49 protein-coding genes, 2 rRNA genes and 1 riboswitch (2 of these 52 only partly in view) are annotated in these 57,474 nt (G+C 67.2%); of the genes, 40 read left to right on the top strand and 11 right to left on the bottom strand.

The features are described 5' to 3' along the window. Window positions 1-2,143: ribosomal RNA gene (locus tag L3V85_RS01680) — 23S ribosomal RNA — on the top strand; it begins 726 nt to the left of the window's first position. Between the two features lie 131 nt (window positions 2,144-2,274). Beyond that, window positions 2,275-2,387 (top strand): 5S ribosomal RNA (gene rrf / locus L3V85_RS01685). Between the two features lie 155 nt (window positions 2,388-2,542). Here the strand turns inward: rrf and L3V85_RS01690 are convergent. The 3 genes from L3V85_RS01690 to L3V85_RS01700 all read right to left on the bottom strand — a co-directional run bounded on the left by L3V85_RS01690 (window position 2,543) and on the right by L3V85_RS01700 (window position 6,032). After that, on the bottom strand, window positions 2,543-4,414 hold the full coding sequence (locus L3V85_RS01690; protein WP_237677702.1) for a phosphoenolpyruvate carboxykinase (GTP): 1,872 nt from the start codon (window positions 4,412-4,414) through the stop codon (window positions 2,543-2,545). A 153-nt stretch (window positions 4,415-4,567) separates the two neighbouring features. Continuing rightward, window positions 4,568-4,720: a hypothetical protein gene (locus tag L3V85_RS01695; protein WP_237677703.1), complete on the bottom strand. Its 153-nt coding sequence runs from the start codon at window positions 4,718-4,720 to the stop codon at window positions 4,568-4,570. A 112-nt stretch (window positions 4,721-4,832) separates the two neighbouring features. Beyond that, on the bottom strand, window positions 4,833-6,032 hold the full coding sequence (locus tag L3V85_RS01700) for a threonine ammonia-lyase (RefSeq protein WP_237677704.1): 1,200 nt from the start codon (window positions 6,030-6,032) through the stop codon (window positions 4,833-4,835). 115 nt (window positions 6,033-6,147) lie between these two features. Here L3V85_RS01700 and L3V85_RS01705 point away from each other — a divergent pair, with 115 nt between their 5' ends. The 5 genes from L3V85_RS01705 to L3V85_RS01725 all read left to right on the top strand — a co-directional run bounded on the left by L3V85_RS01705 (window position 6,148) and on the right by L3V85_RS01725 (window position 13,498). Continuing rightward, a complete protein-coding gene (locus L3V85_RS01705; RefSeq protein ID WP_237677705.1) occupies window positions 6,148-8,472 on the top strand; it encodes an ATP-binding protein in 2,325 nt (774 codons plus the stop codon). A 118-nt stretch (window positions 8,473-8,590) separates the two neighbouring features. Then, window positions 8,591-10,201, top strand: a complete 1,611-nt coding sequence (locus L3V85_RS01710) for a S41 family peptidase (protein WP_237677706.1) — start codon at window positions 8,591-8,593, stop codon at window positions 10,199-10,201. Between the two features lie 159 nt (window positions 10,202-10,360). Then, window positions 10,361-11,542 (top strand): nucleoside hydrolase, encoded by a 1,182-nt coding sequence (locus L3V85_RS01715; protein ID WP_237677707.1) that lies wholly within the window; start codon window positions 10,361-10,363, stop codon window positions 11,540-11,542. Between the two features lie 127 nt (window positions 11,543-11,669). Continuing rightward, on the top strand, window positions 11,670-12,509 hold the full coding sequence (locus tag L3V85_RS01720) for an amidohydrolase family protein (protein ID WP_237677708.1): 840 nt from the start codon (window positions 11,670-11,672) through the stop codon (window positions 12,507-12,509). Further along, entirely contained in the window at window positions 12,506-13,498 is a 993-nt protein-coding gene (locus L3V85_RS01725; protein ID WP_237677709.1) for a tripartite tricarboxylate transporter substrate binding protein, read from the top strand. Before L3V85_RS01720 ends, L3V85_RS01725 begins: the two co-directional genes overlap by 4 nt. A 16-nt stretch (window positions 13,499-13,514) precedes the next feature. Here the strand turns inward: L3V85_RS01725 and L3V85_RS01730 are convergent, their stop codons facing one another. Then, window positions 13,515-14,396: a LysR family transcriptional regulator gene (locus L3V85_RS01730; RefSeq protein ID WP_237677710.1), complete on the bottom strand. Its 882-nt coding sequence runs from the start codon at window positions 14,394-14,396 to the stop codon at window positions 13,515-13,517. A 22-nt stretch (window positions 14,397-14,418) separates the two neighbouring features. Further along, the gene (recQ, locus tag L3V85_RS01735) at window positions 14,419-16,314 is read right to left on the bottom strand and encodes a DNA helicase RecQ (RefSeq protein ID WP_237677711.1); all 1,896 of its coding nucleotides are present in this window, start codon (window positions 16,312-16,314) and stop codon (window positions 14,419-14,421) included. A gap of 291 nt (window positions 16,315-16,605) precedes the next feature. Between recQ and L3V85_RS01740 the strand changes: the two genes are divergently transcribed. The 16 genes from L3V85_RS01740 (at window position 16,606) to L3V85_RS01815 (ending at window position 32,639) form a co-directional block, all read left to right on the top strand. Further along, complete coding sequence (locus L3V85_RS01740) at window positions 16,606-17,577, top strand: ABC transporter substrate-binding protein (protein ID WP_237677712.1); 972 nt, start codon at window positions 16,606-16,608, stop codon at window positions 17,575-17,577. Then, a complete protein-coding gene (locus tag L3V85_RS01745) occupies window positions 17,558-18,433 on the top strand; it encodes an ABC transporter permease (protein ID WP_414080181.1) in 876 nt (291 codons plus the stop codon). Before L3V85_RS01740 ends, L3V85_RS01745 begins: the two co-directional genes overlap by 20 nt. Next, complete coding sequence (locus L3V85_RS01750; protein WP_237677713.1) at window positions 18,418-19,212, top strand: ABC transporter ATP-binding protein; 795 nt, start codon at window positions 18,418-18,420, stop codon at window positions 19,210-19,212. Before L3V85_RS01745 ends, L3V85_RS01750 begins: the two co-directional genes overlap by 16 nt. Window positions 19,213-19,223: 11 nt before the next feature. Continuing rightward, window positions 19,224-19,961: a histidine utilization repressor gene (hutC, locus tag L3V85_RS01755; RefSeq protein ID WP_237677714.1), complete on the top strand. Its 738-nt coding sequence runs from the start codon at window positions 19,224-19,226 to the stop codon at window positions 19,959-19,961. 61 nt (window positions 19,962-20,022) lie between these two features. After that, window positions 20,023-21,582 (top strand): histidine ammonia-lyase, encoded by a 1,560-nt coding sequence (hutH, locus tag L3V85_RS01760; RefSeq protein ID WP_237677715.1) that lies wholly within the window; start codon window positions 20,023-20,025, stop codon window positions 21,580-21,582. A 30-nt stretch (window positions 21,583-21,612) separates the two neighbouring features. Further along, entirely contained in the window at window positions 21,613-23,340 is a 1,728-nt protein-coding gene (hutU, locus tag L3V85_RS01765) for a urocanate hydratase (protein ID WP_237677716.1), read from the top strand. Next, window positions 23,340-24,185: a phytanoyl-CoA dioxygenase family protein gene (locus tag L3V85_RS01770; RefSeq protein ID WP_237677717.1), complete on the top strand. Its 846-nt coding sequence runs from the start codon at window positions 23,340-23,342 to the stop codon at window positions 24,183-24,185. The genes hutU and L3V85_RS01770 overlap by 1 nt, the downstream gene beginning before the upstream one ends. Window positions 24,186-24,307: 122 nt before the next feature. Then, window positions 24,308-25,045, top strand: coding sequence for an IclR family transcriptional regulator (locus tag L3V85_RS01775; RefSeq protein WP_237677718.1), 738 nt, complete (start codon window positions 24,308-24,310; stop codon window positions 25,043-25,045). 49 nt (window positions 25,046-25,094) lie between these two features. Further along, window positions 25,095-25,847 carry a transporter substrate-binding domain-containing protein gene (locus L3V85_RS01780; protein ID WP_237677719.1) on the top strand — a complete coding sequence of 251 codons (753 nt, stop codon included), beginning with the start codon at window positions 25,095-25,097 and terminating at the stop codon, window positions 25,845-25,847. A 7-nt stretch (window positions 25,848-25,854) separates the two neighbouring features. Continuing rightward, a complete protein-coding gene (locus L3V85_RS01785; RefSeq protein WP_237677720.1) occupies window positions 25,855-26,523 on the top strand; it encodes an amino acid ABC transporter permease in 669 nt (222 codons plus the stop codon). A gap of 148 nt (window positions 26,524-26,671) precedes the next feature. Continuing rightward, entirely contained in the window at window positions 26,672-27,244 is a 573-nt protein-coding gene (locus L3V85_RS01790) for a HutD/Ves family protein (RefSeq protein WP_237677721.1), read from the top strand. Between the two features lie 27 nt (window positions 27,245-27,271). Then, a complete protein-coding gene (hutI, locus tag L3V85_RS01795) occupies window positions 27,272-28,498 on the top strand; it encodes an imidazolonepropionase (protein WP_237677722.1) in 1,227 nt (408 codons plus the stop codon). Next, window positions 28,495-29,877 carry a formimidoylglutamate deiminase gene (locus L3V85_RS01800; RefSeq protein WP_237677723.1) on the top strand — a complete coding sequence of 461 codons (1,383 nt, stop codon included), beginning with the start codon at window positions 28,495-28,497 and terminating at the stop codon, window positions 29,875-29,877. Before hutI ends, L3V85_RS01800 begins: the two co-directional genes overlap by 4 nt. Window positions 29,878-29,888: 11 nt before the next feature. Continuing rightward, window positions 29,889-30,713, top strand: coding sequence for an N-formylglutamate deformylase (hutG, locus tag L3V85_RS01805; RefSeq protein WP_237677724.1), 825 nt, complete (start codon window positions 29,889-29,891; stop codon window positions 30,711-30,713). A 40-nt stretch (window positions 30,714-30,753) separates the two neighbouring features. Beyond that, entirely contained in the window at window positions 30,754-31,806 is a 1,053-nt protein-coding gene (locus L3V85_RS01810) for a homocysteine S-methyltransferase family protein (RefSeq protein WP_237677725.1), read from the top strand. 167 nt (window positions 31,807-31,973) lie between these two features. Beyond that, window positions 31,974-32,639, top strand: coding sequence for an SH3 domain-containing protein (locus L3V85_RS01815; protein ID WP_237677726.1), 666 nt, complete (start codon window positions 31,974-31,976; stop codon window positions 32,637-32,639). 6 nt (window positions 32,640-32,645) lie between these two features. On the opposite strand, the gene L3V85_RS01820 is transcribed toward L3V85_RS01815, so the two are convergent. Then, complete coding sequence (locus L3V85_RS01820) at window positions 32,646-33,572, bottom strand: LysR family transcriptional regulator (protein ID WP_237677727.1); 927 nt, start codon at window positions 33,570-33,572, stop codon at window positions 32,646-32,648. A 125-nt stretch (window positions 33,573-33,697) separates the two neighbouring features. Between L3V85_RS01820 and L3V85_RS01825 the strand changes: the two genes are divergently transcribed. Next, window positions 33,698-34,135 (top strand): PACE efflux transporter, encoded by a 438-nt coding sequence (locus L3V85_RS01825; protein ID WP_237677728.1) that lies wholly within the window; start codon window positions 33,698-33,700, stop codon window positions 34,133-34,135. 12 nt (window positions 34,136-34,147) lie between these two features. On the opposite strand, the gene L3V85_RS01830 is transcribed toward L3V85_RS01825, so the two are convergent. Then, on the bottom strand, window positions 34,148-35,080 hold the full coding sequence (locus tag L3V85_RS01830) for a lipase secretion chaperone (RefSeq protein WP_237677729.1): 933 nt from the start codon (window positions 35,078-35,080) through the stop codon (window positions 34,148-34,150). A 10-nt stretch (window positions 35,081-35,090) separates the two neighbouring features. Then, complete coding sequence (locus L3V85_RS01835) at window positions 35,091-36,104, bottom strand: esterase/lipase family protein (protein ID WP_272934663.1); 1,014 nt, start codon at window positions 36,102-36,104, stop codon at window positions 35,091-35,093. 131 nt (window positions 36,105-36,235) lie between these two features. After that, window positions 36,236-36,311: riboswitch (S-adenosyl-L-homocysteine riboswitch) on the top strand. A gap of 79 nt (window positions 36,312-36,390) precedes the next feature. Here L3V85_RS01835 and metH point away from each other — a divergent pair. Genes metH through L3V85_RS01855 form a run of 4 tightly spaced genes read left to right on the top strand, consistent with a single transcriptional unit; the run spans window position 36,391 to window position 42,355 of the window. Then, window positions 36,391-39,105, top strand: coding sequence for a methionine synthase (gene metH, locus L3V85_RS01840; protein WP_237677730.1), 2,715 nt, complete (start codon window positions 36,391-36,393; stop codon window positions 39,103-39,105). Window positions 39,106-39,156: 51 nt separating this feature from the next. After that, on the top strand, window positions 39,157-40,992 hold the full coding sequence (locus tag L3V85_RS01845) for an ArnT family glycosyltransferase (RefSeq protein ID WP_237677731.1): 1,836 nt from the start codon (window positions 39,157-39,159) through the stop codon (window positions 40,990-40,992). Further along, the gene (locus tag L3V85_RS01850) at window positions 40,989-41,957 is read left to right on the top strand and encodes a glycosyltransferase (protein ID WP_237677732.1); all 969 of its coding nucleotides are present in this window, start codon (window positions 40,989-40,991) and stop codon (window positions 41,955-41,957) included. The genes L3V85_RS01845 and L3V85_RS01850 overlap by 4 nt, the downstream gene beginning before the upstream one ends. After that, window positions 41,954-42,355, top strand: a complete 402-nt coding sequence (locus tag L3V85_RS01855; RefSeq protein ID WP_237677733.1) for a GtrA family protein — start codon at window positions 41,954-41,956, stop codon at window positions 42,353-42,355. The genes L3V85_RS01850 and L3V85_RS01855 overlap by 4 nt, the downstream gene beginning before the upstream one ends. Before the next feature lie 9 nt (window positions 42,356-42,364). Here L3V85_RS01855 and L3V85_RS01860 read toward each other — a convergent pair whose 3' ends face one another. The 3 genes from L3V85_RS01860 to L3V85_RS01870 are packed head-to-tail and all read right to left on the bottom strand — an operon-like array spanning window position 42,365 to window position 45,068. Continuing rightward, window positions 42,365-43,564, bottom strand: a complete 1,200-nt coding sequence (locus L3V85_RS01860) for an amidohydrolase family protein (RefSeq protein WP_237677734.1) — start codon at window positions 43,562-43,564, stop codon at window positions 42,365-42,367. Further along, on the bottom strand, window positions 43,519-44,274 hold the full coding sequence (locus L3V85_RS01865) for a TetR family transcriptional regulator (protein ID WP_237677735.1): 756 nt from the start codon (window positions 44,272-44,274) through the stop codon (window positions 43,519-43,521). Before L3V85_RS01865 ends, L3V85_RS01860 begins: the two co-directional genes overlap by 46 nt. Before the next feature lie 20 nt (window positions 44,275-44,294). Beyond that, the gene (locus L3V85_RS01870; protein ID WP_237677736.1) at window positions 44,295-45,068 is read right to left on the bottom strand and encodes a ferredoxin--NADP reductase; all 774 of its coding nucleotides are present in this window, start codon (window positions 45,066-45,068) and stop codon (window positions 44,295-44,297) included. 324 nt (window positions 45,069-45,392) lie between these two features. Between L3V85_RS01870 and L3V85_RS01875 the strand changes: the two genes are divergently transcribed. The 12 genes from L3V85_RS01875 to L3V85_RS01930 all read left to right on the top strand — a co-directional run. After that, on the top strand, window positions 45,393-47,021 hold the full coding sequence (locus L3V85_RS01875) for a 6-hydroxynicotinate reductase (RefSeq protein ID WP_237677737.1): 1,629 nt from the start codon (window positions 45,393-45,395) through the stop codon (window positions 47,019-47,021). A gap of 8 nt (window positions 47,022-47,029) precedes the next feature. Beyond that, the gene (locus L3V85_RS01880) at window positions 47,030-47,947 is read left to right on the top strand and encodes a UPF0280 family protein (protein ID WP_237677738.1); all 918 of its coding nucleotides are present in this window, start codon (window positions 47,030-47,032) and stop codon (window positions 47,945-47,947) included. 21 nt (window positions 47,948-47,968) lie between these two features. Beyond that, window positions 47,969-48,610, top strand: a complete 642-nt coding sequence (locus tag L3V85_RS01885) for an amino acid synthesis family protein (protein WP_237677739.1) — start codon at window positions 47,969-47,971, stop codon at window positions 48,608-48,610. 41 nt (window positions 48,611-48,651) lie between these two features. Beyond that, window positions 48,652-49,236 (top strand): amino acid synthesis family protein, encoded by a 585-nt coding sequence (locus tag L3V85_RS01890; protein ID WP_237677740.1) that lies wholly within the window; start codon window positions 48,652-48,654, stop codon window positions 49,234-49,236. Between the two features lie 50 nt (window positions 49,237-49,286). Then, window positions 49,287-50,492 carry an ABC transporter substrate-binding protein gene (locus tag L3V85_RS01895; protein ID WP_237677741.1) on the top strand — a complete coding sequence of 402 codons (1,206 nt, stop codon included), beginning with the start codon at window positions 49,287-49,289 and terminating at the stop codon, window positions 50,490-50,492. 81 nt (window positions 50,493-50,573) lie between these two features. Further along, window positions 50,574-52,505: an ABC transporter permease gene (locus L3V85_RS01900; protein ID WP_237677742.1), complete on the top strand. Its 1,932-nt coding sequence runs from the start codon at window positions 50,574-50,576 to the stop codon at window positions 52,503-52,505. Then, window positions 52,502-53,293, top strand: coding sequence for an ABC transporter ATP-binding protein (locus tag L3V85_RS01905; RefSeq protein ID WP_237677743.1), 792 nt, complete (start codon window positions 52,502-52,504; stop codon window positions 53,291-53,293). Before L3V85_RS01900 ends, L3V85_RS01905 begins: the two co-directional genes overlap by 4 nt. Then, the gene (locus L3V85_RS01910) at window positions 53,290-54,024 is read left to right on the top strand and encodes an ABC transporter ATP-binding protein (RefSeq protein WP_237677744.1); all 735 of its coding nucleotides are present in this window, start codon (window positions 53,290-53,292) and stop codon (window positions 54,022-54,024) included. The genes L3V85_RS01905 and L3V85_RS01910 overlap by 4 nt, the downstream gene beginning before the upstream one ends. Before the next feature lie 161 nt (window positions 54,025-54,185). Next, window positions 54,186-54,911, top strand: a complete 726-nt coding sequence (gene pncA, locus L3V85_RS01915) for a bifunctional nicotinamidase/pyrazinamidase (protein WP_237677745.1) — start codon at window positions 54,186-54,188, stop codon at window positions 54,909-54,911. A gap of 52 nt (window positions 54,912-54,963) precedes the next feature. Continuing rightward, window positions 54,964-56,124: an ABC transporter substrate-binding protein gene (locus L3V85_RS01920; protein WP_237677746.1), complete on the top strand. Its 1,161-nt coding sequence runs from the start codon at window positions 54,964-54,966 to the stop codon at window positions 56,122-56,124. Beyond that, window positions 56,102-56,602 (top strand): (2Fe-2S)-binding protein, encoded by a 501-nt coding sequence (locus tag L3V85_RS01925; RefSeq protein ID WP_237677747.1) that lies wholly within the window; start codon window positions 56,102-56,104, stop codon window positions 56,600-56,602. The genes L3V85_RS01920 and L3V85_RS01925 overlap by 23 nt, the downstream gene beginning before the upstream one ends. Continuing rightward, window positions 56,599-57,474: the beginning of a molybdopterin cofactor-binding domain-containing protein gene (locus tag L3V85_RS01930; protein ID WP_237677748.1), read on the top strand. 2,883 nt of this gene lie beyond the right edge of the window; only the first 876 of its 3,759 coding nucleotides appear in the window; it begins with the start codon at window positions 56,599-56,601; the stop codon falls past the right edge of the window. The genes L3V85_RS01925 and L3V85_RS01930 overlap by 4 nt, the downstream gene beginning before the upstream one ends.

Here is a 57,474-nt window from a genome sequence, read left to right on the forward strand (position 1 = left end):
GACTAGTGTTGCAAAACTAGCGGATGAGCTGTGGATAGGGGTGAAAGGCTAAACAAACTTGGAAATAGCTGGTTCTCTCCGAAAACTATTTAGGTAGTGCCTCAAGTATTACCATCGGGGGTAGAGCACTGTTTTGGCTAGGGGGTCATGGCGACTTACCAAACCAAGGCAAACTCCGAATACCGATGAGTACAGCTTGGGAGACAGAGCACCGGGTGCTAACGTCCGGACTCAAGAGGGAAACAACCCAGACCGCCAGCTAAGGTCCCTAAAATTGGCTAAGTGGGAAACGAAGTGGGAAGGCTAAAACAGTCAGGATGTTGGCTTAGAAGCAGCCATCATTTAAAGAAAGCGTAATAGCTCACTGATCGAGTCGTCCTGCGCGGAAGATGTAACGGGGCTAAGCCAGTTACCGAAGCTGCGGATTTGCAATTTATTGCAAGTGGTAGGAGAGCGTTCTGTAAGCCTGTGAAGGTGCGTTGTAAAGCGTGCTGGAGGTATCAGAAGTGCGAATGCTGACATGAGTAGCGTTAAAGGGGGTGAAAAGCCCCCTCGCCGTAAGCGCAAGGTTTTCTACGCAACGTTCATCGGCGTAGAGTGAGTCGGCCCCTAAGGCGAGGCAGAGATGCGTAGCTGATGGGAAACAGGTCAATATTCCTGTACCGATTGTTAGTGCGATGTGGGGACGGATCTTAATAGGTCATCCGGGTGTTGGATATCCCGGTTTAGATGGAAGTAGGCGTGCATTAGGCAAATCCGGTGCACATATACCGAGGCCATCGATCGAGCCAGCTTGCTGGTGAAGTGATTGAACGAGGTTCCAGGAAAAGCCACTAAGCTTCAGCTAACAACGACCGTACCGCAAACCGACACTGGTGCGCGAGATGAGTATTCTAAGGCGCTTGAGAGAACTCAGGAGAAGGAACTCGGCAAATTGACACCGTAACTTCGGAAGAAGGTGTGCCCTATTAGTGTGAAGTGAACAACGGAGCATGAATGGGTTGCAAAAATCGGTGGCTGCGACTGTTTATTAAAAACACAGCACTCTGCAAACACGAAAGTGGACGTATAGGGTGTGACGCCTGCCCGGTGCTGGAAGATTAAATGATGGGGTGCAAGCTCTTGATTGAAGTCCCAGTAAACGGCGGCCGTAACTATAACGGTCCTAAGGTAGCGAAATTCCTTGTCGGGTAAGTTCCGACCTGCACGAATGGCGTAACGATGGCCACACTGTCTCCTCCTGAGACTCAGCGAAGTTGAAATGTTTGTGATGATGCAATCTCCCGCGGAAAGACGGAAAGACCCCATGAACCTTTACTGTAGCTTTGTATTGGACTTTGAACAGATCTGTGTAGGATAGGTGGGAGGCTTTGAAGCAGGGTCGCTAGATCTTGTGGAGCCAACGTTGAAATACCACCCTGGTGTGTTTGAGGTTCTAACCTAGGTCCATTATCTGGATCGGGGACAGTGCATGGTAGGCAGTTTGACTGGGGCGGTCTCCTCCCAAAGCGTAACGGAGGAGTTCGAAGGTACGCTAGTTACGGTCGGACATCGTGACGATAGTGCAATGGCATAAGCGTGCTTAACTGCGAGACTGACAAGTCGAGCAGATGCGAAAGCAGGACATAGTGATCCGGTGGTTCTGTATGGAAGGGCCATCGCTCAACGGATAAAAGGTACTCTGGGGATAACAGGCTGATACCGCCCAAGAGTTCATATCGACGGCGGTGTTTGGCACCTCGATGTCGGCTCATCTCATCCTGGGGCTGTAGCCGGTCCCAAGGGTATGGCTGTTCGCCATTTAAAGAGGTACGTGAGCTGGGTTTAAAACGTCGTGAGACAGTTTGGTCCCTATCTTCCGTGGGCGCTGCAGATTTGAGGAAGCCTGCTCCTAGTACGAGAGGACCGGAGTGGACACACCTCTGGTGTATCGGTTGTCACGCCAGTGGCATTGCCGAGTAGCTAAGTGTGGAAGAGATAACCGCTGAAAGCATCTAAGCGGGAAACTCGTTTCAAGATGAGATCTGCCGGGGCCTTGAGCCCCCTGAAGAGTCGTTCAAGACCAGGACGTTGATAGGTCAGGTGTGGAAGCGCAGTAATGCGTTAAGCTAACTGATACTAATTGCTCGTGCGGCTTGACCCTATAACTTTGATCAAAATACTGATCAAGGTGTTATGCCAAGTTGACGCATTCAAAACAATTCGCCAAAAGTTGATTCCAAACTCTATGAATTCGTTTGGTTGATCATGTGATCAGCCAAGCAACCCTTTATGCCTGATGACCATAGCGAGTTGGTCCCACTCCTTCCCATCCCGAACAGGACAGTGAAACGACTCAGCGCCGATGATAGTGCGGGTTCCCGTGTGAAAGTAGGTCATCGTCAGGCTCTTACAGCCCAGAAAACCCCAGTCAGATACAACTGACTGGGGTTTTTTGCTTTGCTGGGCGCCAATCTAAAGATTGCATCAGCTAAATACGCAGAAGTAAAAAAAGCCCGATGGACGCGAGTCCATCGGGCTTCTTATTAGGTGCCAATGCCGATCAGGCTGCCAGGCGCTGCTCAATAGCAGCCTTGGTCTCCGGCAATTCCTTCGGCAGGTGATGCTCCAGTTGTTTGAACAGCTCGGCATGCAACTTCAACTCGGCTTCCCACGCAGCCTTGTCGATGCTGGTCACAGTCGCAAACTGCTCCGCGCTGAAATCCAGGCCCGTCCAATTCAGATCTTCATAGCGCGGGCTCACCCCGGTGATGTGCTCGACGCCTTCCGTCTTGTTGCCTTCGACGCGATCGATCATCCACTTCAGCACGCGCATGTTCTCGCCATAACCAGGCCATACGAACTTGCCATCCGCGCCTTTGCGGAACCAGTTGGTCGTGTAGATCTTCGGCAGCTTGGCGCCCGAGGCTTCAAGCTTCTTGCCCAGGTCCAGCCAGTGCTGGAAATAGTCGCTCATGTTGTAGCCCATGAACGGCAGCATCGCGAACGGGTCGCGACGCACGACGCCTTGCTGACCAGCAGCGGCAGCGGTCGTTTCCGAACCCATCGTCGCTGCCATGTACACGCCCTCGACCCAGTTGCGAGCTTCGGTGACGAGCGGCACGGTCGTCGAGCGGCGGCCGCCGAAGATGAAGGCGTCGATAGTCACACCCTTCGGGTCATCCCAAGCCTCGTCGAGGGCCGGGTTGTTGGTCGCTGCTACGGTAAAGCGGGCGTTCGGGTGTGCGGCCTTCGCGCCGGTTTCCTTGGCGATCTGTGGCGTCCAGTCCTTGCCCTGCCAGTCGATCAGGTGGGCCGGCAGTGCCTTGCCCGGCGCGTCCTGCTCCATGCCTTCCCACCAGACGTCGCCATCGTCGGTGAGCGCGACGTTGGTGAAGATCACGCCGTCGTCCAGGCTGCGCATGCAGTTCGGGTTCGTCAGCATGTTGGTGCCCGGTGCTACGCCGAAATAGCCCGCTTCGGGATTGATGGCGCGAAGCGAGCCATCGGCTTGCGGCTTGATCCAGGCGATGTCGTCGCCGATGGTCGTGACCTTCCAGCCTTCGAAGCCAGCCGGCGGCACGAGCATCGAGAAATTCGTCTTGCCGCAAGCGCTAGGGAATGCGGCAGCCACGTGGTACTTCTTGCCTTCGGGATTGGTCACGCCCAGGATGAGCATGTGCTCGGCCAGCCAGCCTTCGTCGCGGCCCATGTTGGAGGCGATGCGCAGCGCGAAGCACTTCTTGCCCAGCAGCGCGTTGCCGCCGTAGCCCGAGCCGTAGCTCCAGATCTCGCGCGTCTCGGGATAGTGAACGATGTACTTGGTCTTGTTGCAGGGCCAGGAAACGTCCTTCTGGCCGGCCTCGAGCGGTGCGCCCACAGTGTGCACGCAGGGCACGAATTCACCGTCGGTGCCCAGCACGTCGTACACGGCCTTGCCCATGCGGGTCATGATGCGCATGTTGACCGCCACATAGGGGGAGTCGGACAACTCGATGCCGATATGGGCGATGGGCGAGCCCAGCGGGCCCATGCTGAACGGCACGACATACATCGTGCGGCCCTTCATGCAGCCGTCGAACAGCGGCTGCAGGGTCGCGCGCATTTCGGCGGGCGCCATCCAGTTGTTGGTCGGGCCGGCATTCTCTTTCTGCGCGGAGCAGATGTAGGTGCGGTCTTCGACGCGCGCCACGTCGCTCGGGTCAGAAACCGCGAGGAACGAGTTGGGGCGCTTGACGGGGTTGAGCTTCTTGAACGTGCCGGCGTCGACCAGTTGCTGGCACAGGCGATCGTATTCTTCCTTGCTGCCGTCGCACCAATGGATGGCTTCGGGTTTGCACAGCGCGGCCATATCGGCCACCCAGGCGATCAGCTTGGCGTTCTTGACGTATGAGGGCGCCTGAATGGTAAGGCCCTTCATCGTGGGTGCGTTCATCGGAAAATCTCCTAAGTTGAAAAATCGTCTTTCCGAACGGGGCGCCGTGCCTGCTCAGGCACGGAGGTCCGTTTGAGAAAACGTTTCGCTTCGGGAGACTGCGTCAACGCGGGCCGCACTGCCCGCGGACAAAAGCGCCAATGCCTGTCAGTGTCAGGCCAGAAAGACCGCGATCGACGCCAGCAGCAGCATCAGCACGCCGCCTGCCAGTGGAAGCACCAGCGGCATCAGGTGGACGACCGATTCGACGGCGTCCTTTTCGACCGCGGCGCTGTGGCCGGGCTCGACGGGAGTGGGGTTGGACATCGGGAAGTACCTCGAATACACAAATTGACAGACTGAGGGGCATTTTACCGGCGGGTAGGCGCGAAGGGCTCTAGGGGCTTCCGAGCCCCCATGCCCGCCCGCGACCCGAGGGTCAATGCTGCTCCTCGGCTTCGAAGCCCGCGTCCTTCAGCGCCGTCAGCACGCTGGCCAGGTGGGCGCGACCGCGGGTCTGCAGCACCAGCTCGATGTCGACGTTCTGCGCCGCCAGCATCGTGAACGCACGTTGGTGATGAACCTCGTCGACGTTAGCGCCCGCTTCGGCCACAGTGGCCGTGATCTGGGCCAGCGAGCCCGGCACGTCGCGCGCGCTCACCCGCACTCGGGCCAGCCGTCCGGCCCGGACCATGCCCCGTTCGATGATGGCCGCGAGCAGCAGCGGATCGATGTTGCCGCCGGAAAGAACCAGCCCCACGCGCTTGCCCTTGAAGCGCTCCGGATGTCGGATCAGCGCCGCAAGCCCGGCCGCGCCGGCACCCTCGACCAGCGTTTTCTCGATTTCGAGCAGCATCAGAACGCCCTGCTCGATATCGCCTTCGTCCACCAGCAGCAGGTCGTCGACCTTCTTCGCGATGATTTCCTGGGTCAACACACCCGGGGTGCCGACCGCGATACCTTCGGCGATCGTGCTCTTGCCCTGCGCATGGTGCGTGCCCTTGACCGCGTTGACCATTGCAGGAAAGCGCGTGGTCTGTACTCCGACGATCTCGATACCGGGCTTGCGCTCGCGCGCCGCCACGGTCATGCCGGCGATCAGCCCTCCGCCTCCGACGGCCACCACCAGCGTGTCGAGATCAGGCACCACGTCGAGCATCTCGAGCGCCACCGTGCCTTGCCCCGCGATGATCGCCTCGTCGTCATAGGGATGGACGAAGGTCAACCCCTCGCGCTCTGCGAGCTCCAGGGCATGGGCACGGGCCGCGTCGAGGGTGTCGCCGTGCAGCACCACTTCGGCGCCGAAGCCGCGCGTACGTTCGATCTTCACGCCGGGCGTGAAGCGCGGCATCACGATCAACGCGCGCAGACCGAGCCGCTGCGCGTGATAGGCCACACCCTGCGCATGGTTGCCGGCAGACATGGCGATCACTCCCCGTGTACCGTTCTCGGAAAGATCGACCAGCTTGTTGCACGCACCACGTTCCTTGAACGACGATGTGAACTGCAGGTTCTCGAATTTCAGGAATACCTGAGCACCGACGATCTCCGACAGCGTGCGCGATTCGACACAGGGCGTATTGAGCACCTGGCCTTGCAGGCGCGCCGCGGCGCGCTGGATTTCTTCGATTCCGACCATGGCGCGCATTGTGGCTGGAATCGCACCATGAGGGTTTTTACGGTTTGCTGGTCTTCCCGAAGCCAAAAGTCTGCGTTATGGTCTCTCCGAGATTTTCCTCGTTGGAGGTTGCCTGATGGCGAAGCGTGCGGGTGTCGATGTCGTGGCTGCTGCGGTACGCGGGCAGGCATTGCCGTCGCCCGGACTCAAGGAGGCACCGGTGCTCGAGCTCATGTGCTCGCACTTCGTGCTCACGCTTGCTGCCAAGCAGGGGCCGCGCTTTAACGTGCGCCGCGACATCAACGGCCTGCTGTCGCTCACCGGGCGGCACCTGGTGTGGCCCGCGGCGGTGCTTCAGCGCCTGCGCGAATTCCTCGGACGCCGCTGCGCCGGCAATGAAGCCTGGAAGGGCGTCGAGGCCTTCGACGGCCGCACGCTGCTCGAACGCCACGGCGTGTGGCGCGGCCCGTATGAAGAAGGCACGCTCTTCTTCTACCTCGACGAATACGCAAAGGACCAGCCCAAGGACCTGCTCTCGGTACTCGCCGTCACGCGAGACTGGCTCACGCACGCGCTGCGCAAGCAATCCACGCTGGTCGAAAAGAACATCGATGCCCTCGCCGGCCTGCTTCAGCTCAACAAGGCCGAGCGCGCGCTGCTGCTGTACGGCACGCTCGCGCGCTATCAACGCGACCTGCGTTCGCTCTTGGTCGAGTTCAAGGTCAACAACGCGCCCGAGGCCTATGCCGCCATCGCCGACATCGCAGGCGTGAATGCGAGCGAAGTAGGCGAGGCGCTGCGCGCGGGCTCGCGGCTCGAACGCATCGGCCTTGTCGAGAACCTCATCTCCGAGCACAACATCACCGACCTGGCCGATCTCATGAAGGTCAGCGAGAAATTGCCGCCGGTGCTCATGCGCGAGTACCGCGACCACAACGAGCTGATGGCCGTGTTCACGCGGCCTTCGGCAAAGAGCACGCTCACGCCGCACGATTTCTCCTTCGTGCAGGAAGACGCGCAGATGCTCGTCACGCTGCTGCGCGCGGCCGTCGCGCGCAAGGAGCCCGGGGTCAACGTGCTGCTCTACGGGCCGCCCGGAACCGGCAAGACCGAGCTGGCCAAGGTCGTCGCGCAGGCCGCCGGGCTCGAGCTTTTCGAAGTCGAATACGCCGACCGCGACGGCAACTCGCTGAGCGGCCGCGACCGCTACCGCTCGCTGCAGATCGCACAGGTCTTTCTCAAAGGCAGCGCGCAGGCCGCGCTGCTGTTCGACGAAGTCGAGGACGTCTTCCCGCCCATCAGCACCGAGGCCGCGCAGTTCATGGCGCGCGCGGAGCAGATCCCGGCGCCCACCAGCGGCAGCGTCAGCGGCAAGGCCTGGGTCAACCAGATCCTCGAGGCCAACCCCGTGCCCACGCTGTGGGTCACCAACCGCATCGAGCAGATCGACCCGGCCTTTCGGCGCCGCTTCGCCTATCACCTCGAGCTCAAGTCGCCGCCGCCTGGCGCGCGCGAGCAGCTCGTGAAGAAGACGCTCGAAGGCGTGGTCGTGTCCGAAGCCTTCACCGCCAAGCTGGCCGAGCGCAAGGGCCTCACGCCCGCGCAGATCCGCACCGCCGTGCGCTTCGCCGGACTCGCGAAGACCGACGACGCCTCGGTCGAAGCACTCATCGAACGCCAGCTGCGCAATGCCGACCTCGCGCTGGGCACGCTCGACACCGGCCGCGGCGAGCGTCGCAGCGTCACCACCTACGACCTCGACATGCTCAATGTCGAGACCCGCTTCGAGATCCCGCGCATCGCCCAGGCGCTGAAGGCGCGCGGTCACGGCACGCTGTGCTTCTACGGCGCGCCCGGCACCGGCAAGACCGCGCTGGCCGAGCACATCGCCAAGGCCCTGGGTCGGCCGCTCCTCGTGAAGCAGGCCAGCGACCTCATGAGCAAGTACGTCGGCGAGACCGAGCAAAACATGGCCGCCATGTTCCGCGAGGCCGAGAACGAAAAAGCCGTGCTGCTGCTCGACGAGGCCGACAGCTTCCTGCAGGACCGCCGCGGCGCGCAGCGCACCTACGAGGTCACCGAAGTCAACGAGATGCTGCAGGGCATGGAGCGCTTCAACGGCGTCTTCGTCTGCACCACCAACCTGCTCGACCGGCTCGACCAGGCGGCGCTGCGGCGCTTCACCTTCAAGATCAAGTTCATGCCGCTCACGGCCGTGCAGCGCGAACGCATGTTCGTGACCGAGGCGCTGGCGGGCGACGCCGAGCGCATCACGAGCGCCATCCGGGCGCGGCTTGCGCAATTGACACAGCTGTGCCCCGGGGATTTCGCGGCCGTGAAACGGCAGACAGATATTCTGGCGGCCGAGTTCTCGGCGGTCGAATTCCTCGACCAGCTCGAGGCCGAGCACCGCATCAAGCCCGAAGTGCGCGAGTCGCGCGGCATGGGCTTCCTGCAGTAGCGGGCAGACAACAGAACAACCGGGTTCGGAACCCGCAGGAGCGCACCGGGGCGGCGAAGCCTTCGCCCCTCGATGCTGAACACCCGTCCGCCAACACGGACACGAGGAGGAGCAGCAAATGGAATTTCGCAAGGTCGACGTGCGGCGCTCGCCGCGTTCCGGTGCCTGGGCGGCTTGTGCCGCGCTTGCCGTGGCCTGTTTCGTGACGGCCTGCGGTGGAGGAGGCGGCGGAGGCGGTGGCGGCGGCCTGCCGATCGGCCTGCTGCCCGGCAACAACACCACGCCCCCCGCCAGCAGTGGCTCGGGCATCGTGCCGTCGGCATCGGTCGCCGGCCTTTGCGCCGCGCCGCGCACCGGCACCAACCCCGAAACCGGGCGGCCCTACCCCGACAGCGCCGGCTCGCTCGACAACGAGAAGAGCTGGGTGCGCGCCTGGATCGACGAGACCTACCTCTGGTACGGCGAAGTGCCGACCACCCTCAAGGCGTCCGACTACGCCACGCCGGTCACCTGGTTCAACGTGCTCAAGACGCCGCTCACCACTTCGTCGGGCAAGCCCAAGGACCGTTTCCACTTCGTCTACGACACCGAGGCGTATCGCCAGCTGTCGCAGGGCGGTGTGTCGGTCAGCTACGGCGCGGAGTTCGTGTCCATCGCCACCAGCCCGCCGCGCGAACTGCGCGTGGTGCTCGTCGAGCCCGGTTCGCCCGCCGACCTCGCGGGCCTGAAGCGCGGCGCCAAGCTGCTGACGGTGGACGGCGTCGACTTCGTCAACGCCACGGGGTCAGCCAACGCCGCCACGATCAACGGCGCGCTGTCGCCGAAGACCGTGGGCGAGTCGCACAGCTTCACCTTCAAGCTGGGCAGCGATCCTGCCGTTTCCTACAACCTGAAGGCGGCCAACGTCACGAGCACGCCGGTGCAGAACGTCACGGTCTTGGACGGAGGCGGTGGCAACAAGGTGGGCTACATGCTGTTCAACGACCACATCACGACCTCCGAACAGCAACTCATCAACGCGGTGAACACCTTCAAGGCGACCTCGGGCGGCATCCAGGACCTGGTGCTCGACATGCGCTACAACGGCGGCGGCCAACTCGCCATTGCCAGCCGGCTGGCCTACATGATCGCCGCGCCCGCGACCACGGCGGGCAAGACCTTCGAGCTGCTGACCTTCAACGACAAGAACCCGTTCCGCCTCTCGGTGGCGCAGAGCCTGATGCCGTTCTACAGCACCAGCCGCACCGGCACGGCGTTGCCCTCGCTCGGTCTTTCGCGCGTGACGGTGCTGACCAGCCCCGACACCTGCTCGGCGAGCGAGTCGGTCATCAACAGCCTGCGCGGCGTGGGCGTCACGGTCAACCTCGTGGGCGGCACCACCTGCGGCAAGCCCTACGGCTTCTACCCGCAGGACAACTGCGGCACCACCTACTTCGCGATCCAGGTCAAAGGCGTGAACCAGCTCGGCTTCGGCGACTACGGCGACGGCTTCGCGCCCAACTGCACCGTCGCCGACGACTACGACCACCAGCTCGGCGACCCCAACGAAGCCCGGCTGGCCGCCGCCCTCGCATTGCGCAGCGGAGGCGCCTGCCCCGCACCGATGGCCAAGGCGATGGCGCGAGGCCTCGAGAAGGCCGAGCCGGCCGAAGCAGAGACGCCTTTCCTGATCGACCAGTCGCCGCTGCGCCGCAACCGCCTGCTCGACTTCGCCCCCAACCCGGGCTGACGCACCCTCCACCGCACCTCGCGGAAAACCCCTAGGCCGCAGCGCTTGCCACGCTGCCGGCTTGCGCCCTAAAGTTTGGCAAACGTTTGCGCAAAGCTTTGCGCAAACGTTTGTATTTCAGGTTCCTCGACTGAAAACCAAACGCTTAGGAGAAGCAAGATGCGCAAATGGATCGGGACGATGTTCATCGTCGTCATCGCGGTACTGGCAGGTTGCGGCGGTGGTGGTGGCGGAGGCGGTGGCATCGGCCTCGGCCCGGGCTTCGGCGGCACGCCCGCGCCCACCGCGCAGAAGATCATCATCGACAGCGACTACAACACCATGAGCGACGACGGCCAACTCGGCGTCATGGCCGCGCAGCTTCAGGCGCAGGGCAAGGTGCAGGTCATGGGCATCAGCGTGGTCTCGGGCAACCAGTGGCTCAGGCAAGGCGTGGCCGATGCGCTGAAGTCGGTCGAGCGGCTCGGCGTGGGCGACCGCATCGGCGTCTACGTGGGAGCCAATTACGCGCTCAACCACACCTATGCCGACGTGCAGGCCGAACTGGCCGCGGGAGCCGGCGGCGACGGCTACCTGGGCGCCTGGGGCGGACCGGAGCCCAAGTCCGATGCTGACCTCAAACCCTCGCCCGACGGCTTCGCCACCCACACCGTGGTGCAGCGCAAGAGCGCGGTCGACTTCATCGTCGACACCGTGAAGGCCAATCCCGGCGAGATCACCATCCTGGCCATCGGCCCGCTCACCAACATCGCGCTCGCGGCCAAGCAGAACCCCGAGATCGTGCCGCTCATCAAGCAGATCATCTACATGGGCGGCGCGATCGACGTGCCGGGCAACACCACCAAGGCGGCCGAGTTCAACTGGTGGTTCGACCCCGACGCCGCGCAGTTCGTGGTTCGGCTGCCCATCCCGCAGGTGGTGGTGCCGCTGGACGTGACCGACACCGTGTTCCTCACCAAGCCCATCTATGACCGCATCGCGCACCCGGCCAAGCCCACGGCCGTGACCGACGTGTTCCAGAAGCTCAACGGCTACGGCTTCGACGGCAAGAACGGCTTCGAGACCAACCCGAACTACACCCAGAACATCTGGGACACCCTCACGCTCGCCTACCTGATCGACCCGGGCTATGCCACGCAGACGGTGGACCGCTACGTCGACGTGATCGCCAAGCCCGGCGCACCCGACAACGGCCGCTCCATCGGCTATTCCTCGCAGCCTTCGGGCCCCACGCTGCAGAAGATGAAGGTGGTGAAGAAGTTCGACAACGCGCGCTTCTTCGAGCTGTATGTCGATCTGCTGACGCGGCCGGTTCCCATCACGCTGCCGGCGGCGAACTGACTGCTTCTATAAGCCCAGCTTATCCAAACGCAACCGGGAGACACGTTCCAAACCGGCGTTTCCCTGCGGATACTCGCCCACGTTCGCGCCTCGCGGACGCACAACGATTACCGCCAGAGACAACGCCGTGCCCCCCGCCGACATCACCGCCATCGACAGCCACGCCCACGTGTTCGTGCGTGGCCTGCCCCTGGCGGCCACGCGTCGGCATGCGCCCGACTACGAGGCCACGCTGGCCGAGTACCTCGCATTGCTCGACGCGCACGGCGTCTCGCACGGCGTGCTGGTGCAGCCCAGTTTTCTCGGCACCGACAACAGCTTCCTGATCGACGCGCTGCGCGCCTGCCCGCGGCGCCTGCGCGGCGTTGCCGTGGTCGATCCCGGCGTGGACGATGCCGCGCTGCAAGCGATGGCCGATGCCGGTGTCTGCGGCATCCGCCTCAACCTCGTGGGCATGCCGTTGCCCGATTTCTCGCTGCCCGACTGGCGGCGGCTCTTCGCCCGTGTGCGCGCGCTGGACTGGCATGTGGAGCTGCACCGCGAATCGCGCGACCTGCCGCTGGCCGCCCAGCCCGTGCTCGATGCCGGCTGCGCGCTGGTGGTGGACCATTTCGGCCGCCCCGCTTCGGCGCCCGCGTCCGCCGACTCGGGCTTTGCCTGGCTGCTCGATGCCGCGGCCTGCGGACGCGTCTGGGTCAAGTTATCGGCCGCCTACCGCAACTGGCCCGTGACCATCGCCGCCGCGGCGGCGCGTGACGCCGCGCAGGCGCTGCTGAAGGCCTGCGGCCCCGATCGCCTCGTGTGGGGCAGCGACTGGCCGCACACCCAGCACCGCGAGATCGCCGACTACGCCGCCGCCCATGCGGCGCTGGCCGACTGGGTGCCCGACGCCGCCGCGCGCCGCCGCATCCTGGCCGACACGCCCGCCCGGTTGTTCAAGTTCAAGACAGGAGACATCGACCAATGACCCATGAAATCCCGCGCGCGCGCCTGCTGCGCGCCATCCCCCTTGCTCTCGCGGGCGCGGCCCTGCTGCTGGGCGGCCTGTGCGCCCATGCCGACACCTGGCCGTCCAAGCCGGTGCGGCTGGTCGTGAGCTATCCGCCGGGCGGCACGGTCGACGCGGTGGCGCGCATCGTCGCGCCCAAGCTCTCGGCGAAGCTGGGCCAGCCGGTGGTGATCGACAACCGCGGCGGTGCCGGCGGCGCCATCGGCGGCGACCTCGTCGTCAAGAGCCCGGCGGACGGCTACACCGTGCTGCTCGACGCCTCCAACCACGCGCAGAACCCGGCGCTGCGCAAGATGCCCTTCGACACCCTGCGCGAACTGGCGCCGGTGTCGCTGCTGGTCAGGGTGCCCAACGTGCTGGTGGTGAACCCGTCGGCGCCGTTCAAGAGCGTGGCCGACCTGATCGCGCAGGCCAAGGCCAAGCCGGGCGGCATCAACTACGCCTCGTCGGGCAACGGCTCGGCGCAGCATCTGGCGGGCGAGCTGTTCGCCTCGATGGCCGGCGTGCAGATGACGCACGTGGCCTACAAGGGCGGCGGCCCCGCGCTCACCGACGTGATGTCGGGCCACGTGCCGGTGTTCTTCGCCAGCCTGGCTTCGAGCCTGCCCTTCATCAAGGACGGCAAGCTGCGCCCGCTGGCCGTCACCGGCAAGGCCCATGCGCCCGCGCTGCCGCAGCTGCCCACCGTGGCCGAAGCCGGCCTGCCCGGCTACGAGGTCTACGAGTGGAACGCGGTGTTCGTGCCGGCCGGCACGCCCGCGCCGGTGGTGGAGCGGCTGTCGAAGGAGTTCGCCGCCACGCTCAAGGACCCGGAGGTCCGCGGCCGGCTCGAGGCGCTGGGCGCCGAGGTGATCGGCTCCAGCCCCGCCGAGCTCGACGGCTTCCGCCGCGCCGAGATCGCCAAGTGGACCAAGCTCGCCAAGGACAACAAGATCCAGCTCGACTGAGTCCGCCGAGGCAGCGTCAGTCGCGCAGCATCGCCGCGAACGTGTCGGCGAAGGTCGGCCGCGAACGCGCCAGCCACAGCGCCGACAGCTCGAAGGCCGGCAGCCCCGCGCCGTCGCGCACCTCTGCGTAGCGCACGCCCTCGTGCTGCAGCGCGCGCACCGAGCGCGGCAGCAGCGACCAGCCCAGCCCCGCCGCCACGCAGGCCAGCACCGTCAGCGTGCGGTTGGCGTCCTGCACCACCCGCGTCTCGTGGCCGGCGCGGCGCAGCGCTCCCAGCAGCTGCGCGCGCAGGGCGGGAATCTGCTGCTCCGGGAACCACACCAGCCCGTGGCGCGCGACATCGGCGAGCGACACGCAGCCGTCCTCATGCAGCGGCCATGCGGCGGGCAGCGCCGCGATCAGCGGTTCCTCGCCCAGCCGCAGCTCGTGCACACGGGCCGTGACCGTCACCGGCGGATGCAGCAGCGCGATGTCGATGCGCCCGCCCTCCAGCGCCGCCACCTGCTCGGCGTTGCTCATCTCGCGCAGCACCACCTCGAGCTGCGGATGCCCGGCGCGCAACCGGCGCAATGCGTTCGGCAGCACCTCGTAGACCGCGTGCGTCACGAAGCCGATGGTGAGGCGGCCCGCGCGCCCGGCGCCCATCGCTCGGGCACGCTCGGCGGCCGTGTCGCCATAGGCGAGGCTCGCGCGCAGGTCGTCGATGACGGCCAGGCCCGCGTCGGTGAGCGCGGCGCCGCGTCGCGAACGCGTGAAGAGCCGCGTGCCGAGTTCCTGCTCCAGCCGGTTCAGCGTCTGCGTGAGCGCCGGCTGCGCCAGGCCGAGCCGCTCGGCCGCCTTCGTGAGACTGCCGGCCTCGGCAATCGCGACGACGCAGCGCATCTGCCGGGTGTCCAAGGCCGCGCCCGCCTTCCCGAGGTCAGAACGCTTCGCAGACCCGCAGCACTTCGCTGCCGTAGGCCTCGAGCTTCTTGGTGCCGATGCCGCTGATGCCCTGCAGGTCCTCGAGCGTGGCCGGCGCACGCTCGGCAATGGCGGCCAGCGTGGCGTCGTGGAAGATCACATAGGCCGGCAGGTTGTGTTCCTTGGCCACTTCGGCGCGCCAGGCCTTGAGCGCCTCGAAGCGCTTCTTGCCAGTGTCGTCCAGCTTGGCGGCGGCCGGCGAGGGCGCGCCCTTGACGGTCTTTTCGCGGCGCGACTTGCTGCGCTCCGCCGGCGACGACACCGATTCGCGCAGCGTCACCTGGGCCTCGCCCCGGAGCACCGCGCGCGAGCCTTCGGTGAGCTTCAGCGTGTTGAAGGCTTCCGCGTCCACCGCCAGCGCGCCGGTGGCGATCAGCTGGCGCAGCACGCCGCGCAGCGCCACTTCGCTGAACTCCGCGCCGATGCCGAAGGTACTGACCCGCTCGTGGCCGAACTGCTTGACCTTTTCGGTGGCCTTGCCGCGCAGGATGTCCATGATGTGCCCCGCGCCGAAGCTGATGCCGCTCAACTGCTGCACGCGGTAGATGGTGCTGAGCAGCTTGCGCGCGGCATCGGTGCCGTCCCACACCTGCGGCGGGTTCAGGCAGTTGTCGCAGTTGCCGCAGGGCGTGCTCTTCTCGCCGAAGTAGCCCAGGAGGCGCACGCGGCGGCAGTCGCTGGCCTCGGCCAGCGAGAGGAGCGCGTCGAGCTTGCCGCGCATCACCTGCTTGAACTCTTCGCCGGCGGGGCTCTCGTCGATCATGCGGCGCTGGTTCACCACGTCTTGCAGGCCGTAGGCCATCCAGGCGTCGGCCGGGCCGCCGTCGCGGCCCGCGCGGCCGGTTTCCTGGTAGTAGCCCTCGATGTTCTTGGGCATGTCGAGGTGGCCGACGAAGCGCACGTCGGGCTTGTCGATGCCCATGCCGAAGGCGATGGTGGCGACCATCACGATGCCTTCCTCGCGCAGGAACCGGTCCTGGTGCTTCTGGCGCACCGCCGCGTCCAGGCCCGCGTGATAGGGCAGGGCGTTGATGCCCGCGTCGCGCAGGGTCACGGCCACGTCTTCCACCCGCTTGCGCGACTGGCAATAGACCACGCCCGCGTCGCCCTCGTGCTCGCGCTCGATGAAGCGCAGCAACTGCGTGGTCGCGTCCTTCTTCTCGACGATGGTGTAGCGGATGTTCGGCCGGTCGAAGCTGGAGACGAACTGGCGCGCCTCTTCCAGCTGCAGCCGCTCGACGATGTCGGCCCGCGTCAGGTCGTCGGCCGTGGCCGTGAGCGCGATGCGCGGCACGCCCGCATAGCGCTCGTGCAGCACGGTGAGGGCGCGATATTCGGGGCGGAAGTCGTGGCCCCACTGGCTCACGCAATGCGCCTCGTCGATGGCGAAGAGCGACAGCTTGCCGCGCTCCTTCAGCGAATCGAGCTGCGACAGGAAACGCGGCGTGTTCACCCGCTCGGGCGCCGCGTACAGCAGCGTGATCTCGCCGCGCAGCATGCGGCGTTCCACGTCCTGCGTCTCTTCCCAGTCGAGCGTGGAATTCAGAAAGGCCGCGCTCACGCCGGCCTCGTGCAGCGCGCCCACCTGGTCGTGCATCAGCGCGATGAGCGGCGACACCACGATCGCCACGCCGTGCCCCGCGCGCTGCCGCGCGATGGCGGGGATCTGGTAGCACAGCGACTTGCCGCCGCCCGTGGGCATCAGCACCAGTGCGTCGCCGCCGCCCACCACGTGATCGACGATGTCCTGCTGGGCCCCCCGGAACTGCGCATAGCCGAAGACCTCATGAAGGATGTCGGCGGGAGCGCTGCTGCCGGAGGCGTCGATGGGGCGGGGAGCGAGAGAGGACACAGGGGAGGCGGTGAGGGGGCGAAAAGGGACGGAGGGCGCGGGCCGTCGATTGTCCCCCAGTGGCACCGACGCGGCCGTGGCACGAGGTTTGCAATGGTTGCCTCCGTCCCGCGACCTTCCTTGTCTAGACAGCAAACCGGTGCATTTCCCAAGGCTGTGCACCAAAAATGACCTGTCGGGTTATCCTGTATATACAAGTTGGGGCGCTTGGCAACAATGCGAGGCGCGCGTTCCCCGGCCATCGGGTGCATCCGCCGAGCCTTTTCCCAAGAAACAGACCCAGGAGTACCCATGGTCAAGAAGACGGTAGTTGTGAAAGTCGCTTCGCTGCTGGCAGCAGGTGCATGTGCGGCGGGCATGGCCGGAACGGCCGCCGCCCAGGAAACGAAGATTGCGCTCGGCATGTCCGGCTGGACCGGCTTCGCGCCGCTCTCGCTGGCCGACAAGGCCGGCATCTTCAAGAAGAACGGGCTGGACGTCGAACTCAAGATGATTCCGCAGAAGGACCGCCACCTGGCGCTGGCCTCCGGCGCCATCCAGTGCGCGGCCACCACGGTTGAGACGCACGTGGCCTGGAACGCCAACGGCGTGCCCATCGTGCAGATCTTCCAGATGGACAAGTCCTACGGCGCCGACGGCCTCGCGGTGCGCGGCGACGTGAGCAAGTTTTCCGACCTCAAGGGCAAGACCATCGGCGTCGACGCCCCCGGCACCGCCCCGTACTTCGGCCTGGCCTGGATGCTCAGCAAGAACGGCATGACGCTGAAGGACGTGAAGACCACCACGCTGTCGCCGCAGGCCTCGGCCCAGGCTTTCGTGGCCGGCCAGAACGACGCCGCCATGACCTACGAGCCGTATCTGTCGACCGTGCGCGCCAACCCCGCCGCCGGCAAGATCCTGGCCACCACGCTCGACTATCCGATGGTGATGGACACCGTCGGCTGCGCGCCCACCTGGCTCAAGGCCAACGCCAAGGCCGCCGCCGCGCTCACCAAGTCGTACTTCGACGCGCTCGACATGATCAAGGCCGAGCCCGAGAAGTCGAACGAGCTCATGGGCTCGGCCGTCAAGCAGAGCGGCGAGCAGTTCGCCAAATCGTCGGCTTTCCTGCGCTGGCAGGACAAGGCCGCCAACCAGAAGTTCTTTGCCGGCGAACTCACCAGCTTCATGAAGGAGGCCGCGCCCATCCTTCTGGAAGCCGGCGTGATCCGCAAGGCGCCTGAAGACCTGTCCGTGACCTTCGATGCAAGCTTCGTCAAGTAAGGCCATGCCGCAGATGACGCAGGTGCCGTCCGCCGCGGCGGTGGCGGCGCCGGCTGTCGTCGTGCCCGCGCGCCGCCGCGCGCTCGCGCCGCTCGAGCCCATCGGCACACGTGCGCGCGTGCTGCTGGGGCTCGCGTTCTTCGTCGTCTTCGTGCTAGTGTGGGCCATCGCCACGCTCGGCGGCTTCGTGCCGCCGACCTTCCTGGCCAGCCCGCCGACCATGGTCAAGGAAGGCTGGCTGCTCTTCACCGAGTACGGCTTCATCGGCGACATCGGCATGACCGTGTGGCGCGTGTTCGGCGGCTTCCTGCTGGCGGCCGTGTTCGCGGTGCCGCTGGGCATCGCTATGGGCACATGGAAGACGGTGGAAGCCTTCTTCGAGCCCTTCGTCTCGTTCTGCCGCTACCTGCCGGCCTCGGCCTTCATTCCGCTGCTGATCCTGTGGGCGGGCCTGGGCGAAATGCAGAAGCTGCTGGTGATCTTCATCGGCTCCTTCTTCCAGATCGTGCTGATGGTGGCCGTCACCGTGGGCGGCGCGCGGCGCGACCTCGTGGAGGCGGCCTACACGCTGGGCGCCAACAGCCGCGGCATCGTGGCGCGCGTGCTCATTCCGGGCGCGGCGCCGGGCATCGCCGAAACGTTGCGCCTGGTGCTGGGCTGGGCGTGGACGTACGTGATCGTGGCGGAGCTGATCGGCTCCTCGTCGGGCATCGGCCACATGATCACCGACAGCCAAGCGCTCCTGAACACCGGCCAGATCATCTTCGGGATCATCGTGATCGGCGTCATCGGCCTGCTGTCCGACTTCGCCTTCAAGGCATTGAACCGCCGTCTGTTTGCATGGGCCGCACTGTGAAGAACCAACTTTCCATCCAGGGCGTCTCGCGCGTCTTCACCGGCGCCAAGGGCCAGCGCACGCAGGCGCTGCAGCCGATCGACTTCGAGGTGAAGGAGAACGACTTCGTCACCATCCTCGGCCCCTCGGGCTGCGGCAAGTCGACGCTGCTGCGCATCGTGGCGGGGCTCGACTTCCCGACCACCGGCCAGGTGCTGCTCGACGGCCGGCGCATCGAGGGCCCCGGCGCCGACCGCGGCGTGGTGTTCCAGAGCTACACGCTCTTTCCTTGGCTCACGGTGGCGCAGAACATCCGCTTCGGCCTGCGCGAGCGCGGCATGAGCGAGGCAGACCAGAAGGAGCGCAGCGAGTTCTTCATCGCCAAGGTCGGCCTTCGCGGCTTCGAGCATCACTTTCCGAAGCAGCTCTCGGGCGGCATGCAGCAGCGCACGGCCATTGCGCGCGCGCTGGCCAACGACCCCAAGATGCTGCTGCTCGACGAGCCCTTCGGCGCGCTCGACAACCAGACCCGCGTGCTCATGCAGGAACTGCTGCTGGGCATCTGGGAATCGGCGCAGAAGACGGTGCTGTTCGTCACGCACGACATCGACGAGGCCATCTTCATGGCCAACCGCGTGGCGGTGTTCAGCGCGCGGCCGGGTCGCATCAAGACCGAGATCGCGGTCGACTTTCCGCATCCGCGCAGCTACACGATCAAGACTTCGCCGGAGTTCATGGAAATCAAGGCGCGGCTGACGGAAGAGATCCGCGCCGAGTCGATGGCGGCGGCGGAGCATTGACCCGAGACACGATGAAACGCGACCTGCCGACCCTCGCGCTCTACGCGCAAGTCAAGGATCACATCTCCAGGAAGATCCAGGACGGCACGTGGCCGCCCGGCCACCGGCTGCCTTCGGAGCATGAGCTGGTGGCCCAGTTCGGCATGGCGCGCATGACGGTGAACCGCGCGCTGCGCGAGCTGGTGGAGCAGGGGCGCATCGTGCGCGTGGCGGGCGTCGGCAGCTTCGTGGCCGAGAACAAGCCGCAATCGACGCTGCTGCAGATCGCCAACATTGCGAGCGAGATCCGCCAGCGCGGGCACGACTACCGCTGCGAAATGATCGAGGTCGAGCGCCTCGCCGCTTCGCCCGACGTGGCCGCATGGCTCGACATGCGCGCCGGCACCTCGGTGTTCCACAGCGTGTGCCTGCACCTGGAGAACGGCACGCCCGTGCAGCTCGAGGAGCGCTACGTCAACCCGCAGGTCGTGCCCGACTACCTCGACCAGGACTTCACCGCCATGCCGCCCAGCGAGTACCTGGTGCGCAATGTGCCCTTCGACCAGATCGAACACGTCGTCGACGCCGTATTGCCCAACGCCGAACAGGCCGGCCGGCTCGCGATGGCACCCACCGACCCTTGCCTGCTGCTGACGCGCCGCACCTGGATTCGCAACACGCCCGTGACCTGGGTGCGCTGCCTGCATCCCGCCTCGCGCTACAGCCTGGGCAGCCGCTTCAAAGCCGACGGCAACCCGAGCTTCGGGTAGCTTTTTTTCGTCCTCAGAGACCTACGTTTTCTCTCGCAACCACTTGTATAGACAGGTTCACATGCCAAGCAATCACACCGCCAAACCCGAAGCCACTTTGACCCTCACGCCCGGCAAGGTCGATCTTGCGATGCTGCGCCACATCCAGGCCGGCGGCGTGCAACTCGCGCTCGATGCGTCGGTGCGTGACGGCATGGCGCGTGCCGAGGCGGCCGTGCGCCACATCGTGGAAAACGACCAGGTCGTCTACGGCATCAACACCGGCTTCGGCAAGCTCGCGAGCACGCGCATCGGCAACGACCACCTGGCCGAGCTGCAGCGCAACCTGGTGCTGTCGCACAGCGTGGGCACGGGCGAGCCGCTGACCGCGCCGGTCGTGCGCATGATCCTCGCGACCAAGGCGGTGAGCCTGGCGCGCGGCCATTCGGGCGTGCGGCCGGCGCTGGTCGATGCGCTGCTGGCCCTGTTCAACGCCGGCGTCACACCGAGCATTCCGTGCAAGGGCTCGGTCGGCGCATCGGGCGACCTGGCGCCGCTCGCGCACATGGCCTGCGTGCTGATCGGCGAAGGCGAAGCAACGCTGGCCGACGGCAAGAAGGTCAGCGGCGCGGAAGCCATGCGCAGCATCGGCCTCGAACCCTTCGTGCTCGGACCCAAGGAAGGCCTGGCGCTGCTCAACGGCACGCAGGTATCGACCGCGCTGGCGCTGGCGGGCCTGTTCGGCGCGGAAGACGTGTTCGCCTCGGCGCTGATGTCGGGCGCGCTGTCGCTCGAAGCCATTCAAGGCTCGATCAAGCCCTTCGACGCACGCATCCACGCCGCGCGCGGCCAGCCGGGCCAGATCGCCGTGGCGGGCGCGGTGCGCACGCTGCTCGAAGGCAGCGAGATCGTGCCTTCGCACGCCGACTGCGGCCGCGTGCAGGACCCGTATTCGGTGCGCTGCATCCCGCAGGTGATGGGCGCCTGCCTCGACAACCTCGCGCACGCCGCGCGCGTGCTGGTGATCGAGGCCAATGCCGCATCGGACAACCCGCTGGTCTTCACCGACACGGGCGAGGTTATCTCGGGCGGCAACTTCCACGCCGAGCCCGTCGCCTTCGCGGCCGACATCATTGCGCTGGCCGTGAGCGAAGTCGGCGCCATCGCCGAGCGCCGCCTCGCGCTGCTGCTCGACAGCGGCCTGTCGGGCCTGCCGCCGTTCCTGGTGCGCGACGGCGGCCTGAACTCCGGTTTCATGATCGCGCAGGTCACGGCCGCCGCGCTCGCGTCGGAGAACAAATCGCTCGCGCACCCCGCCAGCGTCGACAGCCTGCCCACCTCGGCCAACCAGGAAGACCATGTGTCGATGGCCACCTTCGCGGCGCGCCGCCTGGGCGACATGGTCAACAACACGGCCGTGGTCGTCGGCATCGAAGCCATGGCCGCCGCCCAGGGCATCGAACTCAAGCGCAAGCTGAAAAGCTCGCCGCTGGTCGAAGCCGAATTCGCCGGCATCCGCCAGAAGGTCGCCTTCCTCGAGACCGACCGCTACCTCGCACCGGACATCGAAGCCATGCGCCTGTGGGCGCTGAAGGCCGAGCTGCCGGCCGCTCTGCTCGACATCCTGCCCAGCCACTCGTAAAACACACCCGACAGATAGGAGAACCACGCCGTGAACGATCACTATAAATTCGCCCTGAACAACCCCGACGCTGCCGACCCGCGCCACGACCCGACGCGCGTGATCCGCGCCCCGCGCGGCAGCGAGCTCAACTGCAAGAGCTGGCTCACCGAAGCCCCCTTCCGCATGCTGCAGAACAACCTCGACGCCGAGGTGGCCGAGCGTCCGCAAGACCTGGTGGTGTACGGCGGCATCGGCCGTGCCGCGCGCAACTGGGCCTGCTACGACCAGATCCTCGCGTCGCTGAAGGAACTGAACGACGACGAGACGCTGCTGATTCAATCGGGCAAGCCCGTGGGCGTGTTCAAGACGCACGAGAACGCACCGCGCGTGCTGCTGGCCAACTCGAACCTCGTGCCGAAGTGGGCCAACTGGGAGCACTTCAACGAACTCGACCGCCAGGGCCTCTTCATGTACGGCCAGATGACGGCCGGCAGCTGGATCTACATCGGCAGCCAGGGCATCGTGCAGGGCACCTTCGAGACCTTCGTGGAAGCCGGCCGCCAGCACTACAACAACAGCCTCGCGGGCAAGTGGATCCTCACGGCCGGCCTGGGCGGCATGGGCGGCGCGCAGCCCCTGGCGGCCACGCTGGCCGGCGCGGTGTCGCTGAACATCGAGTGCCAGCAGTCGAGCATCGACTTCCGCCTGCGCACACGCTACGTCGACAAGCAGGCGCGCGACATCGACCATGCCTTCGAGCTCATCAAGCAGCATTGCGACGCGAAGGAAGCCGTGTCGATCGCGCTGCTGGGCAATGCGGCGGACATCCTGCCCGAGCTGGTCAAGCGCGCGAAGGCCGGTGGGCTGAAGCCCGACCTCGTGACCGACCAGACCTCCGCGCACGACCTGATCAACGGCTACCTGCCTTCGGGCTGGAGCGTGCCGCAGTGGCAAGCCGCCATGAAGGACGCCTCGCAGCACGACGCGCTCAAGAAGGCCGCCGCCAAATCGTGCGCCGTGCACGTGCAGGCCATGCTCGACTTCCAGGCCATGGGCATCCCCACGGTCGACTACGGCAACAACATCCGCCAGGTGGCCTTCGACGAGGGCGTGAAGAACGCCTTCGACTTCCCGGGCTTCGTGCCGGCCTACATCCGCCCGCTGTTCTGCGAAGGCAAGGGCCCGTTCCGCTGGGTGGCGCTGTCGGGCGACCCGGAGGACATCTACAAGACCGACGCCAAGATCAAGGAGCTGTTCCCCGAGAACAAGCACACGCACCGCTGGCTCGACATGGCGCGCGAGCGCATCAGCTTCCAGGGCCTGCCGGCGCGCATCTGCTGGCTGGGCCTGGGCGAGCGCCACATCGCGGGCCTGGCCTTCAACGAGATGGTGAAGAACGGCGAGCTGAAGGCGCCCATCGTCATCGGCCGCGACCACCTGGACACCGGTTCGGTGGCCAGCCCCAACCGCGAGACCGAGGCCATGAAGGACGGCACCGATGCCGTCTCCGACTGGCCGCTGCTCAACGCGCTGCTCAACACCGCGGGCGGCGCCACCTGGGTCAGCCTGCACCACGGTGGCGGCGTGGGCATGGGCTATTCGCAGCACTCGGGCGTGGTGATCGTGTGCGACGGCACCGACGCCGCGGCCAAGCGCATCGAGCGCGTGCTGTGGAACGACCCGGCCACCGGCGTCATGCGCCATGCCGACGCGGGCTACGACATCGCCGTCGCCACCGCGAAGAAGCAAGGGCTCAAGCTGCCGATGGTGAAGTGATGGCGCAGGTTCCTGATGCCCGGGAACTTCAGCGTCGCGTGCAGGAACGCGTGGACGATGCGCTCGTCGCGCGGTTCCAGCGCGACGGCGCGGTCTGCATCCGCCAGTTGCTGACGCAAGACGAACTGGCGCTGCTGCGCGATGGCATCGAAGCCAATCTCGCCGCGCCCAGCCCGCGCGCCAAGGTGGCGAGCCGGCCCGACGACCCGGGCCGCTTCTTCGAGGACTTCTGCAACTGGCAGGACATCGACGCCTTCCGCCGCTTCATCTTCGAGGCGCCGCTGGCGCAACTGGCGCAGCGGCTCATGGGCTCGAACAGCGTGCGGCTGTACCACGACCACCTGCTCGTGAAGGAGCCCGGCACGCGCCAGCGCACACCGTGGCATCAGGACCAGCCGTACTACAACATCGAGGGCGAGCAGAACATCAGCATGTGGATTCCGGTCGATCCGGTGTCGCGCGCCGCCACGCTCGAGTTCGTGGCCGGCTCCCACAAGGGGCCGTGGCTGATGCCGCGCACCTTCATGGACAACCACGCCAAGTGGTTCCCCGAAGGCAGCCTCGAAGACCTGCCCGACATCGAAGGCGCGCGCGAGCGCTTTCCCATCGTGGGCTGGAACATCGAACCGGGCGATTTCGTCTGCTTCCACATGCTCACGCTGCATGCGGCGGCCGGCGTGGAGGGGCCGAACCGGCGCCGCGTGTTCTCGGTGCGCTTCCTGGGCGACGACATCCGCCACGCGCCGCGCAGCTGGAAGACCTCGCCCGATTTCCCCGGGCTGGCGGACACGCTGCCGGCCGGCGCGCCCATGGACGACGCGCGCTTTCCGCTGCTGGTGGGTTAAGAAGAAGGTAGAAAGAAAAAACGCGTCTATTCCCATCGAATGGGAATCAAGGCTTGGAAGTGAGAACGGCGAGCAAGATACTGCACGCCGGCTCCACTTCCGACATCCCGCGATTGCCCCCGATGACGACGCTCCCGACCGACGCCCCCGCCCACAACGACCGCGCGCTCTTCGTGCTGTCGGTGCTGGCGCAAAGCAAGGCGGCGATGACGGCGGCAGAACTGGTGCAGGCCACCGGCCTGTCGCAGAGCACGCTGTACCGGCAGATCGCCATGCTGCGGCGCTGGGGCTTCGTGATGGAGTCCGACGGGCGCTATTCGCCGGGCCCGGTGAGCGTGCAGCTCGCCAGCGGCTTCGACGGCAACTCCGACCTCGTCATGGCGGCCCGCGCCGACATGCGCGCGCTGGCCCAGCAGAGCCATGAAAGCGTGGCGCTGGTCACGGCAGTCAACGACCGCGTGGTGTGCCTCGAAATGATCGACAGCGAGCATTCGTTGCGCTGCTCGTTCGACCGGGGCCGCAGCGTGCCGGCCAGCGACGGTGCCAGCGCCAAGTGCCTGCTGGCCCATTTGCCGCTCGACCAGCGCGATGCCCTGCTCGACGGCCTGGACGAAAGCCCCGAGCGCCGCGCGGCGCGCGCCGCCGAACTCGATGCGATCCGCCAGGCCGGTCATGCCGTGACCCACGGCGAGGTCGATGCCGGCGTCTGGGGCGCGAGCGCGCCGGTGCTGGCTTCGGGCCGGCGCCTGCGCGGCGCGATCACGCTCATGGCGCCGCTCACGCGCGTCGAGGGCATGGAAGCTGCATTCGTCCACATGACCGTCGTCACGGCGGCCCGCATCTCGCGCGCCCTGCAGTAGCCCGCTGCTGCATTCCTCCATCTTCTTCACACCCACGAAAGCCCTCACCATGAACACCCGCCGCACCCTCGTCGCCGCCGCACTTTCCGGCTTTGCCTTCTTCGGCCTCGCCGGCATGGCGCAAGCCCAGGGCGAGCCGCTGCGCGTTGCCACCGACGCCACCTTCCCGCCGATGGAGTTCGTGGAAAACGGCAAGCGCACCGGCTTCGACGTGGAACTGGTCGAGGCCATCGGCAAGACGCTGGGCCGCAAGATCGAGTGGATCGACATCGACTTCAAGGGCCTGGTGCCCGGCCTGATTTCGAAGCGCTTCGACATGGCCGTCTCGGGCATCTACATCACCGACGAGCGCAAGAAGGTCGTCGACTTCACCGTGCCGTATTACGCCGGCGGCCTCGTGGTGATGGTGAAGGACGGCAACACGGCCATCAAGACGCCGGCCGACATCAACGGCAAGAAGGTCAGCGTGCAGGTGGGCACCAAGTCGGTGAGCTACACCAAGGAGAAATTCCCGCAGGTGCAGCTGATGGAAGTCGAGAAGAACCAGGAGATGTTCAACCTCGTCGACATCGGCCGCGCCGACGCCGCCGTCACCGGCAAGCCCGCCGCCTACCAGTACGTGCGCACGCGCGGCGGCCTGAAGGTGCTGCCCGAGCAGATCACCACCGAGGAATACGGCATGGCCATCCGCAAGGACACGCCCGAACTGACCAAGGCGGTGAACGGCGCCATCGAGAAGCTCAAGGCCGACGGCACCTACGACCAGATCGTGAAGAAGTGGTTCAGCGCCAACGCCAAGTAAGCAGGTCATGGATCTCGATTTCTCGCCCGTCTGGCAGGGCTGGCCCGACCTGCTGCGCGGCGCGCTGGTCACGGTGGAGATCACCGCCTGCGCGCTGGCCCTGGGCTGCGTGCTGGGCCTCCTGGTCGGCATCGGCCGGCTGAACCCGAAGCGGCGCTGGATCTACGGCGCGTGCACCGCCTACGTGGCGGCCATTCGCGGCACGCCGCTGCTGGTGCAGCTGTTCATTCTGTTCTTCGGCCTGCCGCACTTCGGCATCTTGCTGCCGGCCTTCCTGTGCGGCGTGCTCGGGCTCGGCGTGTATTCGGGCGCGTACGTGTCGGAGATCGTGCGTGGCGCGATCCAGTCGATCGACAAGGGCCAGACGATGGCGGCGCAATCGCTGGGCATGACGCCCGGCGTCGCCATGCGCCAGATCGTGCTGCCGCAGGCGGTGGTGCGCATGATTCCGCCGCTAGGCAACGAGTTCATCGCGCTGATCAAGAACTCGGCGCTGGTGTCTCTCCTGACCATCCACGACGTGATGCACGAAGGACAGAAGATCATCAGCGTGTCTTACCGGTCGCTGGAGGTGTACCTCGCGATTGCGGTGGTGTACTTCGTGCTCACGGGCACGATGACGCTGATCCTGAGGCACTTCGAGCAGAAGCTGCGGCAAGGCGGGTTGATGCGATGAGCGCGGGTTCCGTATTTGCATTTCTCCCTCCCCCGCTGGGGGAGGGCAGGGGTGGGGGCACGACGGCCTCGACCCAGTCGCAACGCTCGTCGGGCGCGGCCCCCATCTCGGCCTTCCCCCGGAAGGGGAAGGAGCAAGAGGTGCGGTCATGAGTGGCCCGCAGCGCTTCTCGCGCACCTCGCTCCCCGCCATGCCCTGGAAAAACGGCGGCGGCACCACGCAGGAAATCGTCAGCTGGCCGCAGGGCGCGGGGCTCGACAGCTTCGGCTGGCGCGTGAGCATCGCGACCATCGCGGCGGCCGGGCCGTTCTCGGTGTTCGCGGGCGTGGACCGCAGCATCACGCTGCTGGAAGGCGACGGCGTGCGGCTCTTCACGCACGACGGGCGCATCGATCACCGGCTCGACGTACCGCACCAGCCCTTTGCCTTCAGCGGCGACGAGGCCATCGACTGCACGCTGTTCGGTGGTGCGTCGAACGACTTCAACGTGATGACGCGCCGCGGTCAGTGGCGTGCCGACGTGCGCGTGCTGGCCAGTGCCGCGGCCATCGAGGCCGCGCCGCACGGCGTGCTGCTGGCGCTGCGAGGCGCGTGGCGATTGAACGATGAGGCCTGCCGCGAAGGCGAAGGCCTGCGGTGGGCCGACGCGGCACAGGCTTGGCAGGCGATGCCCGAGGGCGCCGACGCACGGCTGCTCGCGGTTCGCATCCTGCCGGCCTGACCTGCCAAAGCAACGAGAAGAAAGACGATGAAATCCGCCAACGAATTTCCTTCCGCCGACGGTCTTTGGACCGGTCTTTGCCTCGCCACCGATGCCGCGGTGGAGGGCGCCATCGTCGTGGCGCAGGGCGCGATCCGCTGGGTCGGCGCGCGCAGTGCGCTGCCCGCCGAGTTCGCGGGCCTTGCGCCGCACGACGGCGGCGGCGCGCTCGTCACGCCGGGCCTCGTCGATTGCCACACGCACCTCGTCTACGGTGGCCAGCGCGCCAACGAATTCGCGATGCGGCTTGCGGGCGCGAGCTACGAAGACGTGGCCAAGGCCGGCGGCGGCATCGTCTCGTCGGTGCGCGCCACGCGCGAGGCCGATGAAGACACGCTGTTCGCGCAGGCCTCGGCCCGGCTGGAGCAACTGCTGGCTGACGGCGTATGCGCCATCGAGATCAAGTCGGGCTACGGCCTGTCGCTGGAACACGAGCGCAAGCAGCTGCGCGTGGCGCGCCGCCTCGGCGCAGCCTACGGCGTGACCGTGCGCACCACTTTCCTCGGCGCGCACGCGTTGCCGCCCGAATACGCGGGCCGCAGCAGTGACTACATCGACCTGGTCTGCAACGAGATGCTGCCCGCGCTCGCGGCCGAAGGGCTGGTCGATGCGGTCGACGTGTTCTGCGAGCGCATCGCTTTTTCGCTCGCCGAAACCGAGCAGGTCTTCCAGGCCGCGAAGGCGCTGGGCCTGCCGGTGAAGCTGCATGCCGAGCAGCTCTCGGACATGGGCGGCGCTGCACTCGCCGCACGCTACGGCGCGCTGTCGTGCGACCACATCGAGCACCTGTCGGCCGAGGGCATCGAGGCAATGCGCCGCTCGGGCACCGTGGCCGTGCTGCTGCCCGGCGCCTACTACACGCTGCGCGACACCCACCTGCCGCCCATCGCCGCGCTGCGCGCCGCGAGCGTGCCGATGGCGGTGTCGACCGACCACAACCCCGGCACCTCGCCGGCGCTGAGCCTGCTGCTGATGGTCAACATGGCCTGCACCCTGTTCCGCCTGACGGTGCCCGAGGCGCTGGACGGCGTCACCGTGCATGCCGCGCGCGCGCTCGGCCTGCAGGACACGCACGGCGCCATCGCGCCCGGCATGCCCGCCAACTTCGTGCTGTGGAACGTGCGCGAAGCGGCCGAACTCGCCTACTGGTTCGGACAGCAGCCCGTGCGCACCGTGGTGCGGCAGGGGCGCATCGCCATCGGAGCCAACGCATGACACACACACTTTTCGCGGCCGACGCGCTGCTGCCCGAAGGCTGGGCCAAGAACGTCCTGCTGACATGGGACGACGTGGGACGGCTGACGCAGGTTCAGTCCGGCACGCAGCGCCCCGTCGACACGCAGGCCGCCACCGGCCCCGTGGTCCCCGGCATGCCCAACCTGCATTCGCACGCCTTCCAGCGCGCCTTCGCGGGCCTCACCGAGCACCGCGCCGAGCAGCAGGACAGCTTCTGGAGCTGGCGCACGCTGATGTACCGCTTTGCCGCGCGCCTCGGCCCGCAGCACATGGAAGCCATCGCGACCTGGCTCTACACCGAGATGCTCGAAGCCGGCTACACCGGCGTGTGCGAGTTCCAGTACGTGCATCACGACGTGGACGGCCGCCCGTATGCCGACGACGCCACGCTGAGCCTGGCGCTGCTGCGCGCTGCGAAGAAGGTCGGCATCGGCTTCACGCTGCTGCCCGTGCTCTACCAGACCGGCGGTTTCGGCGACCAGCCGCCCACCGACGGCCAACGCCGCTTCATCCGCTCGACCGAATCGATGCTGCGCCTGCTCGAAGCGCTCAAGCCCGCGTGCGACGCGCAGGGCGCGCGCCTGGGCCTGGCGCCGCACTCGCTGCGCGCCGTGCCGCCCGAGAGCCTGCGCGACGCGATCGCGGGGCTCGAGGCCATCGACCGCACCGCACCCATCCACATCCACATCGCCGAGCAGACGAAGGAAGTGGACGACTGCGTGGCCTGGAGCGGCCTTCGCCCCGTCGAATGGCTGCTCGACCATGCCCCGGTCGACGCGCGCTGGTGCCTGGTGCATGCCACGCACATGAACGACGCCGAGTACGAGTACGCGGCGCAGAGCGGCGCGGTCGCGGGCCTGTGCCCGACCACCGAGGCCAACCTGGGCGACGGCATCTTCGACTTCGCCAAATGGCGCGGCTACGGCGGCGCATGGGGCGTTGGCTCGGACAGCCACGCCAGCGTCAACGCCGCCGAGGAGCTGCTGATGCTCGAATACAGCCAGCGGCTGGGCAAGCGGCAGCGCAACGTCGGCGCCAGCGCGGCGCAGCCGCATGTCGCGACCGCGCTCACGCTCGAGGCGGTGCAGGGCGGCGCGCGGGCTTCCGGCCGCGCGGTCGGCGGCCTGGCCGTGGGGCAGCAGGCCGACTTCGTGGTGCTCGACGCATCGCACCTCGCGCTGCAGGGGCTGTCCGCGCCCGATATGCTCTCGGCCCACGTCTTCGCGAGCCACCGCACCTCGGCCATCGACGCCGTCTGGGTGGCGGGCGAGGTTCGCGTCGCGGCCGGCCGCCATGCGCTGCACACCGACGCCGCGGCCGCCTTCGTGGCCGCGCGCACCCAACTTCTCAAGGATTGATCGACCCCACCATGGCCTTCACCACCACCGAACCGCCATTCCGCTTTCTCCAGGGCACGCGCCCGCTGCTGATCTCGATGCCGCACGTCGGCACGCACGTGCCGCCCGCGCTGGCCGCCCGCTTCACCGACGAAGCGCGCCACGTGCCGGACACCGACTGGCACCTCGAGCGGCTCTACGACTTCGCCGACGAGCTGGGCGCCTCGGTGCTCGTGGCCACGCACTCGCGTTACGTGGTCGACCTGAACCGTCCGCCGGACGGCGCCAGCCTGTACCCGGGCCAGAGCGTCACCGGCCTGTGCCCGGTCGACACTTTCGACGACACGCCGATCTACGCCAACCCCGCCGACCTGCCGGGCGAAGCCGAGATCGCCGAGCGCCGCGACGCCATCTGGCAGCCCTATCACGCCAAGCTGGCCGAAGAGCTCGCGCGCATCCGCGCGCAGCACGGCGTGGCCGCGCTGTGGGACGCGCACTCGATCCGCTCGGTGCTGCCGCGTTTCTTCGAAGGCAAGCTGCCCGACCTGAATCTGGGCACCGGCAAGGGCATCAGCTGCGATCCGGCGCTGGCCCAGACGCTGCTGGGCATCGCCGAAAGCGCCACCGGCTACACGGGCGTGCTCAACGGCCGCTTCACCGGCGGCTACATCACGCGCAACTACGGCAACCCGGCGCAGAACGTGCACGCGGTGCAGCTGGAGATGACGCAGTCCAGCTACATGCAGGAAAAGCTGCCCTTCGACTACCTGCCCGAGGTGGCGGCAGGCGTGCAGCCGCATGTGCGGCGGATGATCGAGGCGGTGCTGGCGTTCGTGGAGAGCCGCCGAAAGGGCTGACGCCCGCCAGGGGCGGGCCCGCTTTCTACAATCGGAGACTATGAAGCCCGTCATCTATACCCACGGCCAGGCCCTGCCTGGCATCCTCGCCAAACGCATCGCCATCCTCGACGGCGCCATGGGCACGATGATCCAGCGCTTCAAGCTCACCGAGGAGCAGTACCGCGGCGAGCGATTCAAGGATTTCGAGCGCGACGTCAAGGGCAACAACGAGCTGCTGTCGCTCACGCGGCCCGACGTGATCCGCGACATCCACGAGGGCTACCTCGCGGCCGGCGCCGACCTCATCGAGACCAACACCTTCGGCGCGACCACCATCGCGCAGGAGGACTACAAGATGGCGCACCTGGCACGCGAGATGAACCTCGAATCCGCCAAGCTCGCGCGCGCGGCCTGCGACAAGTTCAGCACCCCGGACAAGCCACGCTTCGTGGCCGGCGCCCTCGGCCCGACGCCCAAGACGGCGAGCATCAGCCCCGACGTGAACGACCCGGGCGCGCGCAACGTCAACTTCGAGGAACTGCGCGCTGCCTACTACGAGCAGACCGAAGCGCTGGTCGAAGGCGGCGCCGACGTGATCCTGGTCGAGACCATCTTCGACACGCTCAACGCCAAGGCCGCGCTGTTCGCGGTGGACGAATACTTCGACAACAGCGGCAACCGGCTGCCGCTGATCATCAGCGGCACGGTGACCGACGCTTCGGGCCGCATCCTGAGCGGCCAGACCGTCACCGCCTTCTGGCACAGCGTGCGCCATGCGCAGCCGCTGGCCATCGGCCTGAACTGCGCGTTGGGCGCGGCGCTGATGCGCCCGTACATCCAGGAGCTGGCGCGCGTGGCCGGCGACACCTACATCAGCTGCTACCCGAACGCGGGCCTGCCCAACCCGATGAGCGACACCGGCTTCGACGAGACGCCGGACGTCACCTCGCGCCTGCTGCACGAGTTCGCGGCCGAGGGGCTGGTGAACATCGTGGGCGGCTGCTGCGGCACCACGCCGGACCACATCGCCGCCATCGGCCAGGCGGTGGCGCCGATGCAGGGCCGCGCGCTGGGCGTCAACAGCGCCGGCTTCTACCGCGAAGCTGCATAAAGAGGCTCGCCCCCAGGCTTCGCGCACTTCGTGTCGCTGCGCCTTCCCCCTACCGGGCGCAACACCTGAGGCCCGGCGGAGCCGGTTCCTCGGTGTTCCTTGAATCAGGCGTGCGCTGATTGACGGGCTTGGGGCCCCGGCATAGGCTGGGCGCAAGGAGCCTTGCCATGAACTCATTCGCACAACGCTGGGCCGGCATCGCCGCGGTCGCCTTGGTACTGCCGCTTTCGGCGGCGGCGCAGCAGGCCTTCACGCGCGGCGCCGTGAACCTGCGAGCCGGCCCGTCGGGCGACTACCCGCTGGTGGCGCGCCTGGCGCCCGGGCAGCCGCTCGAGGTGGTCGGCTGCACCAGCGGCTACGGCTGGTGCGACGTGGTGCTGCCCGACGGCGGGCGTGGCTGGGTCTGGGCACGCAACCTCGACTACGCCTACCAGGACCAGCGCGTGCCTCTGGCCACGTATGGCGCGGTGATCGGTGTGCCGATCATCGGCTTCGCGATCGGCAGTTACTGGGGCAACTACTACCGTAACCGCTCCTGGTACGGCGACCGGCGCTGGTGGGGCGGCGTGCCGCCGCCGCCGGTGGCCGGCTGGCAACCGCCGCCGCCGATCCGGCCGGGATGGCAGCCGCGCCCCTGGCCGGGTCCGGGTTTCAGGCCGCCGGGGCCGGGCGTGCGTCCGCCGCCTCCGCCCGGCATCCGGCCGCCGATCGACCCCGGCTTCAGGCCGCCGCGGCCGCATCCGGGCTTCCGGCCCGGTCCGCCACCGGGCATGCCGCATCCCGGCGGCGGCGGTGGTGGCGGGCATCACGGCGGCGGCGGCCACCGGCCCTGACAGTCGTCAGTTGCCGCCGGTCTTGGGCCCGCATTCGCCGGGGGGCCGGCGATCCCGCCCGATCAGCGACACGAAGCGCTGCGCTCCCAGGCCGAGCGGGCGCTCGCGTGACCACACCACGTCGACCCACAGGTCGAGCCCGTTGCTGAGGTTCTCGAACGGAATTTCGACCAACGCCCCCGCCGCCACGTGAGGCCGCGCGAAGTTGCGCTGCAGCCAGCCCCAGCCCAGCCCGGCGGTGATCAGGCTCAGCGCGGCCAGCGCGTTGTCGGTGCGCCAGATGTGGCGCGCGAACACGAAGCGCGGGTCGCTGGTGGCGAGGTCGCGCCCCGCGACGACGATCTGCCGGGTGTTGGTCAGGTGGTCCTCTCGCAGCTTGCCGCCGGGGGCGGCGAGCAGCACCGGATGGTTGGGCGCCATCACCGCCACCATGAGGTCGCTGCCGACTTCCTGGAAGCCTTCGCGGCCGTCGAGGCTGGGGCGTTCGAACACCAGCGCCAGTTGCGCGCGGCCGCTGTGCAGAAGCTCCAGCGCGTCGGCCTGCGGGGCAGCCAGCACTTCGACCTGCAGCAGCGGGTATTCCTGTGCCAGCGTGGCCAGCGGCCCGCTCCACGGCGCGGCCAGAAGCTCGGGCGCGATGGCCAGCGTGAGCCGGTCTTCCAGGCCCTGTGTCAGCGCGAGGGCCTGCACCTGCAACTGCTTGAGCTGGGTCGCCAGCATGCGCGCCTGCGGCTCGAGCGAACGCGCCGCGGCGGTCGGCTGGGGCTCGCGGCCCTTGCGGTCGAACAGCGGCAGGTCGAGTTCGGCCTCGAGGTTGGCGATGGCCATGCTCACGGCCGAGGGCACCCGGTGCAGCGCCCGCGCCGCCGCCGAAAAGGAGCCGTGGTCGATCACGGCCAGGAAGACGTCGACGTTGTCGCTGGTGAAGGCCATGGCTTGCGTTCCCGTAGGTCGATCTATCAATAAAACTGAAACAAGTTAACTTTTTATATCAGCAAAAGACACATAAAGTCCATCCATCGCTTCATTCATTCATCCAGAACCCAAGAGGAAAAATCATGCAGGGGCTTCGCCGTCGTGTTGTCTACATCTCCCTTTACGAAGGGATCGCCATCGTTGCCGCCAGCGCCGGCCTGGCATTGATGACTGACGCCGGGCTGGGCCACTCCGGCGTGCTGGCGGTGGCTGCGTCGGTCATCGCGGTGCTCTGGAACCTGGCTTTCAACGCCCTGTTCGAGCGCTGGGAATCGCGCCAGGCGGTTCGCGGGCGCAGCGTGCGCCGCCGCATCGCCCACGCCATCGGCTTCGAAGGCGGGCTGATCGCCTTCCTGGTGCCGATGTTCGCCTGGGGCCTGGGCGTGTCGCTCTGGCAGGCGCTGGTGATGGACCTGGGCCTGGTGGTGTTCTTCCTGGTCTACACCTTCGTCTTCAACTGGGCTTTCGACCGCGTGTTCGGCCTGCCGGCCTCGGCCATGGGCGAGGCGCAGCCGGCCTGACGGGCCGACGGCTTACTGGCCACCCGGCGGCGCGGGTTTGCGCGCCGCGGCCGAGCGCATCGCCAGCGCGCCGCTCAGGCGCAGGCGCTCGGTTTCATTGAAGAGCGTTTCGCGCAACTGGGCTTGCTCCGCTTCGGACGCGCCCGCGTAGCGGTCGAGGCGCGCGTTCCAGTCCTGGTTTTCCTGGTCGAGCGCCGCGAGGTTGCGGGCCACCTCGTAGCCGTAGGCCTCGCTGCGCGCGGCAAAGCGCTCCTGCGGGCTCGCGCCCCGCGCTTCGAGCGCGGCGGTCTGCTGCATCACGTCGGCATGCGCGACGGCTTCCTTGCGCACCTCGCGCTGTTCGGGCGACAGCCATGCCTGCTCGCTTCGCACCAGGGCGGCGGTGCGCTGCTCGGGCGTCAGGGCGGTGTTGGCGAGCGCCTCCAGCTTGTCGGCCATGAAGTTGTCCTGCCGGATCTGGTCGCCGAACAGGCCTTCGATTTCCTCGGGTGCGAAGTAGCGCCGGCGCATCTCTTCGCGGGCCTGCAGGGCGCGGCGCAGTTGCGCGGGGTCGCCGGGCGCGGGCGGCTGCATCGAGGTCAGGGCCTCCTGCATGTCGACATAGCGCTCGAGCAGGCCGAGCGCGCGCACGCGCCAGTCCTCGCGCAGGTACTTGGCCAGCAGGGCGGGGGCCTTGGCCATGAACGCGGCCTTGTTGTCGGCGTGCGCTTCGGACAGCACCTGGTCGAAGATGGAAATGAGCGAGCTGTTCAGCAGGGCGTCGGGCGCGGCGGCGGTGGGTGTGGCGGTTGCCGCGGCCCGCGCCGGCGGCCGCGGCTCGGGGCTTGCCGTGGCGGTGGTCGCCACGGCAAGGGGCTCGTCGTCGGGGAGGCTCGCGAGCCAGCCGCCGCCGGCCGCCAGCAGCACCGCGCCGCCCGCCGCCCATGACACCCAACGGCTTCCCACGGCCGGCGCCTCAGAGGCCCGCGCTCTTCAGCCGCGCGGCCTGGTCCTTGAAGATCTCCGGTACCTTCTTCTCGTAGTACGGGAACTGGCTGCCGTAGGTGTTGCCCAGCACCTGGTTGACCTCGTCGAGGTGGTTCTGGCGGTAGTCGCCCAGATGGGTGCCCAGCCGCGTGGTGCAGGTCGCGAGCAGGCCGTCGTTGTCTTCGCCGAAGAAGGCGAGGGTGCCCAGCGCCGACAGCGGCGCATCGCTCGGGTCGAACAGGCTGAAGCCGGTCGACACGCCCGACCACGAGTAGTAGCGCACGCCGTTCACCATGGCCGCGCCGCTTTTCACGTCGCACGACGAACCGCGCGCGGGCCGCCCCTGCGGGAACTTGGCGTCGAAGGCCGCGCCGCCCGCGGTGGTCAGCGAGGCCAGCGCGTTCAGTGGCACTTCGGGCAGCTGGCTCGGGTCCTTGCCGGAGAGGAAGCCGATCACGCTGGTCAACAGGCCCACGGCCTTGACGACCACGCCTTGCGCGATGCCGCCCTCGGGCAGTTTGGCGAGCAGGTCCGCCACCTTGGAGCCGCCGTTCGCGCCGCCCACCGAGGTGACCGAGGCCACCATGTCGGGCGCCACCGCCGCCACGTAGCGCACCGTGGGCGCGCCCTGCGAGTGGCCGATCAGGTTGAACTTGAGCGTGGGGTTCTTTTCCAGCGCGCGGATGGTCTTGAGCTCCTGCAGCAGTTGCTCGCCGCGGATCTCCGAGGTGTTGGTGCCCGAGACCTGCGCCACGTAGACCCGCGCGCCCGCGCCGGCCAGCTTGTCGGGAATGCCGTAGAAGTAGTCGACGCCCAGCAGGTTGTCGAAGCCCAGGAGGCCGTGCACCAGCACGATGGGGTACTTGGTCTTTGCCTCTGCGGAGGTCGCCCGGGCCGTCACCAGCGTCGAGCTGCCGCTGGCGGCCGCTCGGGCCAAGGGGGTCATCGCCAGCGTCGCCGCGGCAAGCCCGCAGCACAGAACCACATTCCACTTCATGGCCATTCGGCACTCCCTCACGTTGGTTGAAAAAAACGAACGTTCGTTCGGAAACGGTGGCCGCATTCTGTGGATGCGGGCGGGAATGGAAACTGGGGTTTTCCCCGTGGCGGGTTGAATCGCCCTAAAATGCACGCCTTCCCAAGGAGCGTTGCAGCGGTGGACCGAAGAGGCCCGCCGTCAGGCTTGGGGCGACAACGACGCTCGCCTGTTCGACTCTTCCGCAGGTGAGGCCATGTCCCAGATTTCCGCTCCAGCTACCCCCGATTCCGCCCCCCTGGCACCCCCGCCCATGAAGCTGTCCGGCCTCGAGCCGGTCGCCATCGGCGAAGGCACGCTGTTCGTCAACATCGGCGAGCGCACCAACGTCACCGGCTCCAAGGCCTTCGCGCGGATGATCCTGAACGGCCAGTTCGAAGAAGCCCTGGCCGTCGCGCGCCAGCAGGTCGAGAACGGCGCCCAGGTCATCGACATCAACATGGACGAGGCCATGCTCGACAGCAAGGTCGCCATGGTCCGCTTCCTGAACCTCATTGCCAGCGAGCCCGACATCGCGCGCGTGCCGGTGATGGTCGACAGCTCCAAGTGGGACGTGATCGAAGCCGGCCTGCGCTGCATCCAGGGCAAGGGCATCGTCAACTCCATTTCCATGAAGGAAGGCGTCGACAAGTTCAAGCACGAGGCCAAGCTGGTCAAGCGCTACGGCGCCGCCGCCGTGGTCATGGCCTTCGACGAGAAGGGCCAGGCCGACACCTACGCGCGCAAGATCGAGATCTGCGAGCGCGCCTACCGCATCCTGGTCGACGAGGTGGGCTTCCCGCCGGAAGACATCATCTTCGACCCGAACATCTTCGCCATTGCCACCGGCATCGAGGAGCACGACAACTACGCGGTCGACTTCATCGAGGCCGTGCGCTGGATCAAGCAGAACCTGCCGGGCGCCAAGGTGTCGGGCGGCGTCAGCAACGTGAGCTTCAGCTTCCGCGGCAACGACCCGATGCGCGAGGCCATCCACACCGTGTTCCTGTACCACGCGATCCAGGCGGGCATGGACATGGGCATCGTCAACGCCGGCATGGTCGGCGTGTACGACGACCTGGAGCCGGCCCTGCGCGAGCGCGTGGAAGACGTGGTGCTCAACCGTCGCCCCGACGCCGGCGAGCGCCTGGTCGAAGTGGCCGAGACCGCCAAGAGCGGCGCCAAGGACGAAAGCAAGCGGCTCGAATGGCGCGGCACGCCCGAGCAGCCGGTGCACGTCAACCAGCGGCTGTCGCATGCCATGGTGCACGGCATCACCGACTTCATCGTGGAAGACACCGAAGAGGCCTACCAGCAGATCCTGGCCACGGGCGGGCGCCCGCTGCACGTGATCGAAGGCCCGCTCATGGACGGCATGAACATCGTGGGCGACCTGTTCGGCGCCGGCAAGATGTTCCTGCCGCAGGTGGTCAAGTCGGCCCGCGTCATGAAGTCCGCCGTGGCCCACCTGCTGCCCTACATCGAGGAAGAAAAGCTGCGCGACGAGGCCGCCGGCCGCGACGTGCGCACCAAGGGCAAGATCATCATCGCCACCGTCAAGGGCGACGTGCACGACATCGGCAAGAACATCGTGACCGTCGTGCTCCAGTGCAACAACTTCGAGGTGGTGAACATGGGCGTGATGGTCCCGTGCCACGAGATCCTGGCGCGCGCCAAGGTCGAGGGCGCGGACATCGTGGGCCTGTCGGGCCTCATCACGCCGAGCCTGGAAGAGATGCAGTACGTGGCCGGCGAGATGCAGCGCGACGACCATTTCCGCATCAAGAAGATTCCGCTGATGATCGGCGGCGCCACCACCAGCCGCGTGCACACCGCCGTGAAGATCGCGCCGCACTACGAAGGCCCGGTGGTCTACGTGCCCGACGCCTCGCGCAGCGTGAGCGTGGCGCAGTCGCTGCTGAGCGACCAGGCCACCGCGTACATCGACGAGATCAACGCCGACTACGAGAAGGTGCGCACCCAGCACGCCAACAAGAAGCAGGTGCCGTTGTGGCCGCTGGCCAAGGTGCGCGCCAACAAGACGCCGATCGACTGGTCGAACTACACGCCGCCTTGCCCCAAGTTCATCGGCCGGCGCGTGTTCAGGAACTTCGACCTGACCGAGCTCGCCAAGTACATCGACTGGGGCCCGTTCTTCCAGACCTGGGACCTGGCCGGCCCGTTCCCGGCCATCCTGAAGGACGAGATCGTCGGCACCGAGGCCGTGCGCGTATACGCCGACGGCCAGCGCATGCTCAAGCGCCTGATCGAAGGGCGCTGGCTCAGCGCGAGCGGCATCGTCGGCTTCTGGCCCGCCAACACGGTGAACGACGACGACATCGAGCTCTACACCGACGAGACGCGCAGCGAAGTCGCGCTCACCTGGTACGGCATGCGCCAGCAGACCGAGAAGCAGGTGATCGACGGCGTGATGCGCCCGAGCCGCTGCCTGGCCGACTTCGTCGCGCCCAAGGCGAGCGGGCTGAAGGACTACGTCGGCATGTTCGCGGTCACCGCCGGCCTGGGCGTCGAGAAGAAAGAGAAGTACTTCATCGACGACCTCGACGACTACTCCGCCATCATGCTCAAGGCCCTGGCCGACCGGCTGGCCGAGGCTTTCGCCGAGTCGCTGCACCACCGCGCGCGCACCGACCTCTGGGGCTACGCGAGCGATGAAAACCTGAGCAACGATGACATGATCGGCGAGAAATACCGCGGCATCCGCCCGGCGCCCGGCTACCCCGCCTGCCCCGACCACAGCGTGAAGCGCCCCATGTTCGACCTTCTGGGCTGCGCGGACATTGGAATGACCCTGACGGAAAGCCTCGCTATGATGCCCGCCGCCAGCGTGAGTGGTTTTTACTTAAGTCATCCCGATTCCACCTACTTCAACGTCGGCAAGATCGGGCATGACCAGTTGCAGGATCAGGCTGCTCGGCGCAAGGAGAGCGAGGACTACCTGGAGCGCCTGCTGGCACCCAATCTTTGAACCCGCCGGCCGGTCCGCAGCCGACCGGCACCGGGAGTTGCTATTCAGAAATTGATATTCGCTGCCGCGCACTACGCGGCACTGGCGGTCTTCATCACCGGCAGTTGGGGTTTCGGCCGCGCATTGCTGGGCCGCCTGGCCCCGCCGCCCCGGCGGGACGCATGGCTCGAGGCCGCGATGGCCGTGGCGCTGGGCATGGGCCTCTTCATCTGCGCTTTCCAGGCCCTGGCCGTCTTCGGCGCCTTCCGGCCCGGGGCCACGCTGGCGCTGGTGGTGGCGGGCGTGGCGGCCGCCGCGCTGCAACTGCCCGGCTGGCTGCGCGAGCGGCGCGGCCTGCGCATGAACGAATCCGCCGCGCCGTGGACACATTACGAGCGCATCGCCGCCATCGCGCTGGCGCTGGTCGCGCTGCCCGCGCTGGTGGCGCCGCTTGCGCCGCCCTTCGCCTTCGACGAGCTGATGTACCACCTGCCCTATGCGCGGCAGGTCGCGCAGCAGGGCACGCTGGGCATCCACGACTGGCTGCGCTACCCCTGGTTCCCGTACAACTACAACCTGCTGTACGCTGGCGCGCTGCAGCTGGGCGACGACGTGCTGCCGCACTTCCTCAATGCCCTGGCAGGGGCGCTGTCGGTGGTGATGCTCTACCGCCTCGGCATGCAGCATGCCAACCGGCTCACCGCCTGCATCGGCGCGGCCATATGGCTGGGGCTCGGCGACTATTCCAACGCGCTCATCGACATGGGCGTCGCGCTGTTCGTGCTGTCGGCCTGCGTGGCGCTATGGTGGTGGCGCGAGTCGGAGCCCGGCAAGCCGGTGCACGGCGGCATGCGCTGGCTGGGGCTCGCGGCCTTCTTCCTCGGCGTGGCGGCCGGCTGCAAGTACCAGGCGCTGGTCTTCATGCCGCTGGTGGCGCTGTTCGTCGTGCGCCACGAGCGCAGCCCCAAGGCCTGGGGACTGGCTCTGGTGTGCTTTCTGTTGCCGTGCATCTACTGGTACGCGCGCAACTTCGTCATGACCGGCGACCCCTTCAATCCGATCGGCGCGCGGATCTTCGGCTTCACCGAATGGACGCCGGCCGACTACGTGCAGCAGGTGGCCGACGTGCGGGTGCACGCCGAGATGCCCAATGCGCTGATCTGGTCGTTCTTCCTCGCGCCCTTCAGCGTGCTGTGGAAGCGCTCCGCCGCCGTGCGGGCCGCGGGCTGGTTCTGCTTCTACTCGGTGGCCGTGTGGGTCGTGACCTCGCGCTACCCGCGCTACCTGATGGCGTCGTTCCCGCTGCTGGCGGTGACCTCGGCCATCGGCTGGCAGGTGTTGTTCGGCTGGATTTCGTCGGGTCTGCGCCGCGTGTTCGGCGCCAAGGCTCCGGGCGAAGCCACTGCGGCCACTGGTGCCACTGGCGCCATGAGCCGCGACACCGCGCGTGCCGGCGCCCGCGTGGGCGATTGGGCGGCCGTGCTGCTGCTGGCCGTGCTGGCAGCGGTGTCGGTGCGCCAGACGGCGGTCAAGGTGTCGATGATCTCGATCACGCCCGAGGCCCGCGAAGCCTTCCTGCGCAAGCACGTGCCGGGCTACGCCGCCATGGACTACCTGCGCCGCAACGCCACCGGCCGGGTCTACCAGATCGCGCTGAACGAGGCGATCTACTACGGCCCCAATCCGGTCTGGGGCGACACGCTCGGCCCGTGGCGCTACACCGACTTCGGCAAGCTGTCGGGTGGTGACCTCGCGCGCAAGCTCACGGGCCTGGGCTTCGTCGCGGTGGTGCTGCCGGATGCCGTGGTGCCCGTGTTCAGCGCCCGGGTCGACTTCGACAAGTACTTCGCCGTGCAGTTCGAACAGGACGGCAGCCGCGTCTACCGTATCCTCCCCGTCGCACCATGACCGACGCCGACCTCCACACCCGCCGCCCCTTGCGCATTGCCGTCGTCATCCCTTGCTACAACGAGGCGCTGGCCGTCGCGCAGGTGGTCGAGGGCTTCCGCGCGGCGCTGCCTGAAGCCGAAGTCCACGTCTTCGACAACAACTCCAGCGACGACACCACCGCCGTTGCGCGCGCCGCCGGCGCCGTCGTCACGCATGTGGCGGCGCGCGGCAAGGGCAATGTGGTGCGGCGCATGTTCGCCGACGTCGAGGCCGACGTTTACGTCATGGCCGACGGCGACGCCACCTACGACGCCACCGCCGCGCGCCGGCTGATCGACCGGCTGGTCGAGGGCAACCTCGACATGGTGGTCGGCAACCGTGTCGACGACGGCCAGAACGCGCTCACCTACCGCGCGGGCCACCGCTTCGGCAACCGGCTGCTGACCGGCGCCGTGGTGCAGCTTTTCGGCGGCGGCCTGACCGACATGCTCTCGGGCTATCGCGTGTTCTCGCGGCGCTACGCCAAGTCGTTTCCGGCGCTGTCGCGCGGCTTCGAAATCGAGACCGAACTCACCGTGCACGCGCTCGAGTTGCGCATGCCCTATGCCGAGGAAAGCACCGCCTACAGCACGCGGCCCGAAGGCTCCGAGAGCAAGCTCTCGACCTACCGCGACGGCTGGCGCATCCTCAAGACCATCTGCAAGCTGTTCGTGAGCGAACGGCCGCTGCAGTTCTTCTCGATAATCGGGGGCATCCTGGTGGCGCTGTCGGTGGTGCTGGCCGCGCCGCTCTTCATGACCTACATGCAGACCGGCCTGGTGCCGCGCCTGCCGACGGCAGTGCTGGTGACGGGCGCCATGCTGGCCGCGATGCTGTCCTTCGTCTGCGGCATCGTGATGCACACCGTCACGCTCGGGCGGCAGGAGGCCAAGCGGCTTTGCTACCTCTCGGTACCGGGCGTGCGGGAGTCCGTTCGCAAATGAAGATCGGCCGGGAGTTCCTGTCGTTCGCCGTGGTCGGCGTGATCGGCCTGGTGGTCGACGTGGTGGTGCTGTACCTGCTGGCGCCGCTGCTTGGCTGGTATGGCGCGCGCGTGGTGTCGTTCCTGGCGGCGGCCACCACCACCTGGGCCTTCAACCGACGCTACACCTTCGCGGCCAGTGCGGCCGCCAGCCGCTCCATCTGGCGCGAATACTTCGGCTACCTCGCCACCATGATGGCCGGCGCGGTGCTGAACTACGGCGCCTACGTGTTGACCCTGCACTGGGTCGAAGGCCGCTGGGCCGCCGCGCTCGGCGTGGCCGTGGGCAGCCTGGCGGGCATGAGCGCGAATTTCCTGTCGGCGCGCTACCTGGTCTTTCGCTCGCACCGCGGCGGCTGAAGCCGCCGGTCAGTGCGCGCCGGAAACGACGACCGGGATCTCGGTCGCGGGCGGCGTGTTGCGGCTGCGGCCGCAGCGCACGATGCCGTCGATCATCACCATGCCCACGCCCGGAATGTCGCCGAGCTGCACGCTTTCGAGCAGGCCCGGGGCGGGCGAATGCTGGGCGCGGTCCATGAACACGAAGTCGGCGTCGCGGCCCACTTCGACCAGCCCGCAGTTGAGCTTGCGGATCTTCGCGGTGTTGCCGGTCGCGAAGCAGAACACCAGCTCGGCCGGGATGTTCGCGATCGACGACAGCATGGCCACCATGCGCAGGATGCCCAGCGGCTGCACGCCCGAACCCGCGGGCCCGTCGGTGCCCAGGATCACGCGGTGCGGGCACTTCAGCTCCAGCGCCGCCTTCGCCGCGGCAATGGCCACTTTCTCGTTGCCGTTGTGCACGATCTCGATGGCGCGCGAGCTCTTCTCGCACAGCTCGCACACATGCGCCTCGGGCAGCGAGGTATGGCCGCCGTTGATGTGGCCGATGACGTCGGCGTCGGCCTCGAGCACCACGTCCTTGTCGATCAGGCCCGAGCCCGGGATCGACGGGCCGCCCGTGTGGATGGTGCTCTGGATGCCGTATTTGCGCGCCCAGGCCACCATTTCCTTGGCCTCGTAGCCGGCCTTGACCGAGCCCAGGCCCACCTCGCCGAGCAGGCCCACGCCGGCTTCGGCGAGTTCCTTGAAGTCGCTCTCGACCATGCCCTTCTCGATGACCGGCGCGCCGGCCAGCACCTTCACGCCGCCTGGGCGGAAGTTGTCGAACGCGCGCTGTGCCGTGATGGCCAGGGCCTTCAGGCCGACGATGTCTTTCGGGCGGCCGGGCAGGTGCACTTCGCCGGCGGAAATCATGGTCGTCACGCCGCCGTGCATGGTCGAGTCGATCCAACCGATCTGGCCCTGGCGCGGCGTCCAATCGCCGAACACCGGGTGCACGTGGCTGTCGATCAGGCCGGGCGCGACGCAGGTCTTCTTCGCGTCGATGACGGTCTTCGCGCCTTCGAGGTCGCAGTCCTTTTCCTTGCCGACCGCGACGATCAGGCCGTCGTTCACCACGATGGTGTCGGCGTCGAGGATGGGCTTGTCGATGTCGCCCGAGAGCAGCAGCCCGATGTTCTTTATGACGACCTTGCCCGACTTGCCGCCGGCTGCGATTTCTGCCATTTCGTGTTTTCCTCGTGGGGTGGAGTGTTCTCTTGTACGTCGTCCGCGCGCACGGTGCGCAGCACGGTCTCGATCACGAAGTCTTCCCAGTGCGTGATCGCCTCCGGCGACTCCAGCGGCTCGCCGAGGAAGGCGGTGAGCGTGTGCCTGTTGGAGGTGTAGAAATAGCCGGTGGACGCGATCAGCAGGTAGATGTCGCGCGCCACCAGGTCCTTGCGGAACAGGCCCTGCGCGCCGCCGCTGGCCAGGATTTCCGCAATGATGGCCACCGCGCGCGACGAATACTCGCGGGCGCGCAGCGACTTCGAAATATGCCGGCCCTTGTGCAGGTTCTCGGTGTTCAGCAGCGTGACGAACTCGGGGTTCTTGCGGTAGTAGCCCAGCACGAAGCGGATGACTTCGGTGAGCGCTTCCACCGGCCGCGAGGCATCCAGCGCGATGGCGGCCTCGGCGTCGTCCATGCGCTGGTAGATGCCTTCGAGCACTGCGATGAAGAGACCTTCCTTGCTGCCGAAGTAGTAATAGATCATGCGGTCGTACGACTTGGCGGCCTTGGAGATCTTCTCCACGCTGCCGCCGTCGTAGCCGTACTTGGCGAACACCTTGGTCGCCGATTTCAGGATGCTGTCGCGCGTGGCCTGGGCGGCCGCCTCGCGCACGCCCGTGCGGCGCTGCGGCTTGGGCTTGGCGGTAGAGCGGCTGTCGGCCATCGTGCGCAAAGCGTCCTTGCTTACTTCTCGGCGAAGGCGCGCTCGACGACGAAGTCGCCCGGCGTGCTCGTGTTGCCTTCCTTGAAGCCGCGCTTCTCCAGGATGTGCTTCAGGTCGACCAGCAGGCCGGGGCTGCCGCACAGCATGACGCGGTCTTCCTCGACGTTCAGCGGCGGCAGGCCGAGGTCGTCGGTGAGCTTGTTGCTCTCGATCAGGTCGGTGATGCGGCCCTGGTTGCGGAACTCCTCGCGCGTGACGGTCGGGTAGTAGAGCAACTGCTTTTCGATCATCTCGCCCAGGATCTCGTGCTTGGGCAGGTGGTCGGTCACCAGGTCGTGATAGGCCAGCTCGTCGACCTGGCGCACGCCGTGCACCAGGATGACCTGCTCGAACTTCTCGTAGGTCTCCGGGTCGCGGATGATGCTCATGAATGGTGCGAGGCCGGTGCCGGTGCCGAACAGGTACAGGCGCTTGGCCGGCAGCGTGTAGTCGATCAGCAGCGTGCCGGTGGGCTTGCGGCCCACGATGATGGTGTCGCCCACCTGGATGTGCTGCAGCTTCGAGGTGAGCGGGCCGTCCTCGACCTTGATGCTCAGGAACTCGAGGTGCTCCTCGTAGTTCGCGCTCACGATGCTGTAGGCACGCAGCAGGGGCTTGTTGTTGACCTTCAGGCCGATCATCGTGAAATGACCGTTCGAGAAGCGCAGCGCCGGATCGCGCGTGGTGGTGAAGGTGAACAGGCGGTCGGTCCAGTGGTGGACGCTCAGGACGGTTTCTTCGCTGAATGCACTCATACGAAACTCAAGAGTTGGTTGGAACGGAGGAAGGTGGCTGAGCCGAAATGCACGCCGGTGGGGCATGCGGCCGTCGGCCGGCTTCGAACCCTCCATTGTCGTTGGTCGGAAAAACCCCGATGAACATCGCGAGAAAACACCATTGCAAGCATCGGGCCTGTTTGCTACATTGACCTCGAATGTAGTGAACGCAACATGAAAGTGTAGGGAATGCTACACAAACGGAACTCGGCGCACAAGCGGGCAGACGGCACGTTTGTTGCAAAGACCGGCTTCCTGGTTTGCACCTTCGCTCACGACCGACACGCCCACGAGATCGCCCCGATGACAGAACACACCAAGACAGACGGCCTGCCCGGCATCGACATGCCCGTGGTGGCCGACGCCGGCAGCGGCGCCTTCGGCAAGGCGCCGCCGCGCAACGAACGCATGAGCACCGCCAAGGTCGAGTGCAACGCCTGTCCGGTGCTGTGCCAGATCTCCGACGGCCGCACCGGTGCCTGCGACCGCTACGCCAACCGCGAAGGCGTGCTGGTGCGCGTCGACCCCGTGGTGCTGCTGCGCCGCGCGGTCGAGAGTGAAGCTCCCGTGCTGGTGCCCTTCGACCGCCCCGGCGCGGCACCCGTCGAGGCCACCGCCACCCCGGCCGAGCCCGACTGGAACGGCGACCTGCTGCACGCCGACGAAGTCTTCGTCACCGGCGTGGGTTCTTCCACCACCTACCCCGACTACAAGCCCGCGCCCTTCATCGTGGCCTCCAAGGCCCAGGGCGTCGACATGGTCACGGTCGTCACCGAAGGCATCTTCAGCTACTGCAGCTTCAAGGTGAAGATCGACACCGACCGATTCCTCGGCTCCGAGCAGGCCAACGTGCGCTACCGCGGCGAGGTGGTCGGCCATGTCACCACGGCCGAATACGGCTCGCAGATGCTGTCGCTGGGCGGCGTGCACCACCTTACGGGCGGCAGCAAGAAGGAAGGCCGCATGACGGCCGAGCTGATGCAGCTGCTGGGCAACAAGAAGGCGGTGGAGTGCACCATCGACGGCGGCTCCACGCTCGTCATCCAGGCCGGCAAGGCGCCCATCGTCAACGGCGTGGAAGAGCAGCGCATGCGCGTGGGCTGCGGCTCCGCGGCGGTGGGCATCTTCGCGCGCCAGTTCGCCGGCGTGGCCGACGAGGTGGTGGTGGTCGACGACCACATCACCGGCGTGCTCACCGAGCACCAGGCCGGCCGCTGCCTCGACATGTCTCCCTCGGGCATTCAGATGCTGGGCCGCAAGTCGACGCCGGGGCGCTACTTCCAGGTGGCGAATCCGGGCAACGGCTGGGGCGGCACCGACATCGCCGATCCGCTCGCGATCATCGAAGGCTGGGAGGAGGGCGTGGCCCGCCCTGGCCTGCGCCTGCTCATGACATCGACCACCGGCGAGCACGCGCAGTGGTACGTGCTCGACGATGCGCTCAAGCCGGTAGAGCAGCCGATGCCGCCCGAGGTGCGCCGCATCGTCGATCGCATCGGCGAGAACTGCGAGCCTTCGCTGTGCACCGTGTTGTTCCTCGGCGGTGCGGGCGGCAGCCTGCGCGCGGGCGTCACCGAGAACCCGGTGCTGCTCACGCGCGCCATCAAGCGCGCGCTGGTCAACGTCACCTGCGGCGGTGCGCCGGCCTATGTGTGGCCCGGCGGCGGCATCACCGTCATGGCCGACGTCATGCGCATGCCCGACAACAGCTTCGGCACCGTACCCACGCCGGCCATCGTCGCGCCCATCGAATTCAGCATGCGGCGCGACGACTACGAGGCGCTCGGCGGCCACATGGAACACATCTTCTCGCTCGAGCAGGCGCTCGCGCGCGGTGCGTGGCAGGAAGACGGCGCGCCGCTCGCGCGCCAATGGCTCGTCATGGACGATGCCAACCCGTGGCCCCTGGGCCACACCCCGATGCTCGGCTGAGGCGAGCCATGACCGCCCAACGCAGCGCGCTCGGCGAAGGGCGCTGGCATTTCAACCACGGCCCGATCGACATCGTGGCCGAGGCGCATGGCGACCCGTACGCCGTGGCTGCCGCGCACGACGCGGCGTGGGCGCGTTTCGTCCACGTGCTCGACGAACTGGTGCGCGAGCTGCCGCTGCTTCGCCTGCCCGTCACCGAAAAGATGCGCCCGCGCAGCGTGGTCGCGCGCCGCATGTGGGACGCGTGCGCCGCGTTCTCGCCGATGTTCATCACGCCCATGGCGGCCGTGGCCGGCTCGGTCGCGCAGGAGCTCGTCGCGTTCTACGAGCGCCCCGGCATCGAGCGCGCTTGGATCAACAACGGCGGCGACATCGCGCTGCATCTCGCGCCCGGCCAGTCGGCGCGCGTGGGCGTGTACGCCGACCTCGCGCGCTTCGACCTGCGCGGTCACATTGCCGGTGACGGCGGCATCCTCACCACCGACGGCCAGTTCGAGCTGCGCGCCGACCAGCCGGTGCGCGGCGTCGCCACCAGCGGCTGGCGCGGCCGCAGCTTCTCGCTGGGTATCGCCGACAGCGTGACGGTGCTGGCCCCCACCGCGGCGCAGGCCGACGCCGCCGCCACCGTGATCGCCAATGCCGTCGATGTCGACGACGACGCCATCGAGCGCCGCCCCGCCAGCGACTGCAAGGACGACAGCGACCTGGGCGAGAACCTCGTCACCGTCGACGTGCCCGCGCTGGCCCCCGCACAGGTGCGCAGCGCACTCGATACGGGCGTGGTGTGCGCCAAGGTCCTGCAAAAAGGCGGGCTCGTATGGGCCGCTCTACTCGTTTGTCAGGGGCAGTGGCGTCTTGTCGAACCCTTATGCTCGAAGGCGCTCCGGACAGAGCTGCCGAAAACAGTTGGTTCAGTATTTGCTTAACGAAAAGCAAGGTTCTTCTTCATGATCGAAATCCGCCGAGTCTTCACCCATGTCGAGCACATTCACCACGAGTTCGGACCGCGCGCCGACACGCCGCTGGTGCGCGGTGCCATCGGCGCGGTGCTGGCCAATCCCTTCGCGGGCCGCTACGAGCCCGACATCCTGCCGATGATGGCGCTGCTCGACCCCGTGGGCGTAGACATGGCGCACCGCCTGCACGCCGCCATGGACGTGCCGCTCGAGCAGATCGCCACCTACGGCAAGGGCGCCATCGTCGGTGCCGACGGCGAGCTGGAGCACGGCGCGCTGTGGCACGTGCCCGGCGGCTATGCCATGCGCGAACTGCTCGGCTGGAAGGGCGACCGCGCGGCCTACACCGCGGGCAAGGCCGAGGACAAGAAAGGCCAGCCCGGCAACGCGCTGTCGATCGTGCCCTCGACCAAGAAGGTCGGCCCGCCCGGCGCCGCGCTCGACGTGCCGCTCACCAACATCAACGCCAGCTACGTGCGCGGCCAGTTCGACGCCATCGAGGTGCGCGTGCCCGGCGCGCCGGCGGCCGACGAAATCGTCTTCATCCTCGCGATGAGCACCGGCTACCGCGTTCACGCGCGCGTGGGCGGGCTGCTCGCGAAAGACATCAGCAAGTGGGACGGCCTGCGCTGAGCCGCGGCATCCATACAGAGACAAGACAAGGAACACAGAACATGACCGCCAACATCCGCAAGATCGTCGTCCAGGTCGATGAAACCCGCCGCGAAATGGGCAAGGACATCACGCCGCCCACGCGCCGCGCCGTGGCCATCGCTGTGATCGAGAACCCCTACGCCGGCCGCTACAGCGAGAACCTCGACGACCTGATCGCCATCGGCGAGGAACTCGGCGCGCTGCTGGGCCAGAAGGCCGTGAAGGCGCTGGGCATCGAGCCCGGCCAGGCCCAGAGCTACGGCAAGGCCGCCATCGTCGGCGAGAACGGCGAGCTCGAGCATGCCGCCGCCATCCTGCATCCCAAGCTCGGCGCGCCGCTGCGCGTGGCGGTCGAGAAGGGCGCCGCGCTGGTGCCCTCGGCCAAGAAGCGCGGCTCGCTGGGCACCGCCATCGACGTGCCGCTGGGCCACAAGGACGCGGCCTTCGTGCGCAGCCACTTCGACGCGGTGGAAGCCCGCGTGAGCGACGCGCCGCGCGCCAACGAGATCGTGGTGGCGGTCGCCGTCACCGACAGCGGCCGTCCGCTGCCGCGCATCGGCGGCCTGCAGGCCAGCGAGATCAAGGGCGAAGACGGCCTGCGCTGAAGTCACCACATAACTCGAATTCTTTCTGCCTCAACCCTAGGAGCTTCTCGATGAATCCATTGCGCCATGTTTTCTGCGCCGCCTCCGTCGTCACGCTGGCCACGGCCCTCGTCCCCGCGCACGCGCAGGGCGTGATCAAGATCGGTGAAATCAACAGCTACAAGGCGCAGCCCGCCTTCCTCGAGCCCTACAAGAAGGGCATGGAACTCGCGGTCGACGAGATCAACGCCAAGGGCGGCATCAACGGCAAGAAGATCGAACTCATCAGCCGCGACGACAACGCCAACCCCGGCGACGCCGTGCGCGTGGCCGAAGAACTCATCTCGCGCGAGAAGATCGACGTGCTGGCCGGCGCCTTCCTGTCGAACACCGGCCTGGCGCTGGCCGACTTCGCCAAGCAGAAGAAGTTCTTCTACCTCGCCGCCGAGCCGCTGACCGACAAGATCGTCTGGAGCAACGGCAACAAGTACACCTACCGCCTGCGCCCCTCGACCTACATGCAGGTCGCGATGCTGGTGCCCGAGGCCGCCAAGCTCAAGAAGAAGCGCTGGGCCGTCGTGTACCCCAACTACGAATACGGCCAGTCGTCGGTCGCTACCTTCAAGACGCTGCTGAAGGCGGCTCAGCCCGACGTCGAGTTCGTCGCCGAGCAGGCGCCGCCGCTGGGCAAGGTCGACTCCGGCAGCGTGGTGCAGGCCCTGGCCGATGCCAAGCCCGACGCCATCTTCAACGTGCTGTTCGGTGCCGACCTCTCCAAGTTCGTGCGCGAAGGCAACACCCGCGGCCTGTTCAAGGACCGCGAAGTGGTGAGCGTGCTGACCGGCGAGCCCGAATACCTCGATCCGCTGAAGGACGAGGCGCCCAACGGCTGGATCGTCACCGGCTACCCGTGGTACGGCGTGAAGACGCCGGAGCACAAGGCCTTCCTCGACGCCTACCAGGCCAAGTTCAAGGACTATCCGCGCCTGGGCTCGGTGGTGGGCTACAGCGCCATCCACTCGATCGTGGCCGGCATCCAGAAGGCCGGCGGCACCGACACCGAGAAGCTGGTCGCGGCATTCAAGGGCCTGCAGGTCGACACGCCCTTCGGCAAGATCAACTACCGCGCGCAGGACAACCAGTCCACCATGGGCGCGTACGTCGGCAAGACCAAGAACGACGGCGGCAAGGGCGTGATGGTCGACTACGTGTACCTCGACGGCGCCAAGTTCCAGCCGTCGGATGAAGAAGTGAAAAAGATGCGCCCTGCGGACTGACCGCACGGCTCCTGCAACGCGCAGGCCGCCGCCGATTGACGGCGGCAGGCGCGGATGTCTCCAGTTTCCTCAGGGTCCTTCATGAGCTTTTCAGGCTTCGTTGTTCAGTTGCTCAACGGGTTGGCCGGCGCGTCCTCGCTCTTCTTCGTGGCGGCCGGTCTTTCGTTGATCTTCGGCGTGACGCGCATCGTCAACTTCGCCCATGGGTCGTTTTTCATGGTCGGCATCTATGTCGCGTACACGCTCGTCGACAAGCTGGGTTCGAGCCTGGGCTTCTGGCCCGCGCTGCTGATCGCCGCGGTCGCGGTGGGCGTGCTCGGCGCGCTCATCGAGGTGGTGCTGCTGCGCCGCATCTACAAGGCGCCGGAGCTGTTCCAGCTGCTGGCCACCTTCGCGCTGGTGCTGGTCATCAAGGACGCGGTGCTGTGGCTCTGGGGCCCTGACGAACTGCTCGGCCCGCGCGCGCCAGGTCTCAAGGGCTCGGTCGAAATCCTCGGGCGCCAGTTTCCTTCCTACGACCTGTTCCTGATCGTCGTCGGCCCGCTGGTGCTGGGCCTCGTGTGGCTGCTGCTCACCCGCACGCGCTTCGGCACGCTGGTGCGCGCCGCCACGCAGGACCGCGAAATGGTCAGCGCCCTGGGCGTCAACCAGGCCTGGCTGTTCACCGCCGTGTTCGCGCTCGGCGCCTTGCTCGCGGGCCTGGGCGGCGCGCTGCAGCTGCCGCGCGAACCCGCCACGCTCGAGATGGACCTGAACACCATCGGCGCCGCCTTCGTGGTCGTGGTGGTCGGCGGCATGGGCTCGCTGCCCGGCGCCTACGTGGCCGCGCTGCTCATCGCCGAGATCAAGGCGGTGTGCATCTGGCTCGGCGTGGTGCAGATCTTCGGCATCGATGTGTCGTTCTCCAAGCTCACGCTGATGGTCGACTTCCTCGTGATGGCCATCGTGCTGGTGTGGCGCCCCTGGGGCCTGTTCGGCCGGCCGCAGGCGCCGAGCCGCTACGTGGGCATGCAGGAAGAGCCGCTGCGCCGGCCCAGCAACGCCTACCTCATCGCGGCCGCGGTGCTCGCGCTGATGCTGGCCGCGCTGCCGCTGCTCACCGTCAATTCGCCCTACACGATGGTGCTGATGATCGACCTGCTGATCGCCGCACTGTTCGCCACCAGCCTGCACTTCATCATGGGGCCGGCGGGCATGCACTCGTTCGGCCATGCCGCGTACTTCGGCCTCGGCGCCTATGGCGCCGCGCTGCTGGTGCGCTCGCTGCACCTGCCGATGGAAGTGGCGCTGCTCGTCGCGCCCGTGGTCGCCGCGCTCGGCGCGCTGGTCTACGGCTGGTTCGCGGTGCGGCTGTCGGGCGTGTACCTGGCCATGCTCACGCTGGCCTTCGCGCAGATCACCTGGGCCATCACCTACCAGTGGGACAGCTTCACCGGCGGCAGCAACGGCCTGACGGGCGTGTGGCCCTCGGAGTGGCTGTCGAACAAGCAGGCCTACTACTGGCTCACCCTGGTGCTCGTGGGCGCCGGCGTGTGGTGGCTGCGCCGCGTGCTGTTCTCGCCCTTCGGCTACGCGCTGCGCGCGGGCCGCGACTCGGTGCTGCGCGCCGACGCCATCGGCATCGACGTCAAGCGCATGCAGTGGGCGGCGTTCGTCATCGCGGGCACGGTGGCGGGCCTGGCCGGCGCGCTGTATGCGTTCTCCAAGGGCAGCATCTCGCCCGAGAGCCTGTCGGTCGGCAAGTCGGTCGACGGCCTCGTGATGGTGCTGCTCGGCGGCATCCAGACGCTGGCGGGACCGGTGGTCGGCGCCGTTACCTTCACCTGGCTGCACGACACCGTGGCGCGCAACACCGACTACTGGCGCGCAATGCTCGGCGCCATCATCCTGATCCTGGTGCTGCTGTTCCCGCAGGGCATCGCGGGCTCCATCAAGCAGCTGGCCGAACGCTGGCGCGCACCCCGGCACGACGCGGATGCCGAAAAAGCCAAGCTCGAGGAGGTGAAGGCATGAGCCTGCTCAAAGTCGACAACCTCGGCAAATCCTTCGGCGGCGTCAAGGCCGTGGACGGCATCAGCTTCGAGCTGCCGCCCGGCGAGCTGCTCGCGCTCATCGGCCCCAACGGCGCCGGCAAGTCCACCACCTTCAACATGGTGAACGGACAGCTCAAGGCCGACCAGGGCTCCATCACGCTCGACGGCCAGGAACTCGTGGGCCGCAAGCCGCGCGAAATCTGGCGCATGGGCGTGGGCCGCACCTTCCAGATCGCGGAGACCTTCGCTTCGCTCACCGTGGTCGAGAACGTGCAGATGGCGCTGCTCTCGCACGACCGCAAGCTGTTCTCGATGTGGCGCCGCGCCGCCGACCACAAGCGCGACGAGGCGCTGGCGCTGCTCGACCAGGTCGGCATGAAGTCGCAGGCCGACCGGCCCTGCAGCGTGCTCGCCTACGGCGACGTGAAGCGCGTCGAACTCGCCATTGCCATGGCCAACAGCCCCAAGCTGCTGCTGATGGACGAGCCCACCGCCGGCATGGCGCCCAAGGAGCGCAACTCCCTCATGGCGCTGACCAAGGAACTGGTCATCCAGCGCGGCATGGCCGTGCTCTTCACCGAGCACAGCATGGACGTGGTGTTCGCGTACGCCGACCGCATGATCGTGCTGGCGCGCGGGCGTCTCATCGCGCAGGGCAAGCCGCTGGAGATCCGCGACCATCCCAAGGTGCAGGAGGTGTACTTCGGCACGGGCAAGACATTCGAGAAGATCGCCGAAAAGGCCGCAGCCGTTGGAGAAGCCGCATGAGCATGCATGAACCCCTCCTGCAGGCCAAGGCCCTGTGCGCCTGGTACGGCGCCGCGCAGATTCTTTATGACGTCGACCTCGAAGTGCGGCGCGGCGAAGTGGTCGCGCTCATGGGCCGCAACGGCGCGGGCAAGTCGACCACGCTGAAGGCGCTGATCGGCATGCTGGCCAAGCGCCGTGGTGCCGTGCGCTTCCTGGGCCACGACATCTCGAAGAGCGAGCCGCACCACGCGGCGCGCCTGGGCCTGGGCTTCGTGCCCGAAGACCGCCGCGTGTTCACCGACCTCACGGTGATGGAGAACCTCGAGGTCGGCAAGCAGCCCGCGCGCCGCTGGGCCGACGGCACCGACGCGCCGCTGTGGACGCCCGAGCGCCTGTTCAAGCTGTTCCCCAACCTCGGCGAAATGCCCAACCGCCCCGGCGGTCGCATGAGCGGCGGCGAACAGCAGATGCTCACCGTGGCGCGCACGCTCATGGGCAACCCCTACCTCGTGCTGCTGGACGAACCCTCCGAAGGCGTGGCGCCCGTGATCGTCGAGCAGATGGCCAACATGATCCTGGAGCTCAAGGCGCAGGGCGTGAGCATCCTGCTGTCGGAGCAGAACATGCACTTCGCCGAACTGGTGTCCGACCGCGCCTATGTGCTCGAGAAGGGCCAGATCCGCTATCACGCCACGATGGCCGAGCTTGCGGCCAACGACGAAGTCCGCCGCGCCTACCTCAGCGTCTAGCATGAAGCACACCCCCAGTCTTCGCGCACTTCGTGTCGCTTCGCCAACCCCCTTGCAGGGGGCAACACCGACGGCCCGGCAAAGCCGGTTCCGTGGTGTTCCTGGAAAGTTTCTCGTGTCCTGATCCCAGTTCCTCTTCCAGTCCTACAGGAGTCCACGCCATGCATCGCAGAACCCTCGTGAAATCCGCCGCCGCCCTCGGGCTGGCCGGTGGCCTCGGCAGTGTCGCTTTCAACGCCTTCGCGGCCGGCAAGATCAAGCCAGGCGCCAAGGCGGCGCTGATCGTGGTGGACGTGCAGAACTGCTTTCTCGACGGCGGCACGCTCGCGGTGAAGGGCGGCAACGAAGTCATTCCGGTCATCAACGCGCTGGCGCCGGCCTTCGAGAACATCGTCGTCACGCAGGACTGGCACACGGCGGGCCATGCCTCGTTTGCCAGCTCCTACAGCGGCAAGAAGCCCTTCGAGACCACCAAGCTCAGCTACGGCACGCAGGTTCTGTGGCCCGACCATTGCGTCCAGGGCACCGACGACGCCGCGCTCGGCAAGGACCTGAAGGTGCCCACCGCGCAGCTCATCATCCGCAAGGGCTTCCACAAGGAGATGGACAGCTACTCCGCCTTCGAGGAAGCCGACCACAAGACGGCCACCGGCCTGGCCGGCTACCTGAAGGCGCGCGGCATCAAGACGGTGTTCGTCACCGGCCTGGCCACCGACTTCTGCGTGGCCTGGACCGCGATGGACGCGCGCAAGGCCGGCTTCGACGCCTACGTGATCGAGGACGCCACGCGCGGCATCGACCTCAACGGCTCGCTGGCCGCCGCGTGGAAGCAGATGACGGCCAAGGGCGTCAAGCGCATCCAGTCGGCGGACATCCAGGCTGCCTGAGCCGGCGCCGCAAAGAAGACACGACACATAAAAGACACGAGACAAACGACGCATGAAGCTTTCGACGACAAGGCGTGCCGTGCTGGCGGGCGGTGCCGCACTGGCCTTCGGTGCCGGCCTGCCGCGGCCGGCGCGGGCCGACAACGGCGTGACCGACACCGCCATCCGCATCGGCCAGTCGGCCGTGTTCAGCGGTCCCGCGAAAGACTTCGGTGTCGACTACCGCGCGGGCATCAAGCTCTACTTCGACCGCGTCAACAAGGCGGGCGGCGTGAACGGCCGCAAGATCGAACTCGTCACCTATGACGACGCCTACGATCCCGCGAAAACCGCCGTCAACACCGCGAAGCTGATCGACGAGGACAAGGTCTTCGCGCTCACCGGCTACGTGGCCACCGGCAACCTCGCGGCCGCGATGCCGCTCGCCGAGAAGGCCGGCGTGCCGATGTTCGCGCCGCTGGTGGGCACCACGTCGTTCCGCGCCAAGACCAACCGCTACCTGTTCCATGTGCGCGCGGGCTACGACCTGGAGCTGCGCAAGATCATCAGCCACCTCTCGACCATCGGCATCCAGTCGATCGCGGTGGTCTACCAGGACAGCGCCTTCGGCAAGTCGAACCTCGCGACCTGCGAGGAGCTTGCGGCCGACTACAAGGTGAAGGTGGTGAAGACCTTCCCGCTGGCCATTGCCGCCGAAGACGCCAAGCCGGTGGTCACGGGCCTGGCCGATGCGAAGCCGGGCGCCGTGCTGATGATCATGGCGGGCCGCATGGTAGAGGTGTTCATGCGCGACTACCGCGCGAGCGGCGCGGGCGCGCCGCTGTACACGCTGTCGGTCGGCATCACCGACGCGGCCGGCTCGGCCAAGCGGCTCGAGGGCAAGCTCGCGGGTCTGGTCACGGCCAGCATCGTGCCGCCGCCGCAGGCGCAGCGCGTGCCCATCGTGGCCGACTACCAGCACGACCGCGCCGAGTTCGGCGAGAAGATCGACAGCTACACCGCGCTGGAGGGCTACATCGTCGCGCGCGTGATGGTCGAGGGCCTGCGCCGCGCGGGCAAGGCGCTCACGCGCGACAGTTTCATCGCCGGGCTCGAGAGCATCGGCAGCACGCGCTTCGGCGACTTCCCCATCGAATACAGCGCGAAGAACCACAACGGCTCGACCTTCGTGGACCTGGAGATGTACACCCGTGACGGCCAGTTGCGGCGCTGAGCCGCTGCACCTGCTGGTCAACGGCCAGGCGCGATCGATCGAAGGCGTGCCGCGCGCTGCGACGCTGCTGCACATGCTGCGCAACGACCTGGGCCTGAACGGGCCCAAGTACGGCTGCGGACTGGGGCAGTGCGGCGCCTGCACGGTGCATGTGGACGGCGTGGCGGCGCGCTCTTGCGTGATTCCCGCGCACGGCGTTGCTGGCCGCGCCATCACCACGCTCGAAGGGCTGGGCTCGCGCGGCGACTGGCATCCGGTGCAGGCCGCGTTCGAAGAAGCGCAGGCCGCGCAGTGCGGCTACTGCCTCAACGGCATGGTGATGCAGGCGGCGGCGCTGCTGGCGCGCGATCCGCATGCAAGCGAGGCGCGCATCCGCAGCGAGCTGTCGGGCAATCTGTGCCGCTGCGGCACGCACATCGAGATCCTCGATGCCGTGCAGCGCGCGGCCGCGCGCATGTGCGCCCGGCAAGAGCCATGACGCGCCGCGCCGACTTGCCGCAGACGCGCGCCGAATTCCTCGCCGCCGACGGCGTGCTGCTGGTGCTGCGCGAGACGCCGCCCGCGCCGCCTCCGGCCAAGGGCCAGCCGGCCTTCATCGCCAGCAACCCCGTCGAAGGCGACGAAGTGCTGCTCGCCGTGTGGGACGATGGCAGCGCTTCCGCGCTCAACGGGCACGTCGACCTGGGCACCGGCATCCAGACCGCGCTCGCGCAGATCGTGGCGGAGGAACTCGACCTTGGCATGCCCTGCGTGCGCATGATGCTCGGCGATACCGCGCGCGCGCCCAACCAGGGCGCGACCATCGCGAGTGCGTCGATCCAGATCCATTCGCAGCCGCTGCGCCTGGCGGCCGCGCAGGCGCGCGCATGGCTGCTGGCACGCGCCGCCGAACGGCTCGGCGTGCCGGCCGATGCGCTGCAGGTGCGCAATGGCGTGGTGCGCGTCACCGAAACGCCGGACCGCCACGTCAGCTATGCCGACCTCGTCGCGGGCCAGCGCACCGTGCTGCGGCTCGACCCCAAGGCACGGCCCAAGGACCCCGCCGACTACCGCGTGGTCGGCACGCGGCAGGCGCGTGTCGACATTCCGGCCAAGCTTGCTGGCGAACTCGTGTTCGTGCACGACATGCGCGTGCCGGGCATGCTGCACGGCCGCGTCGTGCGCCCGCCGTATGCGGGCGCGGACCATGGCGAATACATCGGCAACACGCTGGAAGCGGTCGACGAAGCGTCGATTGCGCACATTCCCGGCATCCGCGCGGTGGTGGTGATCCGCGACTTCGTCGGTGTCGTGGCCGAGCGCGAGGAGCACGCCGAGCAGGCACTGCGCGAACTGCGAGTCACCTGGAAG

The sequence above is a fragment of the Variovorax paradoxus genome, from assembly GCF_022009635.1.
In the GTDB taxonomy this organism is placed as follows: domain Bacteria; phylum Pseudomonadota; class Gammaproteobacteria; order Burkholderiales; family Burkholderiaceae_C; genus Variovorax.

Bases quoted from the DNA above. Each gene is read 5' to 3' on its own strand.
- L3V85_RS01690 (WP_237677702.1), bottom strand. From the start codon at position 4,414: ATGAACGCACCCACGATGAAGGGCCTTACCATTCAGGCGCCCTCATAC.
- L3V85_RS01695 (WP_237677703.1), bottom strand. From the start codon at position 4,720: ATGTCCAACCCCACTCCCGTCGAGCCCGGCCACAGCGCCGCGGTCGAA.
- L3V85_RS01700 (WP_237677704.1), bottom strand. From the start codon at position 6,032: ATGGTCGGAATCGAAGAAATCCAGCGCGCCGCGGCGCGCCTGCAAGGC.
- L3V85_RS01705 (WP_237677705.1), top strand. From the start codon at position 6,148: ATGGCGAAGCGTGCGGGTGTCGATGTCGTGGCTGCTGCGGTACGCGGG.
- L3V85_RS01710 (WP_237677706.1), top strand. From the start codon at position 8,591: ATGGAATTTCGCAAGGTCGACGTGCGGCGCTCGCCGCGTTCCGGTGCC.
- L3V85_RS01715 (WP_237677707.1), top strand. From the start codon at position 10,361: ATGCGCAAATGGATCGGGACGATGTTCATCGTCGTCATCGCGGTACTG.
- L3V85_RS01725 (WP_237677709.1), top strand. From the start codon at position 12,506: ATGACCCATGAAATCCCGCGCGCGCGCCTGCTGCGCGCCATCCCCCTT.
- L3V85_RS01740 (WP_237677712.1), top strand. From the start codon at position 16,606: ATGGTCAAGAAGACGGTAGTTGTGAAAGTCGCTTCGCTGCTGGCAGCA.
- L3V85_RS01745 (WP_414080181.1), top strand. From the start codon at position 17,558: ATGCAAGCTTCGTCAAGTAAGGCCATGCCGCAGATGACGCAGGTGCCG.
- L3V85_RS01750 (WP_237677713.1), top strand. From the start codon at position 18,418: ATGGGCCGCACTGTGAAGAACCAACTTTCCATCCAGGGCGTCTCGCGC.
- hutC (WP_237677714.1), top strand. From the start codon at position 19,224: ATGAAACGCGACCTGCCGACCCTCGCGCTCTACGCGCAAGTCAAGGAT.
- hutH (WP_237677715.1), top strand. From the start codon at position 20,023: ATGCCAAGCAATCACACCGCCAAACCCGAAGCCACTTTGACCCTCACG.
- L3V85_RS01770 (WP_237677717.1), top strand. From the start codon at position 23,340: ATGGCGCAGGTTCCTGATGCCCGGGAACTTCAGCGTCGCGTGCAGGAA.
- L3V85_RS01775 (WP_237677718.1), top strand. From the start codon at position 24,308: ATGACGACGCTCCCGACCGACGCCCCCGCCCACAACGACCGCGCGCTC.
- L3V85_RS01780 (WP_237677719.1), top strand. From the start codon at position 25,095: ATGAACACCCGCCGCACCCTCGTCGCCGCCGCACTTTCCGGCTTTGCC.
- L3V85_RS01785 (WP_237677720.1), top strand. From the start codon at position 25,855: ATGGATCTCGATTTCTCGCCCGTCTGGCAGGGCTGGCCCGACCTGCTG.
- L3V85_RS01790 (WP_237677721.1), top strand. From the start codon at position 26,672: ATGAGTGGCCCGCAGCGCTTCTCGCGCACCTCGCTCCCCGCCATGCCC.
- hutI (WP_237677722.1), top strand. From the start codon at position 27,272: ATGAAATCCGCCAACGAATTTCCTTCCGCCGACGGTCTTTGGACCGGT.
- L3V85_RS01800 (WP_237677723.1), top strand. From the start codon at position 28,495: ATGACACACACACTTTTCGCGGCCGACGCGCTGCTGCCCGAAGGCTGG.
- hutG (WP_237677724.1), top strand. From the start codon at position 29,889: ATGGCCTTCACCACCACCGAACCGCCATTCCGCTTTCTCCAGGGCACG.
- L3V85_RS01810 (WP_237677725.1), top strand. From the start codon at position 30,754: ATGAAGCCCGTCATCTATACCCACGGCCAGGCCCTGCCTGGCATCCTC.
- L3V85_RS01815 (WP_237677726.1), top strand. From the start codon at position 31,974: ATGAACTCATTCGCACAACGCTGGGCCGGCATCGCCGCGGTCGCCTTG.
- L3V85_RS01820 (WP_237677727.1), bottom strand. From the start codon at position 33,572: ATGGCCTTCACCAGCGACAACGTCGACGTCTTCCTGGCCGTGATCGAC.
- L3V85_RS01825 (WP_237677728.1), top strand. From the start codon at position 33,698: ATGCAGGGGCTTCGCCGTCGTGTTGTCTACATCTCCCTTTACGAAGGG.
- L3V85_RS01835 (WP_272934663.1), bottom strand. From the start codon at position 36,104: ATGGCCATGAAGTGGAATGTGGTTCTGTGCTGCGGGCTTGCCGCGGCG.
- metH (WP_237677730.1), top strand. From the start codon at position 36,391: ATGAAGCTGTCCGGCCTCGAGCCGGTCGCCATCGGCGAAGGCACGCTG.
- L3V85_RS01850 (WP_237677732.1), top strand. From the start codon at position 40,989: ATGACCGACGCCGACCTCCACACCCGCCGCCCCTTGCGCATTGCCGTC.
- L3V85_RS01855 (WP_237677733.1), top strand. From the start codon at position 41,954: ATGAAGATCGGCCGGGAGTTCCTGTCGTTCGCCGTGGTCGGCGTGATC.
- L3V85_RS01860 (WP_237677734.1), bottom strand. From the start codon at position 43,564: ATGGCAGAAATCGCAGCCGGCGGCAAGTCGGGCAAGGTCGTCATAAAG.
- L3V85_RS01865 (WP_237677735.1), bottom strand. From the start codon at position 44,274: ATGGCCGACAGCCGCTCTACCGCCAAGCCCAAGCCGCAGCGCCGCACG.
- L3V85_RS01870 (WP_237677736.1), bottom strand. From the start codon at position 45,068: ATGAGTGCATTCAGCGAAGAAACCGTCCTGAGCGTCCACCACTGGACC.
- L3V85_RS01875 (WP_237677737.1), top strand. From the start codon at position 45,393: ATGACAGAACACACCAAGACAGACGGCCTGCCCGGCATCGACATGCCC.
- L3V85_RS01880 (WP_237677738.1), top strand. From the start codon at position 47,030: ATGACCGCCCAACGCAGCGCGCTCGGCGAAGGGCGCTGGCATTTCAAC.
- L3V85_RS01885 (WP_237677739.1), top strand. From the start codon at position 47,969: ATGATCGAAATCCGCCGAGTCTTCACCCATGTCGAGCACATTCACCAC.
- L3V85_RS01890 (WP_237677740.1), top strand. From the start codon at position 48,652: ATGACCGCCAACATCCGCAAGATCGTCGTCCAGGTCGATGAAACCCGC.
- L3V85_RS01895 (WP_237677741.1), top strand. From the start codon at position 49,287: ATGAATCCATTGCGCCATGTTTTCTGCGCCGCCTCCGTCGTCACGCTG.
- L3V85_RS01900 (WP_237677742.1), top strand. From the start codon at position 50,574: ATGAGCTTTTCAGGCTTCGTTGTTCAGTTGCTCAACGGGTTGGCCGGC.
- L3V85_RS01905 (WP_237677743.1), top strand. From the start codon at position 52,502: ATGAGCCTGCTCAAAGTCGACAACCTCGGCAAATCCTTCGGCGGCGTC.
- L3V85_RS01910 (WP_237677744.1), top strand. From the start codon at position 53,290: ATGAGCATGCATGAACCCCTCCTGCAGGCCAAGGCCCTGTGCGCCTGG.
- pncA (WP_237677745.1), top strand. From the start codon at position 54,186: ATGCATCGCAGAACCCTCGTGAAATCCGCCGCCGCCCTCGGGCTGGCC.
- L3V85_RS01920 (WP_237677746.1), top strand. From the start codon at position 54,964: ATGAAGCTTTCGACGACAAGGCGTGCCGTGCTGGCGGGCGGTGCCGCA.